Origin of the sequence: Acinetobacter lactucae (genome assembly GCF_013344765.1) — a bacterium.
Classification (GTDB): Bacteria; Pseudomonadota; Gammaproteobacteria; order Pseudomonadales; family Moraxellaceae; genus Acinetobacter; species Acinetobacter lactucae_A.
Map to the genome: position 1 here is coordinate 1 of NZ_JABVBF010000003.1, position 57671 is coordinate 57671.

Consider the following 57671-nt stretch of genomic DNA (forward strand, 5'->3'; position numbering starts at 1 on the left):
TTGCAAAAGCGTTATTATTACTTTGATATTAAGAGAATTTTCTCATACTTTTTGATGCTTAATTAAGTTGTAAATATAGTCCAAAATAAAATCAGCTTCTTGCTTATAACTTAAACATTATTTGTCTTTAATCCTAATGCCTAGGCAATTACCACAGCGCTGACAAGGGCTTGCATGTCGCTTTTCGCCTTAATAATATTGTTAATCTCTTTTCTAAATGATCGTCAAATATATCATTTGGTCTATTTTTATGTTCCGGCTTATCCGGTTGTACAGGAGCGTCCAGCATGGACTTGCCGAATCCAGTATTGGCAAAAGTGACCGAGCGTGTAATCGCCCGTAGTCAAAAAACTCGTTCTGCATATTTACAACGTATTGAACATGCACAAGGCAAATTTCCTGCTCGTGGAGCACTTTCATGTGCCAATCTGGCTCATGGTTTTGCCAGTATGGACGATAATGAAAAATTAATTATTAAAGTTGGCCGTGAACCCAATATTGGCATCGTATCTTCATATAACGAAATGCTTTCGGCCCATGCACCTTATAAAACATTTCCAGATTTAATTAAAACAGCTGCTCGTGAGAATGGTGGCGTGGCACAGTTTGCAGGTGGTGTTCCTGCGATGTGTGACGGTATTACCCAAGGTAATGCTGGCATGGAACTATCATTGTTTTCTCGCGAAACTATTGCGATGAGCACAGCGATTGCATTGTCTCATAACATGTTTGACGCAGCTTTATGTCTGGGTGTTTGTGACAAGATTGTGCCGGGCTTGCTCATTGGTGCTTTGCAATTTGGTTATTTACCTACTATTTTTGTGCCAGCTGGCCCCATGACCAGTGGGTTATCTAACGATGAGAAAGCCAAAATTCGTCAGCAATTTGCAACAGGTCAGGTTGGTCGAGATGCTTTGCTAGAAGCTGAGTCAGCTGCTTATCACGGACAAGGAACTTGTACTTTTTACGGTACGGCTAACAGTAACCAAATGCTGATGGAAGTAATGGGCTTGCATTTGCCAAGCGCTGCCTTTGTTCATCCTCACACGCCATTACGTGATGCACTTACCGCAGAAGCGGCGATTCGTGTACTTGATTTAACAGTTGAGCGCGGAAACTACACGCCGATTGGTCATGTTGTCGATGAAAAAGCCATTATCAATGGCATCGTGGCTTTACTGGCTACAGGTGGTTCAACCAACCATACCTTGCATTTGATTGCGATTGCTCGTGCAGCTGGCATCTTGATTGACTGGGACGACTTCGATGAGTTGTCTGCTGTTGTTCCTTTGCTCGCAAAAATCTATCCAAATGGTAAGGCCGATGTAAACCATTTCCAAGCTGCGGGTGGGGTTGCTTTCCTCATTCGTAACTTACTTGAAGCTGGCTTGTTACATAACGATGTAACGACAGTGGCTGGTAAAGGTTTACAGCATTACACCAAAGAGCCGAAATTGATTGACGGCAAGCTCACTTGGGTTGATGGTGTGGTTCAAAGCCTAGATGACAAAGTACTCCGTAGCATTGACGCGCCGTTTCAACCAGATGGCGGCTTGCGCTTAATGCAAGGTCGTCTTGGCCGTGGTGTTATCAAAATTTCTGCTGTTGCGCCAGAGCACCGTAAAGTTAAAGCTCCGGCAATTGTGTTTGATTCTCAAGAAGCAGTACAAGCAGCGTTTGATCGTGGTGAGTTACACCGAGATTTTATTGCGGTTGTTCGTTTCCAAGGTGCGCGTGCTAACGGTATGCCTGAATTGCATCGGTTAACGCCTGTGTTGGGTGTTTTACAAGATCAAGGTTTCCATGTTGCTTTAGTAACCGATGGTCGTATGTCTGGTGCTTCAGGCAAAGTTCCTGCGGTGATTCATTTATCTCCAGAAGCCTTACTAAATGGGCCGATTGCTAAAGTTCAAACAGGCGATATGTTGATTATTGATGCTGAGGCTGGCGTACTCGATGTCGAAATAGATGAACAGACTTGGCAGTCACGACCTGTTGCACAGCCAGAACATCAAGCAGAAAACGAAGTTGGCTTTGGCCGTGAATTATTTGGTGTTTTCCGTGCTGCTGCTGCGCCAGCTGAACATGGAGCATCTGTATTTGGTGCATTAGTTGGTGAAACTTCACCAGAGCAGATTTGAATCAAAGGAACTGAAAAAATAATGATTAAAATTGAAGATATCGTCAAATTGGGTCCAGTCATTCCTGTATTGGCATTTGATTCTGCCGAGCAAGGTGAAGATGTATCACGTGCGTTGCATGCTGGCGGTGTAAAAGTCCTTGAAATTACATTGCGTACCGCTGCTGGTCTTGCTGCTATTGAGCGTGCAAGCCAGTTGGCAGATGACATTGTGGTAGGTGTAGGTACGATTACCAAGCCAGAACATTGTGCGCAAGCCAAAAAAGCAGGTGCTCAATTTGGAGTGTCTCCCGGTCTGACTAAAGACTTACATTTGGCTGCACAAGACGCTGGTTTACCTTTATTGCCGGGTGTGATGACACCAAGTGATCTGATTCAAGCGATTGAGTTGGGTTATGACATTGTGAAGTTCTTTCCAGCTCAACAGGCTGGTGGCGTTGAGATGCTAAAAGCATTTTATGGTCCATTTCCAAACTTGCGTTTTTGCCCTACAGGGGGAATTACGGCAGAGTCAGCGCCAGATTTCTTAAAGCAACCAAACGTAGTTTGTGTGGGTGGTTCATGGTTAACACCTAAAGCTACTGTAGCTGCACAAGATTGGGCTGAAATTACTCGCTTGGCAAAAATTGCGAGTCAGTTGAGAGCGTTGTAAATGTAGTCAATATTTATAAAAAATGAAGTGCATTTTATGTGCTTTAAAGGCTGTATTGATGTGACCAGTTTGTGCTGGTCACACCTAAATATAAAAATTTAGTGTCTTAACAGTAGGAATTACTGTGGTTGAAGACCTTTGTTTAGGCAGTGTGCCTAAATAATTATTCCAAGGAGAAGTGTCCCATGGAGACGGTTCAGGGTGGCATGTTACTGATCTACACTGTAATCGCGATTATTGCTTTAGTGGTCATGATCGCGAAGTTTAGAATTTATCCATTTCTAGTTCTTATTATTGTTTCACTCGGTTTAGCTCTCGCTGTTGGCATGCCAATGGGCGATATTGTTAAGTCATATGAAGCTGGTACTGGTAAAACCCTAGGCCACCTTGCGATTGTAATCGCACTAGGAACGATGCTCGGCAAAATGATGGCCGAGTCGGGTGGCGCTGAACGAATAGCAATTACCTTAATTAAATGGTTTGGTGAGAAAAACATTCACTGGGCCATGATGTTTATTGCCCTTATTGTGGGGCTTCCCGTATTTTTTGAAGTCGGTTTCGTCCTACTCATTCCAATTGCATTCAACATTGCTAAACGAACAGGAAAATCCCTACTGGTTGTGGGCTTGCCGATGGTTGCAGGTTTGTCGGTTGTACATGGCTTAATTCCACCGCATCCAGCGGCATTGTTAGCAGTGCAGGCTTATCATGCTGATATTGGTAAAACAATTGCCTACAGTTTGTTAGTTGGTGTACCAACGGCAATTGTTGCAGGACCATTGTATGCGCTTTGGATCAATAAATATGTCAAATTGCCTGAAAATAACCCGTTAGCAAAGCAATTTATTGAAGCAGATACGACTAGCACCCGTGAGTTACCAAGCTTTGGTATCACCTTATTTACGATCATGCTGCCGGTAGTATTGATGTTGATCGGTAGCTGGGCAGATCTTTTCTTTGCACCACAGACTTTTGCAAACGATTTACTACGTTTCATTGGTACCTCTGATATTGCATTGTTGATTGCTGTATTAGTCAGCTTTATCACTTTCGGTACGATGCAGGGCTTTAACCGTGAACAAATTGAGAAATTTTGTGGCGGGTGTTTAGCTTCAATTGCTGGAATCATGTTGATTGTAGGTGCAGGTGGTGGTTTTGGAGGTATTTTGCGTGATAGCGGTATTTCTAATGAGATCGTCTCTACAGCATTGAAGGCAAACTTATCACCGTTATTGTTAGGTTGGTTGGTAGCCGCACTGATTCGTTTAGCAACAGGTTCGGCAACGGTTGCAATGGCTACAGCTTGTAGTATTGTTGCGCCAATTGCAGCTACGGCTGGTGTTGTCGTTAGACCAGAACTTTTAGTACTTGCTACAGGTTCGGGTTCATTGATTTTCTCACATGTAAATGATGCAGGATTTTGGTTAATCAAAGAATATTTTGGTATGACAGTAGGGCAGACACTCAAAACTTGGTCGGTATTGGAAACGATTATTTCGGTGTTGGGTTTAACTTTCACGCTACTTCTTAGCACTATTTTATAATTAGAGGTAAGTAATCCATGATCGTGATTGCAATGGGTGTCTGTGGAACAGGCAAAACACTAATTGGCGAGTTGCTATCAGAGCAGCTAGCTTGTGAATTTCTCGATGGCGATACACTGCATTCGGCTGCAAATAAAAGCAAGATGAGTCAAGGTATTCCTTTAACTGATGAGGATCGCATGCCTTGGTTGCAAGCTATTCGTAAGGTCATTGAGGAGAAACAACAAGCAGGTGAAACTGCGGTATTTACTTGCTCTTCCCTAAAGCGAGTCTATCGCGATATTTTACGTGGCTCTGACCAAAATGTGCAGTTTGTTTATTTGAAAGGTTCATATGAGCTGTTACAGCAACGTCTTGCTGAGCGGGCAGGCCATTTTTTCGACCCTTCATTATTACAGACTCAACTTGATACTTTAGAAGAACCTGACGCCCATGAGGCAATAACGATTGATATTGCATTAACACCTGAACAAATAGTTGTGCAGGTTATGCAGAAGCTGGGGATAACTGACAGTGTGTGTCGTGGTTAACCTTATTTAAAAATATTACAAATATCTTGGAGGCTTAAGGCCTACGGTTCAAGCAAAGTGAATACCGGTAATAGTACTGGTATTCACAGGAAACGGGACTGATCATAGTGGTTTAGTCTCGAATATATAAATGCATAAATATATAAATAATTGGAGATAAGAAGAATGAGTCATTCAAATAATTTGCAGCAGAAATTTCCTATAGTGGGCAGTATTCCTGAGAATGTGCGTCTACCATCCCAGATTCATCAGCGTGTCTCACTAGTGGACGGTGAGTTGAAGTTATGGGCTGGTCCAACCAAGAAAACATTGTCTCCAATCTGGATTCAGCAGTCTGATGGTAGCTTGCAGCAAGTTGAGCTTGGCAGTTATCCAGTCATGGGTGAGAAAGAAAGCGACGAAGCGCTAGACGCGGCGGTACGGGCTTACAATAATGGTCGTGGTGAATGGCCAATGATGAAAGTTGCTGAGCGTATTGGCTGTATGCAAAATTTCATTCAGCGTATGGTGGAACAGCGAGACCTGATTGTTAAATTGATCATGTGGGAAATTGGCAAGAGTTTGGCTGACTCTGAGAAAGAGTTTGACCGCACTGTCACCTATATGCGTCAAACTATTGATGCCTTAAAAGACCTAGACAATGCCAACTCCCGCTTTGTGATTGCTGAAGGTACTATTGGTCAAATCCGTCGTACCCCGTTGGGCGTAGTATTGTGTATGGGCCCATATAACTACCCATTGAACGAAACCTTTGCGACTCTGATTCCAGCTATGTTGATGGGGAACACGATCATCTTCAAACCACCTCAATTTGGTACATTATTGTTTGAACCATTGCTTGAAGCATTCCGTGAATCATTTCCAAAAGGTGTCATCAATACTATTTATGCACCAGGCTCTCTGGTCGTACCGCACCTACTAGCATCTGGGCAAATTAATGTACTGGCACTGATTGGTTCTAGTAAAGTCGCTGATCATTTGAAGAAGCAACATCCTAAATCTCACCGTCTGCGTGCGATTTTGGGGCTGGATGCTAAGAATGCAGCCATTATTTTACCGGATGCCGACTTGGATCTAACGGTGAAAGAGTGTCTGCTGGGTGCGTTGTCGTTTAATGGTCAGCGTTGTACTGCGCTCAAAATGCTGATGGTACATCGCTCGATAGCCGATGAATTTGTTAACCGTTTAACGGCTGAACTGGCTAAACTGAAAGTAGGTATGCCTTGGGAAAAAGGTGTGTTTATTACTCCGTTGCCAGGTATGCACCGTACAGCCTACATGACTGAAGTCATTGAAGATGCTGTGGCTAAAGGGGCAAAAGTGGTTAATCCTGAAGGTGGTGAATTCTGTAAAACGATGTTCTATCCAGCTGTAGTTTATCCAGTGACTGAGGGAATGAGGCTATATCGCGAAGAACAGTTTGGTCCGGTGATACCAGTCTGTGTTTATGATGACATTGAAACTGTGCTGGACTATGTCACTACTTCTGATCATGGTCAGCAGGTGAGTATTTTTGGTAGTGACCCTGAGCAAATTGGTCATTTAGTTGATCCGCTGGTCCATCAGGTCTGTCGTGTAAATATCAATTGTCAGTGTCAGCGCGGTCCTGATGTGTTCCCATTCGGTGGTCGTAAAGATTCTGCGGAAGGTACATTGTCTGTGCATGATGCGCTTCGTGCATTCTCGATCCGTTCTATGATTGCTGCTAAACAGACAGATGACAGTAAAGGCATGTTGGCTTCTATGGTGTCTGAGCACTATTCTAAATTTGTGAATACCGACTTTATTTTCTAATAAATATACGAATGAAAAGCTAGCCTTCGGGCTGGTTTTTTATAGTGACTCATAATTTGAGTAATAAAAAACGCCTGAAATTAATCAGGCGTTTTTTTTAATATTAAATCGATTACTGGCGAATTTGTCCGTCACCTAACACAATCCATTTTTGAGAAGTTAAGCCTTCTAAGCCAACAGGACCGCGGGCATGGATTTTATCGGTGGAGATACCAATTTCAGCGCCTAAGCCATATTCAAAACCGTCAGCAAAACGAGTTGATGCATTAATTACGACAGAGCTTGAATCTACACGAGACAAGAACTGACGAGCCAAAGTATAGTTTTCAGTCACAATTGCATCGGTATGATGTGAACCATATTTGTTGATATGGTCAATTGCTTCATCAATCCCGCTAACCACTTTAACAGCAAGGATTGGCCCTAAATATTCAGTGTACCAATCTTCTTCTGTCGCAGGTTTTACCGAAGCACCCAAAATACGGCGTGTTTCTGGACAGCCACGTAACTCAACTTGTTTTTCAGCATACAGTTCTGCAATGTGCGGTAAGAAAACGTCTGCAATTTTTTCATCAACCAGTAAGGTTTCCATCGCATTACAAACGCCATAACGATGTGTTTTTGCATTTAAAGTAATTGGTAATGCTTTTTGCAAATCTGCTTGAGCTTCTACAAACACATGGCAGTTACCGTCAAGATGTTTAATGACAGGGATACGCGCTTCATTGGTTACACGCTCAATTAAGCTTTTACCACCGCGAGGAACAATGACGTCTACGTATTCACTCATTGTGATGAGGTGACCAACAGCTGCACGGTCAGAAGTTTCAATGACTTGTACTGAATGTTCAGGTAAACCAGCAACTTTTAAGCCATGCTTAATCGCTTCTGCGATTGCTTTGTTTGACTCGAGTGCTTCTGAACCACCACGTAAAATAATAGCGTTGCCCGATTTAATCGCTAAAGATGCAGCTTCAAGTGTTACGTTTGGACGTGATTCGTAAATCATCCCAACAACACCTAAAGGTACACGCATTTTTCCAATTTGAATGCCTGTGGGGCGATATGCAAGATCCGTAATTTCCCCAATTGGATCGATAAGAGCGATCACATCTTTTAAACCTTGCAACATCCCTTTAAAGCGTGCGGGTGTCAGCTCAAGACGATCAAGTAAGGCGCTGTCGAGCTGGTTGCTACGACCTTTATCCATGTCGATTTGATTCGCCGCCAAAATTGCTGCCTGATTATTTTCTAAAGCAGTATAAATAGCAGAGAGTGCATGATTTTTTAGTGAGGTAGAAGCACTTGTGAGGACACGAGAAGCCTCGCGTGCTTGTTGCCCAACTTTTTGCATATATTGTTCAATTGAATCTTGCATAGCATTTTTTAATCATTTACCAATGAGTAAGATAGTAGCAGTCAAATGCAGAACAATGAATGGCTTTTTTTGAAAAATGTGACTGCTATAAAAAACATTTAAATATTTTGCAAACTATTAGCGGCTTAAACAAGATGAGCGGTCATTTCAGCGATTGCGTATATTTCAGACAATTGTTTAGAATGTTATTGTGCAATATAAACTAATACAAATTTTAAAGATTTGTGCATAAAAGATTACGTGTTCAAGAAGGAACTCTTGCAGCATAAAAAAATTACAGCAAGGAGGAAGCAAGGATATGAATTCCATTATCCAAATGGATTCGGAGATTAACCAAGCTTATGCCGGTTTTGGCTTTTTCGATATCTACCATAGAGATAGTTTTAAACAGTCTGCTCGTACTACATGGATTGACGGCTGGAAAATTGAATATATGGCAATTGCCGACCCAAAAACGATTCACAATACGCCAATCGTGATTGTGGGTGGTGCTTTCCAGAATTTTAATTCTTATAAATATTGTGTTGAACAATTGTTTGAAAGCGGTCCAGTCATTTTAATTGATTTACCTTCTATGGGCGCAAATCAGCAAATTACCAATCGGGACACAGGAATATCTGCAGGTACTTTAGAACTACCTGATTTATCTGAAATGTTAGGACGTTGGTTAGATATTGTTGGAATACAAAAAGTTTCTGTAATGGGAATGTCATTGGGCTCAGTCATTGCCTCTTGTTTTGCTTATCATCGCCCAGACTTGATGGATCGTATGATCTTGATGGGGGTTATGCAAAAGACCCGAAAAAGTTGGCGCATGATTTTGGAAGAGTCGCTCAAGCTCATGCAAGAAAATCGCATGGAAGAATTTGGGCAAGCTGTTATTTTGTATTTGGTTAATCATGCAAAATTAGATAAAACCCGCATGTCACCTACGGCCAAAAAATTATTTTTTAGGCAAATGGCTGAGTTTACGGGTACTGAACGAGAACGTTATGAAATCAACTGTAATCGTCTTTTGCGTTTAACAGATGTACCTATTCCAGAGTGCAAAACTCTGGTTGCAGCAGGACAGTACGATAGTTTTACCCTGCCTCATGAAAATGCCAATTTTGCTTTGCAATGTCCTGATATGGAATTTGCTCTCATTGCAAATGCAGATCATGTACCACAGCTCCAGCGCCGTAAAGAAACCATGAGTTTGTTCACTTCATTCTTGAAAGGTGAATCTATTCAAAATCTGGATGGCATTATTCCAATGACACGTGAACAGATGCAAAAGATGGAGCGTCGTGGTGAAGAGCGAGTTCCTGTCTTGCAACCGAACACTCAACTGACTCATCGAGAGTCTAATGTAGAGGTGCCTGTAACAATTGTTGATGTTACTTTCTTCGGTATGTATTTAAAAATGGATGAGGTTTCGCAGCTTGATTTTGTGAATGACCATCCACGCGATTTGGCACTGCATTTAGAAGATGAAGAGGGTAGTTTTGCAATTGAGTGCTTAATTTTTGAAAGTACTGAGCAGGGTATTCGAGCTTTATTTAAACATGGTAGTTTTGAACTTGCTGATCGTTTAAGCCGTTTTATTGCTCGTCAAAAACAAGCAGCTTAATAATATAGTTATAGAAAGGAAGCTCGTTTTGAGCTTCCATTTTTTATATCCTTTATTTTATTTGTGCATGAATAGTCCAGACCAAATCACCTAAATGCTCTTCACTCATATCTTGTGAAGCTTGCTCAAAAAATATTTGTGGCTGTTCAATAGTAATCTGCTCAAACTCTGTATCTTTAAAAAAGTCTTTAACTTCTTGGGGACTTTTGAAATGAAAACTAAAAGAGCTTCGAGACATGAGTTTAAGTAACTTACTACTGTTCCAGATAATACTAGCAAGTTTGTTTTTAACTGGTTCAGGATATAAGTCGGTTAAATAGTGAAACTTCTTAAAAGAGGCACCATAGTGGCCAATCGATTGGATCAATTGTTTTAATAAATCTTTATCAAAATAGTTAATTAAACCTTCACTAATGACCACTAGTGGGCTGTTCGAGTCAAACACTTCAAAAGCTTGTGCAAAAGCTTCTGTAAATAAATCAACTGATAAAACTTCGGGTGCATTTTTTTCAATTTGCTGTAATGCATTTTGTTTGGTTTGTGCCATATCGGGTAAATCAAGCTCCCGATATGTAATTGAAGGGTAATGCTGTCTAAACCACCAACCACGTGGCGATAACCCACATGCTATTTCTAGAACTTGTAAATTAGGATTTTCTTGAATGAGTTGTTCTAAGTGATGGTCAAGCATGGTGTGGCGTTGTTTGAGCGTAGTGCGCATACTACCTCCGACATATTTCTCTGCCCATGATTCTATGGGGTGAACTAAATATGCCAGTGATTTGCCTTTGGTTGTGGCAAGTGCTTCATGAGAGATCCCCATTTGATACCAGATATAACCCGTATAGTGGGCTGTAAAAGAGATGTGACGGTGTTTTGAAAGTTGTTGTGTCATTCGTCCTGAACTCGGTTTATTGTTTTTGTGTGGTTTGACTGACAATTTTTAATTATCAGTCAAATATAGTCTTACATTAAAATTTAGAGTGAATTCTTAAACTCTTCAATGACTGTTTTGACAGCTTGCCACTCATTTCCAAGCGATAAGGTTTCACCAATCTGAATTTGTGGAATTTTTCCACGCATACGTTCTAAACGCTCTTGATTTGGTAGTTCTAAGTTTGTAATACCTTCGAGCGCTGTACAGGCTGCACTTCGGTCATTACACACGAGTCCCATATCACAGCCAGCTGCTAGAGCGGCTTGAATACGTGCATCTGCACCGCCTGCTACGCAAGCAGCCTGCATGCTTAAGTCATCAGAGAAAAGTACGCCATTAAAATTCAAACGCTTGCGTAGAACTTCTTGAATCCAGAAAGGTGAAAAACCTGCTGGATTTGGATCAACTTGATCATAAATCACATGGGCTGGCATGAGTGCATCAAGCTGAGGCATGAGTTTAATGAAGCTTTGCATATCATGATTATAAATTTCATCATAGCTACGGCTATCGATTGCAGCTGCAACATGAGAATCTGCTTTCACCGAGCCGTGACCAGGGAAGTGTTTGCCTGTATTCGCCATTCCAGCTTTTTTCATACCTTGCATAAATGCACCAGCAAGCGGGGCAATATCCTCAATATTTTTAGAGAAGCCACGGTCACCAATCACATCACTAATTGCATTAAGGTCTAAAACTGGTGCAAAACTGAAATCGATACCGACAGCAAGCACTTCAGTTGCCATGAGCCAGCCGCACTGCTCAGCTAATTCAAGAGCCTTTTGTGGTTGAGTTAAATATAACTCTCCAAAACGGCCCATCGCTGGTAATAAGGTAAAACCTGATCTTAGGCGCTGAACTCGACCTCCTTCTTGGTCGACAGCAATTAAAATATCTGGACGAATTTGACGCATATGGTCCGTTAATGCACGGACTTGTTGTGGAGATTCAATATTTCGTGCAAATAAAATCATGCCACCGACTTGCGGAGCGCGTAATAGTTCAATATCTTCTTGAGTAAGTTCTGTGCCGGCGATGTCCAGCATCAATGCGCCAATCATATTGGTTCCATTTGAATTTTGATTGAAAAACAATAAGCGAATTTTGCAATGTTTTGCTACATTTTGTCAGTACAGAATATGATAAAACTACACGGTATAAACAATTTAGTTGGTTAAGATTTTGAATCTGCTTAGTTCATATCGAAAACAGAGCGTGTAAGATAGGAACACCCAAGGAAGTATTAAAAATTTATGAAACTTCAAACTATAGCTTGTGCAGTAGCGATCGCGACTGGCGGTTTATTCTTCTCTCATACGATGAATGAAGCGAGAGCAGCAACCAATACTGCTGCGGTCTCTCAATCAATCCAGCCAACGCAAGAACAGGCTTTGGTGGCTCGCCAACTGGCAACTTTAGTTGATCGCCAACATTATTTAAATATGCGTCTGGATGCGACGACTTCAAATCGTATTCTAGATATGTATTTAGATAGTCTTGATCCAGATCACTCACTATTTTTAGACGCTGAAGTTCAAAATTATAAAAAACTATATGGTTCAAATTTTGGGGCTTCGTTAAAAGCGGGGAACTTAACAGGTCCATTTGCAATTCATCAGCAATATCGTGAACGCTTAAAACAATTTTATGAATTCATGTTGACTGAGTTGAAACAGCAGCAAAATTTAAAACAGCCAAATAGCTATATTGAAGTTGATCGTGAAAAAGCGCCGTATTTTAAAACCACAGATGAGCAACAAAATCATTGGCGTAAGATGCTGGTTTCGCAGTTAATCAACTTAACCATTAGCCGTGAAGAAGAGCAGGCGAAACAAAAAGCGCTTAAAGAGAATCCTTCACTTGCAAATGGTCAGGATTTAACTGGCCCAGAAGATTTAACGCCAGCGCAGACTTTAACTAAACGTTATACGCGTCAGCTTGAAAGAATTAGTCGTGTGAAAAGCGATGATGTGTTGGACAAAACATTAAATGCAATGTTGGCGACCTATGATCCACATAGTAACTATTACCCGCCAATTGATGCGATAGAACTGAATCGCCAAACTACCTTGCAGCTTGAAGGTATTGGTGTGTCGATTCGTCCAGAGCGTGGCAACGAAGATTACACTAAGATTGAAACTATTGTAGAAGGTGGTCCTGCAAGTAAGTCTGGTCAAGTGAAATCAGGAGATCGAATCATTGGTGTCGCTCAAGAGGGCGAGAAAATGGTTGATGTGATTGGTTGGACAAGTTCTGAAATCGTTGGGCTGATTCGTGGTAAACGTGGAACAAAAGTCACGTTAAAACTTCTTGGTGCTGGTGCATCAATGAGTCAGGCGCGTAATGTGACTTTAGTGCGTGATGTCATTCAAGAAGAAGATGCTGGTGTTCGTTCACGCACAGTTGAAGTAACACGTGATGGTAAAAAGCATGTGTTGGGCGTAATTGAAATTCCATCATTCTATTTTGACTATCGTTCACGCCGTGCAGGACAACAATACCGTTCAGTTTCTGAAGATACTGCAAATGCTTTTGAAGCACTAAAAGCGAAGAAAGTAGAAGGGATTATTATTGACTTACGTAATGACCCAGGTGGTTCATTAGAAGAAGTTGCGCGTATGTTGGGGCAGGTGATTAAGTCTGGTCCGGTTGTACAAATTCGTGATGGCAATGGCAACGTAAGCGTGTTTGAAGATAACGATGGCGGCCAGCAAATTTACACTGGTCCCCTTGCTGTAATGGTGAACTTGGCATCGGCATCTGCAAGTGAGATTTACTCTGCTGCAATTCAAGACTATGAGCGCGGTATTATTATTGGTAGTACAACAACTGGTAAGGGTACAGCTCAGGTACAACTTGATACTCTGGCATATGGTCAAGCGACTTTAACTCAGCGTAAGTTCTATCGTATTACAGGTGGTAGTACACAAAATAAAGGTGTAGTACCAGACATTAAACTCGTCGATATTTATAACGAAGAGTTTGGTGAGCGTAAATCGAAAAATGCGTTGAAGTGGGACACAATTCCTACAGCACCATTTAAACGAGAAGGTTCTGTTCAACCTTATGTGACAAAGTTGTCTCAATTTTCTGAACAACGTGTAAGTGCTGATCCTCAGTTTAAATATCTAAATAAACGTACTGCAATTGCCAAGGTAACAAGTGAGCAAAAGCAAGTCGTACTTGATATTGATAAGCGCCGTGCTGAATTACTTGGTTTAGAGAAACAAACTTTAGATGCAGAGAATGAACGCCGTGCTGCAACTGGTCAAAAACCTTTTGCAAACTGGGAAAGCTATCAAGCTTCACTAGATGCTTTAGCTGAATCTCGCGCTAAAATGAAAGCATCACAACGTCCAGCACTACCAGAAGAAGAAACTTTTGTGACTGAAGCTGCTAATGTACTTATGGACTATGCAAAGTTGCAAAATCGCTAACTATTAGTAGTTCTTAAGAAAAAGCATGCTGTTATCAGTGTGCTTTTTTTATTTTTCATGTCAGTAAACTGTCATGCATTTATCATCAAAATGTCAAAAAAACTGCTTAATCTTTAAGCATGAAAATAAATACATTGATGGATGGCGCTATGCAAAGTTCATATGCGACAGCACTATTAAAACAACAGCAACTTCCTGAAAGCTTCCAATTCTTTTTTAAACAAAAGCAACTATCTAATACGCATTCACTGCATGATTTAGTACGCCCACGTTTAAAAATTGCAATTGTTACCGAAACTTGGCCACCTGAAATCAATGGTGTGGCACTTTCATTATTGCAATTATGCCAAGGTTTACAGAAACAGGGGCATAAGATTTTACTGATTCGTCCAGAACAAAAAGCAAAATGCCATGACTTTACGCCAGAGCAAGAATGTCTGGTGATGTCACAGGCGATTCCAAAATATCCGACTTTACAATTTGGTTGGCCACAATATTTAAAAGTATCGAAAGCTTTTGAAAAGTTTGTGCCAGATGTTGTGCACATCGTGACTGAAGGGCCGTTAGGTTTAACCGCTATGCAGGCTGCTAAGGCAAAAGCTATTCCTGTTTCGAGCGGCTTTCATTCGCCATTTCAAGATTTTAGTCGATTCTTCGATTTGGCTTTTTTAGTCAAACCGATTCAAAAATACCTGTGCTGGTTTCACAATAACACTCAAGTAACTTGTGTGCCGAGTAAAGATACTCAAGAAGCATTACGCGGTTTTGGTATTACTTGTCCACTGGTTGTCGTTGGGCGTGGCGTAGATACAACCAGATTTTCACCGAAGCATCGCTCTGAAAATTTGCGAAAACAATGGGATGCTAATGAGAATACTCGCGTTATGCTTTATGTGGGGCGTTTGTCTCCCGAAAAAGAAGTGCAAGTTCTCATTGAAAGTTATGCGAACCTACAAACCATTCAGCCACATAAAACTAAATTAGTAATTGTAGGAGATGGCCCAGATTTTGCTCGTTTAAAGTCACTACCTGAAGCGAAGGGTGTTATCTTTACTGGAAGTCTGAGAGGTCAAGATTTGGCGGCTGCCTATGCGAGTGCAGATGTATTCGTATTTGCGAGTCAAGTTGAAACGTTTGGTAACGTAGTTTTAGAGGCAATGGCAAGCGGTTTACCAGTTATAGCGTATGATTATGCATGTGCACATCAATACTTAACACATGGTGTGAATGGCTGGTTAAGCCCACTTGGACAAAAAAACCACTTTATACAACAAATTTATCAGCTTCCTTCAGTACAACAACTTAGAGAAATGGGCGTACAAGCCTGTCATAAAGTACAGCAAAGCGGTTGGCAACTTCCGGTTCAGCAATTGGAGCAGGCATTTTATCAGGTAGTGAAGGAGCCCTCGTTGGACTTCACCTAAGTATCCTAAGATAGGAGAATGACCATGAAATTTAAGAATGCAAAAATAAAAATACTCGATTTAGATTTGAGAGGCTGTTTATATCTGAACAATTTCTCTCACTCACAACGTGTTGCCCTTTTTTTCAAAATTATCAGTCGTGTTGGTGATGGTCCATTTTGGTATCTAATGTTGGCAATCGTGTGGGGTATGCAAGGCATTAACTATAGCTTGCAAATCATCTATTTGTTATTAGGTGGTTCTGTTGGCACAGCAATCTATAAATTTTTAAAACACAAAACAACGCGACCACGTCCTTATCAGGTGCATCAGGTAATTGTGCTTGGTGAAAGACCGCTTGATCACTTTAGTTTTCCATCAGGTCACACGCTTCATGCGGTCATGGTGACAATTGTATTGGGTTACATCCAGCCAGTTTTGCTTGCTGCCATGTTCCCATTTATGGTGCTTGTCGCTTTGTCTCGGATGGTATTGGGCCTTCATTATCCAAGTGATGTGATTGTTGGTGCGCTAATTGGTGCAGCGGTCGCGGCTACGATTATTTTTGTGGCGCCATTATTGAACATCGCTTTATAAGCATCGGTAATTTTTATCAGCTTAAGCTATCGATTAGGTTTGTGGATTTGCTAAAGTACACAGTTCGTGATTTAGCAGATTAAACAGATAGGAGCCGCTATGGGCTTACGTTGGACAGATACGATTGATATTGCCATTGAATTGTCAGAAGCACATCCAGAAGTTGATCCGCAATGGATCCGTTTTACCGATTTACATGCATGGGTGTGCGCATTGCCAGACTTCAGTGATGACCCAAATAAATCGACAGAAGGATTGCTAGAAGGCATTCAGATGGCCTGGATAGACGAAGTTCGCTAAAAACAGTAGAAAAAATCGCAACTTTTACACATTCAAAGCTGATTATTGCCTATGACATCGGTATAATGCGGCAAATTTTTTAAAGTTTAAATCTTAAAATAAAGGAGCCACTCATGGCTATTGAACGTACTTTGTCTATCGTAAAACCTGATGCAGTGTCTAAAAACCACATCGGTGAAATTTTTGCTCGTTTTGAAAAAGCGGGTTTAAAAATTGTTGCGACTAAAATGAAACACCTTTCTCAAGCTGATGCTGAAGGTTTCTATGCTGAGCATAAAGAACGTGGTTTCTTTGGTGACTTAGTTGCATTCATGACTTCTGGTCCAGTTGTAGTATCTGTTCTTGAAGGCGAAAATGCAGTTCTTGCACACCGTGAAATCTTAGGCGCTACAAACCCTAAAGAAGCTGCTCCTGGCACTATCCGTGCTGACTTCGCTGTAAGCATCGACGAAAACGCTGCTCACGGTTCTGACTCAGTTGCTTCTGCAGAGCGTGAAATTGCTTACTTCTTTGCTGACAACGAGATCTGCCCACGCACTCGTTAATCGAAAGCATTCAAACCAGATAAGTGGTATACTACTTATCTGGTTTTTTTATTCTCTTAAGAGAATATTGTTTGATTCTTGAACAATATCTTCAGTTTTTTGACATGGTTTAGGTAAATACACATGAGTTCTGCAGTGGTCGTTTCATCTGAAAATCTTGATGGACAGCAGCAATCTTCGTCCACGCCGGTAATCCCTGCTGCCGAAAATAAAGTGAATTTACTCGGCATGTCTCGTCCTGAGTTAGAAAAATTCTTTGAAGATATTGGTGAGAAGAAGTTTCGTGCCGGACAGGTCATGAAATGGATACATCAATACTTTGTTACTGACTTTGCTGAAATGACCAATATTTCAGGCAAATTACGTGAGAAGCTTGAACAGATTTGTGAAATTAAAGCACCTGAAGTGGTTCACCGTCATTACTCAAAAGATGGTACACGTAAGTGGGTGTTTCGCGTAGGTGAGGGTGCAGGTTCTTTAGTTGAAACTGTATTAATTCCTGCCGAAGATAAAACTGGGTTACGTAAAACGCTTTGTATTTCCTCTCAAGTGGGCTGCGCATTAGATTGCTCATTTTGTTCAACAGGTAAACAAGGTTTCCAACGTGATTTAACGCCAGATGAAATTATTGGGCAACTCTGGATGGCAAACTATTCTTATATGGAAGAAGTGCCTGTTGCTGAGCGCGAACGTTCAGTAACCAATGTTGTGATGATGGGCATGGGTGAGCCATTGCTCAACTATGATGCCGTATTAAGCTCAATGCAGATTATGCTTGATGACTTTGCTTATGGTATGTCAAAACGTCGTGTGACTTTATCGACATCAGGTGTTGTACCAAAAATTGACCAGCTTGCAAAAGATATTGATGTGGCTTTAGCCATTTCTTTACATGCGCCAAACGATGAATTACGTAACGAATTAGTACCTATTAATAAAAAATATCCATTGGCTCAATTAATTGCAGCATGTCAGCGTTATATTGCCAAAGATGGTAATGAAAGTACGCGTAAACATGTGACGATTGAATATGTGATGTTAGAAGGCGTGAATGATCAGCCTGAACATGCACAGCAAATGATTAAATTATTAAAAAATTTACCAAGTAAAATTAACTTGATTCCGTTTAACCCGTTCCCGCATGCGCCATATGGTCGCTCAAGCCGAAATCGTATTATCTCGTTCCAAAAAACTTTGTCTGATGCGGGATTTGTGTGTACGATTCGTCAAACGCGTGGTGATGATATTGACGCTGCATGTGGGCAGTTAGTGGGTCAAGTGGCTGACAGAACCCGTCGTGCTGAGCAGTGGCAGAAAAAAGTCACACAGCGTCAAGAGATTTTGCGTACACAAGGATAAATTGAGGGCAGGCTTTGAGTATTCCAAAGTTAAAAACGGTCTTAAGTATGGGGATTGCAGTTGCTTTTCTGGCAAGTGGTTGCCAGACAATGCCTACTCAAAAAAAAGACCCCGAAAAAGCGGTAAAGGTGCGTACACAACTTGCCGCTGAACATATTCGTTCGGGTGACTTAGACTCAGCAAAGCGAGCTCTTGATCAAGCTTTAAGTGTAGATAGCCGCGATTCAACGGCAAATATGATGATGGGTGTTTTGTTACAGCAAGAAGGTAGCAAAACCAATTTAGAAAAAGCAGAACATTATTTTAAACGAGCAATTTCATCTGAACCAGATAATGCTCAAGCACATAATAATTATGGTACTTATTTATACCAAATGGAGCGTTATAATGATGCGATTGAGCAATTCCGTATTGCTGGCGCAACATTAGGTTATAACCAACGTTATCAGGCATTAGAAAATCTGGGACGTATTTATTTAAAATTGGGTGATGTTGTGAATGCTGAAAAAACATTCAAACAAGCACTCCTTGCTAACCGCGACTCTTATATTTCAATGTTAGAGTTAGCGGAAATTTTTTATTTGCAGCAGCAGATTCCGGCTGCTACACAAATGTATGAGCAATATGTTCGTACAGTGGGGCAGAAAAACCAGGGGGCAAGAGCACTTTGGATTGGTGTAAGACTGGCTCGAGCCAATGCGGATAAAATGGGAAAGCAAGCGTTAGTAAATCAATTACGTGCCTTGTTCCCGGAAAGTCCAGAATATCAACGTTATTTGCAATTACAGTATAGTACTGAGGCCGTATGGAAATAAATCCTAATTCACAGCAGCCAACTGGCTCAAGCTTACCGACTTCTGCTTTAGGAAATATTCAACGTCCTGGTGAGTATTTACGTCAAATTCGAGTTGCTCAGAATAAAGATTTAGGGCAAGTTTCCTCAGATTTAAATATGCCGGTTAAAACCTTGACCGCTTTAGAGCAAGATGACTATAAGTCATTGCCAGAAGCGACTTTTATTAAGGGTTATTATCGTTCATATGCAAAATATTTAAATACAGATGCGACGGCAATTATTCAGCGCTTTGATGAGATTTATGCAAATGATACAGGGCTTTTGCCAAATCACGCCTTAAATAATTCGCCAATTAAAATCATGGGTAAACTCCCAGGTTCTAATAGTGATCGTAATAAAAAATGGTTAAAGCGCGCACTTCTTGCGGTTGTAATTGTTGCCATTGTGTCATTGCTTGTGATGGGTGTCCAAAAATGGACTTCAAAGAAAGACGATGCTGATTTACCTAAAGTAAATCAATCGAATGTTGAAGTCTTACCTATGCAAGGAAGTGCCACCTCAACAACAGTGGGTGACCAATTGGTGTTAAACTTTAACCGACCAACTTCTGTTCATATTGTTGATGCAACAGGTAAAGTTTTGGCGACAGGACGTCAGTCATCAACTTTAAGCTTAAATGGTGAGTCTCCATTCCAGATTCGTCTTGATGATGCAACGGCTGTGTCATTAAGCCTAAACCAAGAACAGATTTCATTGTCTCCATATACGGTAAACGGTAAAGCAGAATTCCGTTTATCCCGCTAATACCATGAGTTGAGCGATACAATGATAGAGAACCCAATTAAACGTCGACCAACACGTAAAATCCGTGTTGGTTCGGTGTATGTCGGTGGCGATGCACCTATTAGTGTGCAAAGTATGACAAATACCGAAACTTGCGATGTCGATGCAACCGTGGCTCAAATTGAGCGTTGCGTTGAGGCAGGTGCTGATATTATGCGTGTTTCGGTCCCATCTATGGAAGCTGCTGAAGCATTTGGTGCAATTCGCAAGCGCGTTTCAGTACCTTTAGTTGCAGATATTCACTTTGACCATAGAATTGCCTTAGCTGTTGCAGATTATGGTGCAGACTGTTTACGTATTAACCCAGGTAATATTGGTTCGGATCAGAAAGTTCGTGAAGTCGTTGCAGCTGCACGTCATCATGGCATTTCTATGCGTATTGGGGTCAATGCGGGTTCTCTAGAAAAAGATTTACAAAAGAAATATGGCGAGCCTACAGGTGAGGCGCTGCTTGAATCAGCACTACGTCATATCGATATTTTAGACCGTCTAGATTTCCACGAGTTTAAAGTCAGCGTAAAAGCATCAAATGTGTTTTTAACCATGGATGCTTATCGTTTACTTTCAAAACAAATTGATAACCCATTGCATCTTGGTGTGACCGAAGCAGGGATTTACCGTACAGGTACCGTCAAGTCAGCGATTGCACTTGGTGGGTTGTTGATGGAAGGTATTGGCGATACGATGCGTATTTCGCTTGCTGCTGAGCCTGAAGATGAAATCAAGATTGGTTTTGATATTTTAAAATCACTTGGACTTCGTTCTAACGGTATTAACTTTATTGCTTGCCCGAGTTGTTCTCGCCAAGAATTTAATGTTATTCAGGTAATGCAAGCATTGGAAGAGCGTTTAGAAGATATTCGTACTCCAATGGATGTGTCGGTAATTGGCTGTAAAGTAAACGGCCCGGGTGAAGCAAAAGAAGCTGATATCGGGGTTGTTGGGGCTGCGCCTCGCTCATTGGTTTATCGTAATGGTGAAAAAAGCCATTTAATCGATACCGATCAATTGGTTGATGAAATCGAAACAATGGTTCGTCAACGTGTCCAAGAGCTTGAAGAAGCTAAATCTAAAGAAATTATTCGTAGTTCATCATGAGTTCAATCGTCGCAATCAAAGGTTTTAATGACATCTTGCCAACGCAAACAGTAGCGTGGAGACGTCTCGAGCAACATTTAGCATCTTTAATGGATGCTTATGGATATCAACAAATTCGTTTGCCGATTGTTGAACAAACGGGCTTGTTTAAACGTGCTATTGGTGATGCTACCGATATTGTTGAAAAAGAAATGTATACCTTTTTTGACAAAGGCAATCCACCAGAGTCATTAACCTTGCGTCCGGAAGGTACAGCAGGTTGTGTTCGTGCTTTAGTTGAACATAACTTGTTGCGCGGTGCTACGCCACGCGTGTGGTATATGGGACCTATGTTCCGTTATGAAAAGCCACAAAAAGGACGTTACCGTCAGTTTCACCAGTTTGGTGTTGAAACTTTCGGTGTTGCGACTCCTGATATTGAAGCTGAAGTTATCTTGATGACAGCTCGCTTATGGAAACGTATGGGCGTTGATCACATGGTTCAACTTGAGTTGAATACCTTGGGTGAAAAAGATGAGCGTACAGAATATCGTAATGCTTTAGTTGCGTTTTTAAACGAGCATAAAGATGCGTTGGATGAAGACTCACAGCGTCGTTTAACAACGAATCCATTACGTATTTTAGACTCTAAAATTGAATCGACTCAGAAAATTCTAGAAAATGCGCCGAAATTATATGATTTTTTAAAAGAAGATAGTTTAAGTCACTTCCAACAATTACAAGATTATTTGACAGCTGCAGGTGTTAAATTTGTCATTAATCAAAAATTGGTACGTGGTCTAGATTACTACAATAAAACCGTTTTTGAATGGACAACAACTGCACTTGGTTCGCAAGGCACTGTGTGTGGCGGTGGTCGCTATGACGGTTTGGTTGGTCAATTAAAAGGTAAACCGGATCAATCTGTACCTGCTGTTGGCTTTGGTATGGGGATGGAGCGCTTATTGCTTCTGGTTGAGCAAGTTGAACAGGCAGAAGTTATTCGTGATTGTGAAGTCTTCTTGGTTGCAGAACCTGCGTATCAAACCAAAGCTTTGATTTTAGCGGAACAATTACGTGACCAGTTAGAAGCTGCAAATAGCAGTATTCGAATCAAAACAGGTTCACAAGGCAGCATGAAGAGTCAGATGAAAAAAGCTGATCAGGCTGGGGCTGTTTATGCCATGATTTTAGGTGAGCGTGAATGGGAAGCACAGCAGCTTGCTATCAAAGAGTTAGCAACAGCTGAGCAGTCACAAGTTACACTGGCTGACCTTGTACCATTCTTAATTGAAAAATTTACAAAATAAACTGAAACATCTGGAAAAGGACAATCACATGAGCTTAAGTGATGATGAACAATTCGACAGCTTAAAGTCGTTCGCAAAAAAATATGGTTCTGCCATCATTAGCGGGATTCTCATTGCATTGATTGCCTTTTTTGGGTGGGAATATTGGCAAAAAAGAAATCTTGCAAGCAGCCAAGTAGAAACTGCAAAAGTACAGCAGTTAATGGATGAGGCAAATGCGAGTGCCGATAATCCTAATGCTTTAACTTCAATCACTGCATCGGCAGATAAAATCGTAAAAGATGATATCGATTCTGTTCAGGCCATACAGACTCAGTTTGTATTAGCAAAATTGGCTTATGAAAAACAGGACTATGCAGCTGCTGAAAAAGCATTGAAAAAAGTTGAAAATTCAAAAGTAAAAGATGAAGGTTTGATTCAGGTTGTAAAATTGCGTTTAGCAGATGCACAATTGGCGCAAAACAAATATGATGAAGCACTAAAAACCTTGTCTGGTAACGTCGATCCTGCGTTTAATGCAACAGTAGAAGAGTTACGTGGTGATATCTTTGTTGCTAAGAAAGATGTTGATTCTGCTAAAAAAGCGTATCAAGCTGCATGGGATTCGTTACTGGAACGTAAACAAGAGCGACAAATTTTACAAATTAAACTCGAAAGTGTTGGCGTTTTAGTTGAAGATCCACAGATTGAGCGCCCAATTTTGGAAACACAGGTGGAAGAGTCTTAATGAATCAGAAATTCAAACTGCCTTTGGCAATTGCAATCGCATCAGCTGTACTGGTGGGATGTTCTAGCAACAAAGTAAAAGAAGCAAAACCAAATCCACTACCGAAATTGACTGAGTCGAAAAAGACTCTAGTACCCGTGTTTTCGCGCAGTGTTTCTTCTACTGATAAGGCAGATCCCTTACGTTTGCAGCTTGATGCAAGTGGGGGCGTGGTCTTTACGCTTGACCCAAAAGGTGAAGTCGCTGCATATCGTGGTAAGCAACGTCTTTGGGAGAAAAAAGTCAGCAAATTAGGCTTGAGCTCTGGTGTTGAAGCTGCTGAAGGAATTGTTGTTGTTGGTAATAGTAAAGGTCAACTTTTTGCTTTAGATCAGGCAACAGGTGAACAAAAGTGGACTGCGCAGTTATCTGGTGCACTATTAAGTCCTTCTTTAGTTCAGTCTGGACGCGTTATTACCATTGCTAATGATGGTACTGTATTTGCGCATGATGCTGGTTCAGGCCAACAAGTTTGGGCTTATAAATTACCAAATGTCCAATTTAGTTTACGTGGTCAGGCGTCACCGGTGAGTCTTGACCCGCGTACCGTATTAATCGCATCTGCGAATGCGTATGTTTATGCAATTGATACGATTAGTGGTATTCCACGTTTCCAACGTCGTGTTGCGGTAAGTGAAGGTCGTTCTGATATTCAACGTTTGATTGATATCGATGGTGATCCTACTGTTGCTGGACAGTTTATGGTAACTACTAGTTTCCAAGGACAAGTGACTGTAACTGATCTAGCTTCGCAACGTGTAGTTTGGAGTGAAGACTCAAGCAGCACGAAGCGTCCAGAAGTTTATGACAATAAAGTATTTGTTTCATCAACTGATGGTAAGTTAACTGCTTATGATTTAACGACAGGCGAACAAGTTTGGCAAAATGATAGTTTATTAAACCGTCATTTAAGTAACCCTGTTGTGTTGGGATCGGACCTTATTGTTGGTGATTTAGATGGCGTATTACATCTTGTTGATCCTGCAACAGGTAAGTTGATTGGTCGTTCAAAAACAAGTGGTGAGGTCAATACATTACGTGTTATTGAGAACCAACTTTACGTTTCGACCAGAAAAGGCGATTTAAGTATTTGGCAGAATCGTTAATTTCGTTTGCTTGTGCTAAAATAGCCGCTTAACAAATTACGCTGTTAAAAAAATATCGGGGTGTTTGAATTAAATCAGTTCAAAGCCCCGTCTTTTATTATGGTCATATCTGACCTTAAAATATATCTCCTGTATTGTTTCTAATGCTCATGCCATGAGATATGGCTGGTCTTGAATTAAGGTTATTGTATGAAACCCGTTATTGCGCTCATTGGTCGTCCGAATGTCGGAAAATCAACGTTATTTAACCAGATTACCAAGAGTCGTGATGCACTTGTAGCCGACTTCGCGGGTCTGACTCGTGACCGTAAATATGGTGATGCGACTTATCAAAATAAGTCTTTCATTGTTGTTGATACTGGTGGTATCGGTGAGAGTGAAGGCGGTATCGATAACTACATGGCCGAGCAGTCAAAAACAGCGATCAATGAAGCAGATATTATTATTTTTGTGGTTGACGCTCGCGCGGGATTATTAGCTTCTGATGAGCAAATTGCTCGTGAACTACGTACTTTAGGCAAGAAAATTTATCTTGTTGCGAACAAGGTAGATGGTGTTCATGCTGAAGCAGCTTTAGTTGAGTTCTATAAACTTGGTATGGGTGAACCATTACAAGTTGCCGCTAGCCATGGTCGTGGCGTACAGCAAATGCTGGAAGATGTACTTGCGGAAGTTCCAGAAGATGAAAACCCTGAAGAACATGACAAAGATACTGGCTTACGTTTAGCAATTATTGGTCGTCCTAACGTTGGTAAGTCAACACTGGTCAACCGTCTGCTTGGTGAAGACCGTGTGGTGGCATTTGACCAACCAGGTACAACTCGTGACTCTATTTACATTCCTTTTGAGCGTGAAGGCCGTAAATACACCTTAATTGATACAGCAGGTGTGCGTCGTAAAGGTAAAGTTGATGAAATGATTGAGAAGTTCTCAATTGTTAAAACTTTGCAAGCAATGAAAGATGCACATGTTGTCGTGGTTGTAGTCGATGCGCGTGAAGGTATTGTTGAGCAAGACTTGCATTTAATTGGCTATGCGCTTGAAGCTGGTCGTGCCATGGTTATTGCCATCAACAAATGGGATAACATGTCTGAATACGACCGCAAGCAGTGTAAGCTTGATGTTGAACGTCGTTTTGACTTTATTCCATGGGCAAAAATCCATTTAATTTCTGCTTTACATGGAACTGGGGTAGGTGATTTATATCCTTCTATCCACCGTGCTTATGAGTCTGCGAACTTAAAAGTATCACCAGCTAAATTGACTCAAATTTTGAGTGATGCGACAGAAGCTCATCAACCGCCAATGATTAGCGGTCGCCGTATTAAAATGCGTTATGCGCATATGGGTGGTCAGAACCCGCCGACTATTGTGATTCATGGTAATAAGGTTGATAAGACACCTGCCGATTATCGCCGTTATTTAGAAAATGTGTTCCGTAAAGTGTATAAACTCGAAGGTACACCAGTTCGTATTGACTTTAAAACTTCTGAAAACCCGTTTGAAGGTCGTAAGAGTCAGGTTGATGAACGTACTGCTGCACGTCGCCGTCGCTATATTCAGAAATTTAAGAAAGCAGAGAAAAAATTTAACCGTTAAGTTTTTTACTGTTCAAAAACCCAAAGTTTTCTTTGGGTTTTTTTTGCAAATAAATGAGCTACTCCGAAGAGTTATGAAAAAGTGTGAGTGATAAACGTAATTTTTTGTAAATTTTATAACGAATGCTATAATCAGCATCTTTATAAAATAATTTATATTTCGACAGAATAACGCGGCTTAGGATTCATTTTTTAGCATGGTAACATTACATCTTACTCAGCTTATATTTACACATGCTCAGCCTTCCTATGCGGCTCTCGACTGCATCCCAGCTATGCAGCGTAGACGTTTATCACCATTGGCTAAACTTGCTTTAAATAGTGCGATCGGTGCATTAGAAAGTAATAAGGTCGATTATATTATTTGGGTATCAAAATATGGTGATGAGGCAAAAACGTTAAATATCTTGCAAGACGTTTTAAATGATCAAACTCCATCGCCAACACAATTTTCAACGTCTGTTCACAATGCAATTTCTGGCCTTTACTCGATTTTATGTCAGGATGATACTCCCTCTACAAGCCTAAGCTGTTCATGGACTGAAGGTTTGATTGAGGCTTATGCGCTTTTAAAGTCAATGTCTGAAATTAAGCGAGTATTAGTCGTCGCTTATGATGAGCCATTACCTAATATTTATGCTGAGGCAATCAATTTTCCTGCCTATGCGATGGCTGCTGTTGTTACTTTAGAGCAACCTAATTTACAAATTACTGCGTGGACGCATACAGATGAAGCAGATGCTCCTGCTTTTGCTCATTTTTGGCAGGATGCTGACCAGTTAACATCTGCATTTGGGTGGAACAAATGCTAAATCTTAAAAATCTCAAGCAAAAAAGTAATTATTGCTGGCGTGTAGCTGCCACTGGCTTTAGTTTTGCCAGTTTTGGGGTGGGTGGTATGGCAATCGCCTCAGTGATTGCACCCGTACTCAATGCAACCACTTCTGATCCGCAAAAGCGGCAGCAACGTGCGCAAAATGTGATTAAACATAGTTTTAAAGGCTTTACCGACATGATGGTCAAACTCGGCATCATGACTTATTCGGTAGAGGGGCTAGAAAAACTACAAAATAGTCGCCAAGAGCTGGTGATTGCCAATCATCCGACTTTGATTGATGTTGTAGTACTAATTGGTATGATGCAGCAGGCTAATTGTGTCGTGAAGCAGTCTCTTTGGTCGAACCCATTTACCAAAGGACCCGTACAAAGCGCAGGCTATATTTTAAATGCAGGTTCTCAGCAGTTTGTTGAAGACTGTGTAAAGCGTCTAAAAGAAAATAATGCGGCTTCTCTTTTAATTTTTCCGGAAGGAACGCGCACTGAAAAAGGGATGACCCTAAACGAGTTTCAGCGAGGTGCAGCCAATATTGCCATTCGTGCAAATGTACCAATTCGCCCAGTAATTATTACTTGTACACCATCAACTTTAACCAAGAATGAAAAATGGTATCACGTACCATCTCAACCATTTCATATCGAGGTCAAGGTATTAGATGCTGTGCAAGTATCAGATCTGTTAGATGATTTAACAGTAGGACCTAAACAAGTTCGTCAGTTAAGTCGTAGTTTTTATAAAATTTTTGAAGAAGAGTTATCTTGAAATGAGCAATCTTGCTGATGAACTAAAGCAAATGATTATTGATGTTCTAGCACTAGAAGATATTACTATTGCCGATATTGATATAGAAGCTCCATTATTTGGAGAAGGTCTAGGATTGGACTCAATTGACGCACTTGAGTTGGGACTGGCTTTGAAAAAGCGTTACAACATTCATTTAAATGCAGAGTCGGATGAAACCAAACAGCATTTTAAGTCAATCCAGAGCTTGGTTGCTTTAGTTGAAGCACAACAGAAGTCATAAGGAGCGTGATGATGTTATCTCAAGAGCAAGTACTAACTAAACTCCGCGAATGGATGGAAGATTTGTTTGAGATTGAACCAGAGACTGTTCAACTCGATTCGAACCTTTATTCTGATCTTGATGTAGACAGTATTGATGCGGTCGATTTAGTTGTAAAAATTAAAGAGTTAACAGGCAAGCAAGTAAAGCCTGAAGACTTTAAAAATGTGAGAACCGTGCTTGATGTGGTGACGGTTATTCAGAATATGACTGCTGAATGAAGTTTATTCTTAAAGGGATAATGATGGCACTTTTTGTGCTGTATCCCTTTATTGTGGGCTGGAGTTTGACTCATGGCCAATTTGTCTGGGTGAGTGCTTTACTCATCGGGTTAGGTGCGATCAGACTTTTTAGCAAAGGCAACTCGTTATTATGGCCATTAACGGGTTTTGCCATCGTTTGCGGTAGCCTGAGTTTATTGTCACATGACCATGCTTGGCTAAAGCTATATCCAGTGGGTATGAGTTTAGGTGCATTAATTATTTTTGCGCTGACGCTCATTAAGCCGCCGTCTATGATTGAGCGCTTTGCCCGACTCATTGAACCTGATTTACCTGCTTCTGGCGTACAGTGGACCAGACAGGTCACTAAAGTTTGGTGTGTTTTCTTTTTTTGTAATGCACTGATTGCGTTAAGCACTGTGCTTTTTACCTCAACTCAGGTTTGGGTCATTTATAATGGCTTTATTTCTTATGTGCTGATGGGCATTTTGTTCCTTGGTGAATTTATTTTGCGTAAGCGACATCAGCGTTTACATTCTTCAAATCATTAATTAAAAACTATGTATTGCCATTTTCAGAAATTCATCGATTCAGCTCAGCCACTTTGTATAGACGGTGCTCTGCACTCGACCAGTTTTAATTACTTTTGGCAGGATGTGGCCTTACAAGCTGCTGCAATTGCTCAAATAGAAAATCTAACTTGGGCTTTATGGGAAGCAGATAGCTATGAATTTCTGGTTTTATTCTTTGCTGCTTTGCTAGCGAAAAAACAAGTACTTTTACCACCAAATCGAGTACGTGAACTAGAACAAGATTTTGCAGCACAGCAGATTTATTTTTTAAAGCGCCAAAATACTGAAAAAGTTGTTCTTTCATCTTTAACCTTAGACGATGCTTTTTTAGAGCAGGCGCAACTCTATTTTTATACATCAGGTTCAACTGGTGAACCTAAAAAAATTCCAAGGACACTCAAACAATTACTCAACGAAGTCCAAGGGTTGAGTCAAAGCTTTAGTTTTGATGAACATGCAATCGCGATTGCAACGGTTAGTCATCAACATATTTATGGATTACTGTTTAAATTACTGCTACCACTTGCTACTGGTCGAAGTTTTTATGTGCCTCAAATGGCATTCCCAGAAGATGTGGTACAAGCTCAAAAACAATTAGAAACGTTGGGATTAAGCAATTATTTGATCTCAAGTCCTGCATTATTAAAACGTTGGACAACCGATGTTGTTTTACAACACTGCCAGATGGTCTTTAGTTCTGGGGGCAAGCTAGAAAGTGGTGTTCGCCCTTTACTAAACCGTCCGATTATTGAAGTTTTGGGAAGTTCGGAAACTGGTGGTATTGCCCATCGTGCTAAAGATGAAGATACTTGGACTGCATTTAGTAATGTGGCTATTCGGATTGAAGAGCAACAGCTTATGGTCAAGAGTAATCACGCCTTTGAGTATGATTGGATTACCACAGGTGATGGTGCGGCATGGACAGATGCAACATGTCAGATCTTTAAGCTGCTGGGGCGTACAGATCGAATTGTAAAGCTTGAAGAAAAGCGTTTAAGTCTAGATGCGATCGAGCAAAGCATCCAAGCTTTAGATGTCGTAAAGCAATGCCATGTATTGGTATTTGAACATGAGCAACGCCAAATGTTGGGTTGTATTGTCGTTCTAACAGAAAAAGCTCGTGAACAGTTACAGCAACAGGGTAAATCAGCTTTTGTTAACCATTTAAAACAACAGTTGAAAGACGGGTTGGAAACGATCGCGATTCCACGTCAGTGGCGGTTCTTAAGTCAGTTACCACAAAATACTCAATCCAAACTCAATAAAAACTATTTGAAAACTCTATTTAAGCCTATGTTGCAACCCGTGGTGCTGTCACAGTCTCAAAATTCAGATGACTACATTTGGGAGTTGGAATTTCCACCTGAGTTGGCTTGTTTTAAAGGGCATTTCCCAACACAACCGATTTATCCTGGGGTTGGGCAAATAGGCTTTTTACAACATTTTGCTAAATCAATTTGGTCTGATTTGAGCTGGTGTCAGGGATATGAGCAGTTAAAATTTCAAAACCTGATTCGTCCGTATGCTGTGGTGCAACTCAAGCTTGCTCGAAAAGAGCATAAAGTGAGTTTTGAACTACGTGATTCAGAACAAATTCTGGCTTCAGGGCGACTATTATTTGCTTTGCAAACGGAAGTAGAGGGTTAAAAATGCAGACCAATTACGGCTTTGTTGTTCCGGTTTATAACCATCCACATTATTTAGCAGATTTAATTTCGTATTTGGACAGTTTTCATCTACCGATTGTTTTGGTCAATGATGGCAGTGATGATGCATGTAGCCAAATTTTAAAAGTGTTGGCAGAGCAATATTCCCAAATTCATCTTATTGAGCATGAGGTGAATAAGGGTAAAGGTCAGGCAGTCATGACGGGATTACGTGCAGCCTATGAGCTTGGTTTAAGCCATGCATTACAACTCGATTCAGATGGTCAACACTGCTGGGATGATATTCCAAAATTTATTGAGCAGTCTCGGCAACATCTTGATGCAATGGTGATTGGTCAGCCATACTTTGATGCCTCTATTCCTAAAAAGCGCTTATATGGCCGTTACATTACTCATTTTTGGGTCTGGTTAAATAGCTTATCTTTTGAAATTAAAGATAGCATGTGCGGGTTTCGCGTATATCCGCTCGAGAGCACGATAAAGGTGTTGAATAGTGCTAAATTTCAGCCGCGTATGGGTTTTGATAGTGAAATTTTAGTACGTTTAAAATGGGAAAATACCCCTTTTATTAATGTACCAACGCCTGTGGTTTATCCAGAGCAGGGTATTTCTCATTTTCACGCTTGGCGAGATAACTTAGGGCTAAGTAAAGCGCATGCAACCTTGTTTATGGGGATGCTGATTCGCTTACCGAAGCTATTAAAACAAAAGCTGCAAGGTTGATTATGACAGATTCAGCTTCACCAAAATGGAACGACATTAAAGAGCGAGGAGGGATGCTGCCCCTCATGCTGATGTTGTGGTTTTACCGTTTTGGTGGACGTTGGTTATGCAAGCTTGTGATGTACTTCGTCATCATGTGGTACTGGTTATTTGCTGTCGCAGCAAGGCAGGCCTCCTTACTTTATTTGCAAAAACTGCATCATTTTGCTGGATCGCAGTCTCCCTTTAGCCATCAACCAAATTGGACAAATAGCTATGCGCATTTCATGCAATTTGGCGAATGTATTCTAGATAAGATTGAGGGCTGGCTAGGTAATATTCCCGAGCAGGAACTGCAAGTTTTTGGACATGAAAACTTCTCTCAGCATTATCAAAAAGGTGCTCTGATTATTGTCTCTCACTTTGGCAATATTGAGTTGCTTCGAGCAATTAAGTCAGAGCATCCGCAGAAAATTAATGTGCTGGTTTACCAAAAGCACGCGACAAAATTTAATGAGTTTTTGAAAAAAATAAATGATAAGGCAGATGTGTGTCTTTTATCAGTTGATGAGCTGGGCATTGAAACTGCCATGCTATTGCAAGACAAGATGCAACAAGGTGAATGGGTCATTGTGGCGGCAGATCGAGTTCCTGTGCAGTCAGATCGTGTACAGCATGTTGATTTTTTAGGAGAGTCAGCAGCTTTCCCGCAGGGTGCATGGATTTTAGCAAACTTACTCAAAGTGCCTGTTATTGCGGTGTTTTGCTATCGGGTGCAGCAGCAGTTTCAAGTGCATATTCATTCAATTGCTGAACAGATCAATTTACCCCGTGCTAACCGTATTGAAAGTATGCAAACCATCACTAAAACGTACGTTGCCGTACTAGAACAGCATTGTCTACGTGCTCCTTATCAATGGTTTAATTTTTATAATTTTTGGACGAAATAACATGCGTGTGTTAACCGTAGGTGAACAACCACTGAGTATTGAAGATGTCGTTTCTGTAGCCAGAGGCGAATGTCAGGTTGCTTTACCAGAAACGTCTGAGTGGCGTGAACTGATTCAAAAAGGTGCTGATTTTCTCGATCAGCTCCTTGAAGAAGAAGGGGTTATCTACGGTGTGACCACGGGTTATGGTGACTCATGTTTGGTTGAAGTGCCATTACATCAGGTTAATGAACTACCGCTGCATCTTTCACGCTTTCATGGTTGTGGTTTAGGTGAAAATTTAGATGTCATCACTGCACGTGCAGTAGTTGTGACACGTTTATGTTCATTGGCTCGCGGTTATTCAGGCGTGTCGATAGCACTACTTGAGCGCTTGGTTTGGTTGCTGAATGAAAATGTAATTCCAGTCATTCCATCTGAAGGTTCAGTCGGGGCAAGTGGCGACTTAACACCGTTGTCTTATATTGCGGGAACTTTAGTCGGTGAGCGTGATGTCTATGTTAATGGACAAACTGTTCCTGTTGCTCAAATCTATACTGATAAGAATATGCAGCCTTTAACGCTCAGACCTAAAGAAGGTTTGGCACTCATGAACGGCACAGCGGTGATGACAGCAATTGCTTGTTTAAATTATAAAAAAGCAGAGCAAATTGCACTTGCAAGTACTTTAATTACTGCTCTAAATGTATTGGCTTTGGAAGGTAATCCTAGTCATTTTGATGAAGTCCTGTTTGCACAAAAACCTCATCCAGGGCAGCAACAGATTGCTAAGCAATTACGTGACTGGCTGAACAGTGAAGTACAAACAGCACATCAAAGTCCACGCTTGCAAGATCGTTATTCGTTGCGCTGTGCACCACACATCATTGGTGTGTTTGAAGACTCAAAAGTATGGTTACGTCAGTTTATTGAAAATGAACTGAATTCAAGTAACGACAATCCATTGATTGATCCAGTCGGTATGCGTGTATTGCATGGCGGTCATTTTTACGGTGGACACATTGCACAAGCAATGGATAGCTTGAAAATTATGATTGCCAATATTGCTGATTTGATGGACAGACAAATTGCACAGCTAGTCGACCATAAAATGAATCATGGTTTACCACGTAATTTAACAGGCGCAACGGCTGAACGTTTACCACTGAATCATGGTTTTAAAGCGGTACAAATCGGAGTATCGGCGTGGACGGCTGAAGCTTTGAAAAACACTTTGGCAGCTTCAATTTTTTCACGTTCAACTGAATGTCATAACCAAGACAAAGTCAGCATGGGTACCATTGCTGCACGTGATGCGAGCCGTGTAATTACCTTAACACAGCAAGTCATTGCAGCGCTGTGCTGTGCGAGTGTGCAGGCGATTCATCTGAAAGGTTTAACTACACAGTTAAGTCCAACATTGCAGGCATTTATGCAATGGACCTTACAAAGCTTTGCATTTGTCGAAGAAGACCGACCATTACAAACCGAATTACAACAGATTGTTGATCGTTTAGACCAACTTGAATTGTTTAATCAACCAGAATTTATGGGATAAGGTGAGCCAATGCATGCAGATGTAATCATTGAAATTCCATTTCATGATGTCGATACCATGAATGTGGTTTGGCATGGACACTATTTAAAATATTTTGAGATTGCTCGCTGTAAATTGCTCGATCAATTTCATTATAACTATATGCAGATGAAAGAATCAGGCTATGCATGGCCTGTGATTGAAAGCCATGTTCGCTATGCATACGGTATCGAGTTTGAACAAAAGATTCGGGTTCGGGCCATTTTAAAAGAATGGGAAAACCGTTTGAAAATTGATTATTTGATTTTTGATGCTGAGTCAGGAAAACGTTTAACCAAGGGTTATACCACACAGGTTGCGGTGAATATTGAAGCCCGTGAAATGTGTTTTCAATCGCCACAGGTTTTGTTTGATCGCTTGAATGCATGGTCTGAGTTTCAACCGAAGAGGAATGCGTGATGTCTCAATTCATCAAAACTTTAGGTTTAGGTGCTGCTGTTTGGATGAGCAGTTTAAGTGCGGTCTATGCAGCGCCCACACAGATCACTCAAATTTTTCAGCAACTATCACAGTCTCCTACGGTTCGTGCTGATTTTGAACAGCAAAAAAAATTGCCGTCGTTGAATAAAACTTTTGTATCGAATGGCTCTTTGTTGTTCTCAAAATCTTATGGTGTAGCGTGGCAAATCAAACGACCTGTGCAAGCAGATTTGATTGTTACCCCAACCAAATTGGTACAGAAAACTCAGCGTACATTTAGCCAAATACAAGTTGATCAATCGCCATATAGTTCGGTCGCGACTTTATTCTTACAGCTCATGTCTGGTAATGAACAGGCTTTAGCAAAGAATTTTAATGTGGTAAGTGCGAATTATAGTCCAGCGGGTTGGAGCATGAGCTTAACTCCGAAAAGTAGCTTGTTTAAAAAGTTATTTGTGCGTGTTGATGCTCAAGGTCAACAGTACGTTAACCAAATCGTGATTACCGAGAAAGCGAATAATTTAACGACCATTCGCTTTAGTCACCAGACTTCTCAACCGACGACTCTAACGGCTGCTGAGCATGCGATTTTCCAACTGGCAAAATAAGTTCACCGCGCTTTGGTTAATTGCTCTGCTATTGGTTGCTGTGGGGCTTGGCGTGACGTGGCTGAATAAAGATATTCATATTCAAACCAATATTTTTGCGTTATTGCCTAAAGTTCAGCAAGACCCAGAACTTGCACGTACTCAGCAGTACATGAATGAGCAACTCAACAATAAAGTATTTGTGGTGGTAGATGCCAAAGATGAAGCTGCGATACAACAAGCGACTCATTTCTTAACAGCGCAGGCCAAGCAAAGCCAGTTGTGGCAACCGCTGAAGCCACAACTTGATTTTGATCAATTTGCAAAACAGTTGTATCAACATCGCGCAGGATTGTTGAGTGCTCAAGATCAAGCCTTATTGCAAAAAAAGGATTATGCTGCGCTGACTGAACAAAGTCTGATGCAGATGATGAGTCCAGGTATGCCTGTCACTGCTGAGTCACTTAAGCAAGATCCGCTATTATTGTTCCCTCGTTATGCCATGCAGTTGGCAACCCCGTCACAGCAAGATATTGAAATGGAGCAGGGCTTTGCCACAATTCATCATGAACAAGGCATTTCTCGGCTTTTCGTATTACAGCTAACGCAAAGTCCATACAATATTGATTACCAAGAACAGACCTCTACTTGGATTGAACAAACTAAGCAAAAGCTAGCGGCAATGGGATTAAAATCTCATTGGACTGGAACTATTTTATTTTCAAATTTTGGGACGCAATCGGCTAAGCAGGAAATCTCAACAATTGGTGTTGGCTCGACACTGGGCTTAATTTTTCTGGTTTGGTTCGGCTTTCGCTCACTGCGACCTTTGGCAACCGAGTTTATTGCAGTTTCGACTGGAAGCTTTGTGGCGTTTGCGGTCACACATTGGGTGTTTGGTGAAATTCACCTGATGACATTGGTCTTTGGTGCAAGTCTGATTGGTGTCTGTGTCGACTTTTCATTTTATTTTATGGCGATGCAATCGCAGCATAGAAAGCTTGGTGGTTTTCAAATTTTAAAACCGCTATTACCAAGTTTGTTTATGGGCTTAATGACCACATTGGTTGCTTACATCTTTTTGAGTTTTACTCCGTTTCCTGGGTTCAAGCAGATTGCGGTCTTTTCAATTGTAGGATTAACTGCGGCGTGGATCAGTAGTGTACTGCTATTACCAAGATTACCTGCACTCAATGCCCAGCCAGCAATAAAAGCACTGTCGTGGATTGGACAAGCACGGTTATGGTTTCAACAGCGTGCCAAGATACGTTATAGCTTGATTGCAATCATTTTAGCAGTAGGTACAGTTAGTCTTTTCTATCTTAAAAGTAATGATGATATTCGTAACTTACAAGGTATGGACGCGAGGTTAAAGCAGCAAGACCAAGCTGTTCGTGAGCAATTTGGCCAGCAACAAAGCAGTGATTATTTTGTAGTACGAGCGGCCTCTGCAAATGAAATGCAGCAACAAGAGCAGCAACTGATTGGGCAATTACAACAGTTGCAAGCAAAAGGAAAAATCAGTGCATTTCAAGCTTTGGGACAATGGGTTCCACCATTGGCAGAGCAGCAAAACAATCTACAACTATTAACAAATATTCCAAAAGCGACTTTGCAGCAATATGCCCAAAGTATGGGGCTAAATGTCACAGATGTTTTACAGTGGCAACAGCAACTGGCAACACAACCACTATTAGATTTTTCGGTATTTAAAGATCATCCTTTAGCTTTTTTACAACCTCAAGCCAATGAGCGATTAGTCATGGTGACAGGGGCAAAACAGCCTGAGGCATTAAAGCAGCTTCAGAATGATCACATACATTTTCAGCAACCGGTTACCGAAATGTCGCAAATGTTTGCTGAACATCGAGTGCAGGCTCAACATCTTCTGATTTATGCCTTAATTGGTCTGGCAGTTGGTTTAGCGCTTATTTATGGATTAAGTTCGATTGTACCTTTGGTCTTGCCAGTCAGCTTGGCTTTACTAAGCACTTTTGCTGTTCAGGCATGGTTAGGTGTCGAGATTAACCTATTTAGTATTATGGCGACTTTCCTGATTATTGGGATTGGTGTCGACTATGCAATTTTCTACCGACATGGACATGATCATCCACAAGTAGTTGGAATGGCATTATTTTTATGTATGATGTCGACCTTACTTGGCTTTGGATTACTTTCATTTAGCCATACTTACGCAATTCATTGTTTTGGTTTAACGGTTTTATTCGGGGTTATTTTCTCGTTTATCTATGCAACTTTGTTAACCCCTGCAGATGAAAAACATATTGTAAATTTACAAGACCATTCATAATTTGAATAAATTAAAAAGGAAGTTGTGCTATGCGCACTATAGAAAAAATTGACGTCGTGATTATTGGGGCTGGGCCATCAGGTAGTTCTGCTGCTGCACTTCTTCGAAAAAAGGGCTATACCGTTACGGTCATTGAAAAACAGCATTTCCCTCGTTTTTCGATTGGTGAATCATTGTTACCACAATCTATGGCATTTTTAGAAGAGGCTGGTTTATTAGAAACAGTCAGTGAGCATGTTGAGCAATATGCTTTTCAATTTAAAAATGGGGCAGCTTTTCTACGTGGCAAACAGCGTAGTTTTTATGACTTTACAGAAAAATTTACCGATGGTCCGGGCACAACTTGGCAAGTTCGCCGTGCAGATTTTGACAATTTGCTAGCAAAACAGGCTCAAGCTTATGGTGCTGATATACGCTTTGGGCATGAGGTTTTAGATGTTGATGTTGCATCTGAACAGCCTGTACTTACAGTAATTGATGAAGAACAACAGCGTTATCAGATTCAAACTAAATTTTTGTTAGATGCGAGTGGCTTTGGGCGAATTTTGCCAAAGTTATTAGATTTAGAGAGCCCATCAAATTTTCCGGTACGACGTGCGTTGTTTACCCATATTGAAGACGGAATTACAGATGACCCAGAGTTTGACCGTAATAAAATTTTAATTACTGTCCATGAAAAAGATCATCGTGCATGGTATTGGCTGATTCCATTTGCAGATGGACGAGCTTCTTTCGGTGTCGTTGCAGAACAAGACTTTTTTGACAAATACACTGTCGAAAATGCTGAAGATAATGAACCTAAAGCAATGTTGAAACGCATTTTAGCCGATGAACCAAGCTTGTCACATGTCTTGCGCCATGCAAAGTTTGATACACCAGTGCGGACCTTGGTAGGCTACTCAGCGAATGTAAAACGCTTGGCAGACCGCAACTATGCGCTATTAGGTAATGCGGGTGAATTTCTTGATCCAGTTTTTTCATCAGGTGTGACGATTGCTCTTAAATCTTCAAGTTTGGCTGTTCCTTTGGTTGAACGAGTTTTACAAGGTCAGCAAGTCGACTGGTTAGAAGAATATGAAAAACCATTACGCCGTGGCATTCAAGTATTTCGTGCCTATGTTGAGTCATGGTACGAAGGCGAGTTCCAAGATGTGGTGTTCTCGCAAAATCAGAATGAAGGCATTCGCCGTATGATTTCTTCATTATTGGCAGGTTATGCGTGGGATGAACAAAACCCGATCCATAAAAATGCCAAACGTAGACTCAGCACTTTGGCAGAATATTGTCGTGAAGGCTTGGCGCAAGAACAGGTACTTGAGGGATAACCATGCAACGCAAATGGGCAACGATATTACTCAGTAGCTTTATATTTTTAAATGGTTGTCAGGTCATGCCACATGCCAAAGGATTGCAAAGTCCACTATGGCAGGCTCAGACTTATCAAAGGCAAGATCAGGTTGAAGTTCAGTGGAAGCAGCAAAGTTTTAGCTTCTTGTTATATCAACAGCAAAAGGGCGCTGTACTAGATATGGTTGCTTTGAGCCTGACAGGTCAACAATTATTTAAGTTACAGTTTGATGGGCATCGGGTTCATGTTGAACAACGTATTGATCAAATGCGTTTATTGCCTTTTGAGTTTGTAGTGCGTGACCTTTTGTTTGCGACATACCCTCAGTTTTCGCATTTAGGGCAGCAAGCTGTAGAGATGAAACAACAAGTAGACAAGCAGGTTGTTTATATTGAAAAGCAACCTGTGTTGCAGCTTAAACAGGAGCAAGGAAGCATTGAATTGATTAATGAACAAGTTCCTTATGCCATGATGCTGAGTTCGATTGAGAACACTTTACAGACAGAAGAAAGTCCTACGCCATGAAACATTTACCTTCAGAAAATGCAGCTCCAATGGCAGTAGGCATACAATTTAGTGTTGGTTTATCTGCATTAGGTTGCGAACTTAATCAAATTAAACAGGCATTACAACAGCCGCAGCAAACCTTGAGTTTGCGAGATGATTTAATCGCTGATCGTGATGTTTGGGTGGGACAATATACGCATCCATTATGTTCGAGCGTACCTGATGCTTTGCGGTCTGTAGATTCACGTAATCTACGTTTTGCCTTAACCGCATTATCTAAAATTGAAACAGAGTTAAAAGCTTATAGTGCTTCCTTTGAAAATAAACGTTTAGCCATTGTGGTAGGCACCTCTACTTCTGGTATTGCAGATAATGAATTATTACTTAAGCAGTATTTTCAAGGGCAAATCGATCTATCAATATCTCACTATCCTCAAGAAATGAGCTGTTTAGCGAAAGCATTGCAGCAGTACTTAGGATGGGAAGGGCCTGCATATACGATTTCAACAGCTTGTTCTTCAAGCGCTAAAGCATTAGCCGCAGGACAGAGATTACTTCACGCAGACTTAGCAGATGTTGTGCTGGTTGGTGGCGTCGATACCTTGTGTAAGTTGACCCTAAATGGGTTTAATAGTCTAGAAAGTTTATCTGGACATATTTGCCAACCCTGCGGTGTAAGCCGTGATGGTATTAATATTGGTGAAGCTGCTGCGTTTTTTGTGATGAGTAAAGAACAAGCACCAGTCATGTTAATGGGGGCGGGTGAGTCCATGGATGCATGGCACATTTCAGCTCCGCACCCTGAAGGTAAAGGTGCCACTTTAGCTATGCAACGTGCATTAGATATGGCACATATTTCCGCTCAAGAGGTGGGTTATATCAACTTGCATGGGACAGCAACTCCACAAAATGACGCAATGGAAATTAAGGCTGTAAGACAAGTTTTTGGTGATTACCAAGTTGCTTTAAGTAGTACAAAACATAAAACTGGACATTGTCTCGGTGCAGCGGGTGCCATAGAAGCTTTCATTTGTGAACAGGTTCTAAAGGATCAAAGCTGGTTGCCTTTACATCAAAATGTTGAGCTTGATCCAGATTTGGTCGACCAAAACTATGTGCAAGAAGCCGAGTTAACACAGCCCATTCGTTATGTCATGAGTAATTCTTTCGCTTTTGGGGGAAGTAATATTAGTCTTGTTTTTGGAGTGAAGCCCTAATGAAACTGGATGCAATTCAATATATTCCTCATGAGCAACCGATGGTATTTATTGACCATTTAACGGATGTTGCTGAAGGGCGGGCACAAGCAGAACTCACGATTACACCAGAGCTCATGTTTTGTGAAGCGGAAGGATTGCCGACATGGGCAAGCATTGAAATTATGGCACAAACAATTAGTGCTTATTCAGGCTGGCAAGGTCAGCAGTCAAAACAAGCACCAAAAGTCGGTTTTTTATTGGGAACACGTAAATTAAATTTACCCATCCCTTATTTCTCCTTAGGTTCACGATTGATTATCCAAATAGAGCAACAATATTTTCATGAAGGACTTGGGCAATTTTCCTGTGAAATTCAATATGCTGAGCACTGCATTCAGGCAACGTTAAGTGTATTTGAACCTACAGAAACACCATTTGAATAACCACAAAGAATTAGGAATACATTGTGACAAGACGAATTTTAGTAACGGGTTCAAGCCGAGGAATTGGGAAAGCGATTGCATTACAGCTGGCAAAGGCTGGTTTTGATGTAACTGTACATGCACGTTCTCGTCAGGCAGAGGCTGAGCAAGTCGTACAAGAGATTCAAGCCTTAGGTCAAAATAGCCATTATTTAATGTTTGATGTAAATGAGCGCCAGACGGTTCAACAAATTCTAGAACAAGACGTAGAGCAGCATGGCGCTTTTTATGGGGTTGTATTAAATGCAGGTCTTACTCATGATGGTGCTTTTCCTGCGTTAACAGATCAAGATTGGGATGAAGTAATTTCGACTTCCTTAGACGGTTTCTATAATGTTTTAAAACCACTTATCATGCCAATGATTCACTTACGCAAAGGTGGCCGTATTGTCACTTTATCTTCTGTGTCTGGAATTATGGGTAATCGTGGACAGGTCAACTACAGTGCTGCAAAAGCAGGTTTAATTGGTGCGACCAAGGCTTTGGCACTCGAATTGGCGAAGCGAAAAATTACTGTGAACTGTGTAGCCCCTGGACTGATTGAAACCGAAATGGTGACAGATGAAGTCAAAGAACATGCGCTTAAAATGATTCCGCTGCAGCGCATGGGACAGGTTGATGAAGTGGCGAGCGTAGTGAAATTCTTGTGTTCAGATGAAGCCTCGTATGTAACTCGACAGGTGATCTCTGTAAATGGAGGACTCATCTGATGAAACGTGTAGTTGTGACAGGAATGGCAGGCATTACCTCTTTAGGTGAAACTGCCGATGACATCTTTGCGCGATTTGAAGCTGCTAAAAGCGGTATTCGCTACATGCCGGAGTGGGAGCAATATGTTGACCTTCGGACCAAGCTTGCTGGGCCTGTTGAAACATTTCATGTTCCAAAACATTTTAACCGTAAGGTTACCCGTGGGATGGGGCGTGTAGCGCTCATGTCTGTGGTTTGTGCCGAAACTGCTTTACAAAATGCTGGGTTGCTTGGGCATAAAATTTTATCTAGTGGCGAAGCGGGTGTTGCCTTTGGTTCTTCTGCGGGTAGCGTAGACGCCGTGGGTGAGTTTGCAAGCATGTTGCTTCACCAGAGCATGAGTAAGATTAATGCCACCACTTATATTCGTATGATGGCCCACACCAGTGCGGTGAACATGACCGTATACTTTGGTCTAAAAGGATTAACTTTACCTACCTCAAGTGCATGTACCTCTGGTTCCATGGCAATTGGGCAAGCTTATGAAGCAATCAAATATGGCAAACAACAAGTCATGATTGCGGGTGGTGCAGAGGAACTCAGTGCGGCAGGTGCAGCGGTTTTTGATGTATTGTTCGCGACCAGTGGAATGAATGATCAACCTGAAAAAACACCACGACCATTTGATGCTAAACGAGATGGATTAGTGATTGGTGAAGGGGCAGGGTGTTTAATTCTCGAAGAATATGAACATGCCAAAGCACGAGGTGCTCATATTTATGCAGAAGTGATTGGCTATGGTAGCAATACCGATGGTCAACATGTAACTCGTCCTGAATCAGAAATGATGGGGCGCTGTATGGAGTTAGCGCTTAAAGATGCATCTGTAGAGGCTAAAGACATTGCCTATGTAAACGCGCATGGTACCTCAACTGATCAGGGCGATGTGGCAGAGAGCCAAGCCACTGCAAAAGTTTTAGGCTATAAACCAATCAGCTCTTTAAAGAGTTATTTTGGACATACGCTGGGGGCGTGTGGGGCTATTGAAGCTTGGTTAAGCATCGAAATGATGAATCGTGGCCGTTTTATTCCAACTTTAAATCTAGATGAAATCGACCCGCTATGTGGTGAACTAGATTATATCGTTCAGCAGCCGAGAAATTTGGATGCTGACATTATTATGAGCAATAACTTTGCTTTTGGCGGAATTAATACTTCGCTTATTTTTAAACGTGTTAAACAATAAGGAACACAACAATGTTAAATAAAAAACTTTTATTTGTAGCAATGCTAAGTGCGGGTTTTACTGCCACTGTTCAGGCTGGAGATGAAGTACATCAGTTAAATTTTAAAGAAGCTGTAGACCGTGCGGTTGCAGATGGGACTTTGGATGGTTCGGTAAAGTTTTATTTAAAGGGTACAAAGTCTGGTGGTAAAGTTATTCAAAAAGATGCTGTGACGAATAAAAAGACCAATGGTTTTGGTAAGTCGGCAGCAACTTCTTGTGACTGGGTTTTGCGTTCAGCACTAATCCAAATGCAAAACAATGCCAAAGCACAAGGGGCAAACGCCGTGACCAATATTGTGAGCTATTTTAAAGCTAATGAAACAACGAGTACGACAACTTACGATTGCTATAAAGGCACCATGATGGCGGGTGTTGCTTTAAAAGGCGATGTCGTTAAATTCTAATAATTTTAAGTAAGGTCGAGATAATGTCTAAGCGCAAAATTGAAGTCTATACACAGGCATTATCTCAGCTTCTTTTAAAGTCTAAACAAGATTTTCCAGACTTCCGTTCATTTAATCATTATAAAAAACAACAAATACAGAGTGTCAGAAATAGACTGATTGCAGAGAAACTACAAATCAATTCAATGGAATTGGAGTTTGCCAAGTATAAACATGGTAAACCTTATTTGTTGAATCACACTTTGCATTTTAATCACTCACATAGCCAACAATACTACGCTTTAGCCATGAGCGAACATGTTAAAGATATTGGTGTGGATGTTGAGGAACTTGATCGGAATGTACGCCTAGATGCTCTAGCAAAACATGCCTTTCATCCCGATGAATATAAAACATGGCTAAGCTTAGAACAAGATAGAGAATATTGGTTCAAAGTCTGGACCACGAAAGAAGCTGTTTTAAAAGCTTCAGGATTAGGCATACGTTTAGATTTAAATACGTTAAATACTCAGGCACATCCTACCGATCATGGTGGAATCTGTTCTCATCCACTTAATGGGACATTTGCTTATCAGAATTTTATTGTTGGCAATATGATATTAACCGTTGCATGGCGTTCAGAGTTATCTTGCCGTGGCTTCCAGTTTCCATCTATTCAGCTTCACTCACTTGATCTTTAATAATTTTAATAGCGCACATAAAAAAACCGCGTAATACGCGGTTTTTTTATTAAAAGGAGAAGCTAAAAAATTAAGCTTGACCTTCAACAGCAGCAGCTTGAGCACGTTGCATATTCGCTTCAAACTCTGCATCAAAGTTGATTGGAGTAAGAAGTAACTGTGGGAAGCTACCTTTAGTTACTAAATCATTTACAGCTTCACGTAAGAACGGGAACAAAATATTTGGGCAGTATGCGCCTAAAATATAAGGTAAACGCTCTTCTTCAATGTTGTCGATCAAGAAAATACCTGATTGAGTTACATCTACAATGAACGCTGTTTCGTTGTCGTTATCGGCTTGTACCACAACTTTTAAAGAAACTTCAAAGTGAGTTGGGTCAATCTTTTCTGCAGCAGAAGAAAGATTGATATTAAGTTCAGGTTGCCATTGTTTAGTAAAAACCTGCGCCCCAGGAACCTCAAAAGAAATATCTTTTGTATAAATACGCTCTAAAGCTAATTGTGGTTGAACTTGTTGTTCTTCGCTCATTGTTTTTTCCTTAATATGGATGCGATGTTAAGCCAATAATTCGTCGAGTTTACCTTCACGCTCTAAAGCATAAAGTTGGTCAAAACCACCGATAAACTGATCGTTAATGAAAATTTGTGGGACAGTACGATGATTTGTGCGTTGCATTAATTCAACACGTACTTCTGGTGCTTCAACAGAAAGATTTACTTCTTTATAAGCAACACCTTTACGCTCAAGTAACTGTTTAGCACGAACACAATACGGGCATACAGAAGTTGAGTAAACAATGACATTTGCAGCCATGATAATTCTCCTTAAGCTTTTGGTTTGCTTTTAACAAGAGGTAAGCCTTGTGCTTTCCAGTTGCTAATACCACCATCAAGACGATAGCTATCGTGGTGAGCAACTTTTTGCAAAGCACTTCCAGCAACTTGCCCCAAGTTGCAAATAAATACCAGTGGACGGTCACTTGCTTTTAATTCGTCAGCATGACTTGCGATTTGGCTATACGGAATATTGCGACTGCCACTAATGTGACCTTCGCGGAAATCTTTGCTATCGCGTAAGTCAATCAAAAGAGCATTTTTCGCTTTCACTAAAATACCAAGCGACTGTGGAGAAATTTTACGACCATTACGTTGACCTTCAAAAATGAAGAACAATACGATCAAGACTCCGAGCGTACCAAACAAAATGGGGTGATTCCCCATAAACTCTAACCAGCGTTCCACAAGTCACCTAAAAAAATTAAAAAACAAAATTGACCTAGAGTATAGCGTATATAGATGGTGATCAAAATCACCACTTCAAGGGCAAATAGGGCAGAAAATCAGTTTTTTTGCTGCGCTTCTTGAATCTCATCGATTAAACGCAAAAAGCTATCTAAACGTCGTGGCAAAATTTCACCCGCTTCAACGGCCTGTTTAAGCCCACAATTCTTTTCATGAGTGTGAGTGCAATTACGGAATTGGCAAGATCCTAGATGGGCTGCAATGTCTGGAAAGCCCATACGAATTTTTTCTAAATCGAGATGCCAAAGCCCAAACTCACGAATTCCCGGAGAATCAATTAAGGCACCATTTTTACCGAAGTTGATTAAGCGCGTAGAGGTTGTCGTGTGTTGTCCAAGTGCAGAGTTTTCAGAAATAACATTGGTTTTTTGCTCTGCATCTGGAATGAGCACATTAATTAAAGAGCTTTTTCCTACGCCTGATTGCCCTACAAATGCTACGGTTTCACCATCTAAACGCTCAGATAAAGCCGAGATATCTCCCTTCTTCGACTGACAAATCATCACCTCATAACCCAAGGTTTTATATTCTTCTAATAGGGTAAGAATAGGGTCATTTTCAGTGAGTAAATCAGACTTATTGAGGACCAAAAGAGCAGGAATGTTAGCGTCTGCACAAGCAACTAAATATCGATCAATTAACGTTGGAGCTGGTTCAGGAAGCGGTGAAAATACAATCACAATCAAACTGATATTCGCGGCCACTGGTTTAACTTTGTGATAGCGGTCAGGGCGGGTAAGTAAAGATGTACGTGGGTGAATGGCTGTAATAATGCCTAGACCCGTATTTGGGTCTGCCTGCCATTTAACTCGGTCACCAGTTACAAGTAACTCAAGATTAGTTCGAGTATGGCAACGCCAAACACTATTGAGCTCGATCGGCTTCCAGAATGGTTCTGGTTCTCCTTCGGCAACTTGTGGTTTTTCTGGGTGATGCTCAGGTACAGAGAGGGCTTGTACTTCAAGTTGACGGCCATAGTGTTGTACAACGAGTCCATCTAGATCCTGTGAAGTATCGATCTCTTCTTGGCGAGTTTTATGCTGTTTTTCAATACGACGTTGCTGCTGTTCAGTTAAACGACGCTTACGAATTAAAGCCATTCATATCCCAAAAAAACCATTGTTTGAAGACCGCAAAAATAGCATGAAGCAGCTATAGAATTACAGCGCGGAAGCAAGAAATTTGCTACTATTGATGTTTTTACGGCATTTTAGAACGTACATTCATGAGCAGTACTTTAAATACACGATTAATTTGGATTGATCTGGAAATGACCGGATTAGATACCGATAATGACCAAATTATTGAAATCGCAACAATTATTACAGATGATCATTTAAATGTACTTGCCGAAGGTCCAGTTTTGGCTATTCATCAACCTGATCGTATTTTAAATGCAATGGATGAATGGAACACTCGTCAACATGGGCAGTCTGGTCTGATTGAACGAGTTCGTCGCAGTAAATTAACAGCTCGTGATGCTGAGTTACAAACTTTAGAATTCCTAAAAAAATGGGTGAATCCAAAAGTTTCACCAATGTGCGGTAACTCAATTTGTCAGGATCGCCGTTTCTTACACCGCCTTATGCCTGAACTTGAGCAGTATTTCCACTATCGTAATCTTGATGTATCTACGGTAAAAGAGCTTTCAAAACGCTGGCGCCCTGAAATTATGAGTGGTCTGAAAAAGAATGCATCTCATTTGGCAATGGATGATATTCGTGACTCAATTTCAGAGTTGAAATACTACCGCGAATATTTCTTTATTATGAATACTGATGGTAAAGATTGATTACGTTGTAGACGTGATATGAAAGGGAGGCTCATGCCTCCTTTTTTATTACTTAAAGGACATTGTTACAATAATGCCGATCGCCTGATTTGGCTTTCATATTCATTTTGCTTAAAATGATGTTTTAAATTTTTATTATAAAAAGAGAGCATTTATGCAAAGTAATAACCCGATACTGACGCGCGTTGAAACGGTCAGTGATTATAGTCAACCGATGACTGTGCAAGGTGCGATTCAAAAATCTGTTATGTTGACAGTCATTGCAGCTGCGGTGGGTGTCGCTTTATTTTTCTATGCAGCCTTTACTGCAAATGTTGGTATTGCTTACGCGGCCTCAATTGTGGGTGCAATTGGTGGCTTGGTTTTAGCTTTAATTACAACCTTTAAACCAACGACCGCGCCAACATTGGCAATTCCGTATGCCTTATTTGAAGGGGCTTTTTTAGGTGGTATTTCGTTTACTTTCCAGTTGAAATACCCAGGTGTTCCACTTCAGGCTTTATTAGCAACCTTTGTCACCACTTTGGTGATGTTTGGTTTATATAAATTCCAAATTATCCGCGCAACTGAAAAGTTCAAGTCAGTTGTAATCTCTGCATCTTTGGCAATCTTTATTGTATTTATTGTGCAGATGGTCATGCGTTTAGCATTTGGTTCAAGTGTTCCTTATATTTTTGAAAGTAACTGGTTAGGCACTGGTTTTGCTGCATTCGTCGCAGTCATTGCTTCACTTAACCTGATTTTAGATTTTGATTTAATCGAAACTAATGCAGCATATCGTGCACCAAAATTCATGGAATGGTTGTGTGGTATCGCATTACTTGCAACTTTAGTATGGATGTATATTTCTTTCTTACGTTTACTGGGCTTACTGTCTGACGACTAAGATTGAATTCATCTAGAAGTCGCTCCTCACCAGGAGCGATTTTTTTTCGTGCGATTTTTGAAAAAAGATGCATTATGCAATTTCGAAAACCGCCGAATATTGGCATTATGCTTGAAATTGTTTTGAGTGAGATCGGCATGACACAAGGACTTTTAGCAGGTAAGCGCTTTTTGATTGCAGGCGTTGCTAGTAAATTATCAATTGCTTTTGGTATTGCACAAGCATTACACCGTGAAGGTGCAGAGCTTGCGTTTACTTATCCAAACGAAAAATTAAAAAAACGTGTGGATGAATTTGCTGAGCAATTCGGTTCTAAGCTTGTGTTTCCATGTGATGTTGCTGTTGATGCTGAAATTGATAATGCATTTGCAGAACTTGCAAAACATTGGGATGGTGTAGACGGTGTTGTACACTCAATTGGCTTTGCACCTGCACACACGCTTGATGGTGACTTCACTGACGTGACTGACCGTGACGGTTTTAAAGTTGCTCATGACATCAGTGCATACAGCTTTATTGCAATGGCTCGTGCTGCAAAACCTTTATTACAAGCTCGCCAAGGGTGTTTATTGACTTTGACTTACCAAGGTTCTGAGCGCGTTATGCCTAACTATAACGTTATGGGTATGGCAAAAGCTTCTTTAGAAGCTGGTGTTCGTTACTTGGCATCAAGCCTTGGTGTTGATGGTATCCGTGTAAACGCGATTTCTGCGGGCCCAATCCGTACTTTAGCTGCTTCTGGTATTAAATCTTTCCGTAAAATGTTAGATGCCAATGAAAAAGTTGCGCCATTAAAACGTAACGTAACCATTGAAGAAGTAGGTAATGCAGCGTTATTCCTATGCTCACCTTGGGCTTCAGGTATTACTGGTGAAATTCTATATGTAGATGCTGGTTTCAATACTGTAGGTATGAGCCAATCTATGATGGATGATGAATAAGTTTTAAAATTTATTCAGCCATAAAAAAAGCCGTAGTTGAAGGACTACGGCTTTTTTAATTGGTACAAGTTATTGAGGCAGTTCTTTTACAGGGGAACCACCTAAAGCTTGCATGAGGGTGACATAAGCATTGTATTGGCTTTGCTTCGTTTCAACGAGGCTTAAGCGCGCAGTACGAGTGGTTTGCTGTGCATCAAGAAGTGTTTTTAATGCAACAGCACCATAACGGTAGCGGACTTCAGTTAAACGTTCGGTTTTTTCTGCAAGTTCAACATTACGCTCTTGTAGCGCTACTTGTTTGTCGAGTTCGGTACGACTCGATAAAGCATTTTCGACATCAGCAAAAGCCTGATAAAGCGTTTGGCGATATTGAATAATCGCTTTTTCATAATCCAGATTGCTAATCGCGATATCTTTTTTCATATCGTTATATTGCAAAAATGGTAAGCTTAAACTTGCACCTAAAGTTAGAGCAGGGTTACGTAATAACTCTGTTAACGATGTGCTGCTTGAACCTAAACTGCTGGTTAAGCTAATCGAAGGGTAGTAGCTTGCTTTGGTTGCATCTTTAGTCGCTAATGCTTTTCTTAAGCGTAGCTCACTTGCTTGCAAATCAGGACGGCGCGATAAAATATCGGCAGGTAAGCCTGCGCCAATTGCAGGTAGAGCGGTGCGTGGTAAACGCTTTGGCTCTTGAATGTTTAATTGTTGCAATGGTTCATGCAATAACACTGCGATGGCTGTGCGTGTTTCAACCAGTTGTTGCTCAATTTGGCTTAAGCTTGCTTTCTGGCTTTGTACCGATTGTTCTGCTTGAGTCAGATCTACGCCTGAAACGGCACCAGCTTTATATTGAATCTGAACCAAGTCATAAAGCTTTTGAGAGGTTACTAGGCTTTGCTGAGCAGTCGCATAACGTTCATTTAAATAACCCAGTTGCCAATAGAGTTTGGCAGTGGTTGCAATTAAGCTTTGTCCAGTAGCTTGTAAATCTTGTTCAGTTGCTAAGGCTTCCCATTTACTTGCTTCAGTTTGACGTGCAAGCTTGCCAAACAAATCAAGCTCATAGCTTACACCTGCACTCATTGAAAGACCTTTAGCGCTGTCATCTCCCGAATTTAAATCGAAAGAATGGCCTGTAGATACACTAGAGCTGGTTCGTAAGCCTTGCTTATTAGCGGTTAAATCAGCTTGTAGACGGGCTTGCTTTAAGGCAATACCTGCAACTGCTAAATCACTATTACGTTCTAATACATTGCTTATAAGTTGATTAAGCTGCGCATCGTTAAAAAGCGTCCACCAACGGTCAGAATATTGATCGGCAGACATGCTTTTTGATTTTGCTGTGTCATATTGAAAACTACCCGGAACTTGTACTGCAGGCGTTTCATAAGGTGTTTTTACTACAGCTGCACATCCTACAAGAGAACCTGTGAGAAGAAGTGCTGTGCTGAGTTTAGTCATTGAGAAAGACATGCAATTTTCCTTATTCTCGAGATAGTGCGGCAACAGGGTCAAGTTTCGCGGCATTCTTGGCAGGTAAGAAACCGAATACGACACCAATCAGTGTTGAACAGACAAATGCTGCAATAATTGATGTGCTTGAATAAGCCACGCTAAAGTTACCGCCAGCAAATTTATTAATAAGTTGTCCAAGGCCAAGCGACAGTAAGACGCCAAGCACACCACCAATTAAACATACCAAAATTGCTTCAATCAGGAATTGCTGCAAAATATCACTTTGACGAGCACCTACGGCCATACGTACACCAATTTCTTGAGTACGTTCGGTCACCGAAACCAACATAATATTCATCACCCCGATACCACCAACAACCAAAGAAATTACGGCAATTGCTGAAACCAGAAGCGTCATTGTACTGGTTGTTTTCTCAATGGTTTGACGGATACTGTCACTGTTCATAGTGAAAATATCTTGTGCACCATGTCGCTGGGTTAATAGATTTACAATCGCATTTTCTGCGGCAGCAGTTGAATATATGTCATTAATACGAACCACGATATTACGTACATTAGATTGTCCTAACATACGGCTCATTACGGTTGTATAAGGCATATAGACATTTAGAGTGTCATCTGAGCCCATACCGCTTGTTTGCGGTTCTACCACACCAATAATACGAGCAGGTACACTACCGAGCAGTACCACTTGACCGATTGGGTTGGTACCGTCACTAAAAAATTGTTTTTGAGTATTGGTATCAATGACTACATCTTGTGAGCGATCACGAACACTTCGCTGGTCAAAAGTTTGTCCATCTTTAAAGACCAAACCTTTTACATCGAAATAATCGTTACTCACACCATTAATGGTCGCGTTTGCTTCATTTTGTTGGTACCGCATGGTTTTGGATGTACTGACCATTGGACTGACTGCACTGACATAAGGTTGAGTCATTAACGCATCAGCATCGGCAGGAACCAAAGTCTTAAAACTTGCAGTTTTTGAGTTGTCACCAAAACCACGGCCTTGGAACACGGTAATCGTATTTGTTCCGAGACTACTAATATTGCTTAAAATTTGTTGTTGAGAGCCTTTGCCTAGAGCGACCACCGTAACAACAGAAGCAATACCAATAATGATCCCAAGCATGGTTAAAAAAGTACGCATGCGATGGGCATTCATAGACAGTAAAGCCATTTGGAAGGCTTCAGATAAACGGTCTAAAGTAGACCGCCATGCAGAAATACTTTTGCCTTTCTTCTGTTTACCTTGTAAAGCAGGAGCGGCATCAGGATCAGTCTTGATTGGTTCGGCTGCTTGATCTGGAACATTAGCACGGTCACTAATAATCTCTCCGTCACTAATCTCAATAATACGAGTCGCATTTTTTGCAACTTGCATATCGTGGGTGACTAAAATAATAGTGTGACCTGCGGCATTGAGTTCACGCAAAATACGCATCACCTCAACACCACTATGAGAGTCAAGCGCCCCTGTTGGTTCATCTGCTAGAATAACGTCACCGCCATTCATCAGCGCACGGGCAATAGAAACACGTTGCTGCTGACCACCAGAAAGTTGGCTTGGTCTATTGAGTGTTTTTGTGCCCAACCCTAATTCAGTCAGTAGAGCGGTTGCACGTTGTTTACGCTCAGAAGGCGTAACACCAGCATAAACAGCTGGAACTTCTACGTTACCTTCGGCAGATAAGTCGCCCAGTAAGTGATAGCGCTGGAAAATAAAACCAAAATATTCACGGCGTAGTCGAGCCAGCTGATCTGGCTCAAGTTTACCTGTTTCTTGTCCATTAACTTTGTAACTACCACTCGTAGGTCGGTCCAAACAACCCAGAATATTCATGAGGGTCGATTTACCAGAACCCGACTGGCCGACAATGGCAACCAGTTCACCTTCATAAATGGTCAGGTCAATACCTTTTAAAATTTGTATCGTGCTTTCGCCAGCAGGGAATTCCCGGACTAGATTGCTGACTTCAAGCAAAGCTTGTTTTGTCATGCTTACATTCCCATTGGGCCACTACGGCGACGGTTATTACTACTATTTGCTGATGCAGCAGAAGTATCTGCACTATCAGCAATGACAACTTGATCACCTTGTTTTAAGCCCGCAAGAACTTGCGCATTTACACGGTTGTTAATGCCAACCAAAATTTGAGTTGGTTTAGTTGTGCCATCAGCTTGTAATACGCGTACAACACTTAACGTTAATTTACCTTGTTCAACCAGTTGTTTTTGTTCAGCAGTTAAATTTAAGCGTTCTAAACGAGCACCATTACCTTGATTTTTGCGTTCTGTACTTGGGGTAGAACTTGCTTTCTCAGATGACTGACCTGATTTTCTTTGACCAGAAAATTGTTTAGAACTTAATGCTGATGATGGAACAAGTAGAGCATTTTTAGCTGAATTTAATACGATATAAACTTGTGCGGTCATATCAATACGCAATTTACCATCGGTATTTGGCACATCGAATAACGCATTATAGTAAACCGCCGAACTGGTAGTTGAGCTTGTTGTACTGGTCGATTCGCTCGAAATTGAGTCAGGGGCTGGTTCAATTTGACGTAATGTTGCATAGCGCTTGGTTTCATCACCTAGAGTTGTAAAGTAAACCTGTTGTCCTTTTTCAACTTTCATAATGTCAGCTTCACTGACTTGCGCCTTAATCGTCATGTTTTGTAATTTTGCAATTTTGACAATTGTTGGCGCGCTTTGGTTTGCGTTTACGGTTTGGCCTTCTTCGGTCACAATCGCGACAACCGTACCATCAGTTGGAGCAACAATACGTGTATAACCAATATTGGTTTGAGCCGTAGATTTTGTCACTTTTGCAGATTCGATTTGTGCATCTAATGCTTTAATTTGCGCCTGAGCTGTTTTATAGCTTGCTTCAGCCGATTCTAAATCTGCACGCGGTGTTGCATCTTGCGCATACATTTGTTGCTGACGGCGGTATTCAAGTTGTTTTTCATTTAAAGAAGCAACTTGCTGAAGGCGCTGTGCTTCTAAATTTTTAATATTTGCATCAGACGTTTTTAAGCTGTTTTCTTGGGTTGTTGAGTCAATTTGCGCGATAAGTTGACCTTGCTTAACTTGATCGCCCAACTGTACATACATCTTTTTAACCTGACCAGATACCTGCGCACCAACGCTAATGAGTTTGGTTGCATCAAGTGTGCCTGTCGCAAGTACATTATTTTCAATATCCCCACGGGTCACCTCAGCAGTAATATATTGAGGCTGCTGCTGTTTAGGTTTTAAAAACTTCCAAGCTAATACAGCAACAATTGCTATACAGACGATGATAATAACGAGTTTGATTGGCTTTATTTTTGGCATGATGAGAGGTCAAAAAGTTTAAAATTTAATTTAGTATAAAAGCGAAATGAGGATAAAACGTGAATTTTTATGATATTTCAAGAATGAAGAAAAATGATTCTGCCGAGTTACTGTATAAATAATGTTTTTCCACATAATTCAGCAATTGCTTGCTGCATTAAATGTTCCGCATTTTCGTTCGACATTCCTTTAATTGCTGCATCAATTTGCAATAGAAGGGTAGACCAGCCTAAAAACTGCTGGGGATTTAGTCTTCTTAATGCTTGTTGATATAAGCTGACTTTTGTTTTCCATATACCGAGCTGTAAAGCATTATGAGGCTGTTCAAATAATTGCATCAGTAAACGCATTTCTTTACTTAACGTCCATAAAATCAGACTTTCTGGCTCGCCAGCCGCAATTAAATATTGAAAAATCTTAATAGATTGACCAAGGTTGCCTTCTAATAATGCATCACTTAAATCATAGGTGGTATAGCGTGATTGATCCTGTAAACAAGCATATAACTGTTCAATTTGAATCAGTTTTTGGTCTGGAAAAGTATCTCTTACACGCATCAAGCTATTCTTAGCTGCGAGCAGATTATGCTCATGATGCTGCATGAGCCACTGCCATGCATCGTTGTCGAGCTGAATCTCCAGCTTCTCTGCTTCTACGCTTAAAATACGTTGACGGTCTTGCGGATAGTTTGCGGTTAAGGCAACGACAACCCCATTTGCTTCAACAACTTGGAAAAAAGCAGACTTTAAACTACTACTATCTTGCTTAGGTAAAACAATTAAAAGTAGGTTAGTTTCATTATGCTGAATATAACTTTTAAGCTGTTTTAGTCCATTTGCATCAGGTTTTATATTGCCATGAACTTCAATGGCGAGCTGCTGAGAAAATAAAGATAAGCTGTTAAGCGCATTAAAAACATTTTTCCAGTCGCTCACGCTACTAATATCGTAGCGCTGTCTTTCAACTTCTTGTTGTTGCCAGCTTTTACGAAAAGCATCTAATAAATTTTGTTCCAGCAAAGGTTCTTGGCCGTGTAAAATCCACGCACCCCGTGCTTCCGGAATGCGTTTTAAGGCTTGTAAATAGTCAATTTTCATTGCTGGTAAAAATAAAGATTAAGGCTGAGCTTTTGGTAAACGGTTTGCTGAAATCTGACGAGTAATTTGCTGTGCAATGTCATCAATCACAATACGCTGCAAATAAGATTCTTGCTGATTTTCGGTGTTAACCGTTGCAAGATCATATTGATAACTACGAGATGCAGTTAATGAACGTGGTTCAGTAATTTTGTTCCCCTGACGGTCTTCAATTTGGAAGGTTACAGTTAAACGTAATAATACTTCCGTTAGTTTTCCATTTAAAAGCTGACGACGTGGAGTGTACTCTAACACACGGAGTACGTAGGCATCATTATCATTGCTGAGTTGAACACCATTTGCAGCCAAATATACTTTTAACTGCGTTTCCAAATCATCAGTTTTAGCCGGTAACTCAAGGCTTAACTTTTTATAAACAAGTGGAGTTGCAGTCGGGTTAGATCCTTTTAAATGAAATCCACACCCGACTAAGCCTGCACTAAGGCCTAAGGTTAAAACAACAGCGGCTAAACGTTTGGCAAAGTGCATGCTTGATCCTCTCATTAATAACTTTAATTAAACCACGAGGTTAACTAATTTATTTGGAACCACAATTTCTTTCTTTGTTGGTCCTGTTAAGAATTGTTGAACTTCTGGTAGGGCTTTAGCTTGAGCTAATAGATCTTCTTTAGAGATATCAACAGAAACCTCAAGTTTACCGCGAAGTTTACCGTTAACCTGTACAACAATCGTTTGCGTATTACGAGTTAATGCAGAAGCATCGACTTCAGGGAATGTTGCTTCTGTTACATCCGTACCAAACTGAGCCAATAATGTTTGACTTAAATGCGGTGCAAATGGAGCAAGTAAAGTTAACAGTGTGGTGATCGCTTCACGTTCTACAGCAATGTCATTGTCATCTTTTGCTTCAAACTTGTTGCTCGCATTTAACAATTCCATCAAAGCAGCAATCGCAGTATTGAAGGCATGACGACGTTCGATATCATCACTTACTTTTTGAATAGTTTCGTGTGTTTTGCGACGTAAATCTTGAGCATCTTTAGACAAGTTAGCTGTATCAATCGTAGAAGCTTGGTTGCCTTTTTCAAGGAAGCTTGCTACAAGGCGCCATACACGTTTCAAGAAGCGGTTTGCACCTTCAACACCTGCATCAGACCATTCTAAAGATTGATCTGGTGGAGCAGCAAACATCATGAATACACGTGCTGTATCTGCGCCGTATTGATCAATAATTGCTTGTGGATCGATACCGTTGTTTTTCGACTTAGACATTTTTTCTTGTCCGCCGATCACAACTTCCTGACCGTCACCTGAATATTTCGCAGAAATGATGCGACCTTTTTCGTCACGCTCTAATTCGATGTCAGCAGGGTTAAACCAAGTTTTCTTGCCATTTTCTGCTTCACGATAGAATGTATCTGCAAGTACCATGCCTTGAGTTAACAAGTTGGTAAATGGTTCATTACCTTGTACAACACCTTCATCACGCATCAATTTATGGAAGAAACGTGCATAAAGTAAGTGAAGAATCGCGTGTTCAACACCACCGATGTATTGGTTTACCGGAAGCCAGTTTTGAGCTGCTTCAGGTTTAACCATACCACCAGTAAAGTCTGGAGAAGCATAGCGTGCGTAGTACCAAGATGATTCTACAAATGTATCTAAAGTATCTGTTTCACGACGTGCATCGCCACCACAGCAAGGACATTTAGTTTCATAGAATTCAGGCATTTTATTTAATGGGTTACCTGAACCATCTGGAACAACATCAGTTGGTAATACAACCGGAAGCTGGTTTTCTGGAACTGTGACTTGACCACAAGTATCACAGTTAATCATTGGAATTGGACAACCCCAGTAACGTTGACGAGAAACACCCCAGTCACGTAAACGGAATTGAACTTTAGAATTTGCTAAACCTTGTGGTTCTAATTTTGCAAGGAATGCATCGAAAGCAGCTTGGAATTCTAAACCGTCAAACTCACCAGAGTTAACAAGTTTACCTTCTTTAGAACCGTACCATTCTTGCCATTCAGTTGCAGAGTAGTCTGCATCGTCAGTACCTTTTGCATCAATCACTTGCTTAATTGGCAAGTTGAACTTGTTGGCAAACTCAAAATCACGTTCGTCATGTGCCGGTACAGCCATGACTGCGCCAGAACCATAAGACATTAATACGTAGTTTGCGATCCAGACAGGAAGCTCTTCACCAGTTACAGGGTGTTTTACAAACAAACCTGTTGCCATGCCTTTTTTCTCGGCTGTTGCCAAGTCTGCTTCTGCAACTGAACCCATGCGGCACTCTTCAATAAATGCAGCCAATTCAGGGTTATTTTCAGCAGCTTTAAGCGCAAGAGGGTGTTCTGCTGCAACAGCAACATAAGTCACGCCCATAAGCGTATCAGCACGTGTTGTATAAACAGTTAAGCCATCAGCATAAATTTCGGTATTGGCAGATGGGAAAGTAATTTCCATGCCTGTAGAGCGACCAATCCAGTTACGTTGCATGGTCAACACTTGTTGAGGCCAGCCGTCTTGTAGGGTGTCTAGGTCATCTAATAATTCTTGTGCATAGTCAGTAATACGGAAGTAGTACATTGGAATATCGCGTTTTTCAACCAATGCACCAGAACGCCATCCGCGACCATTTTCAACTTGTTCGTTTGCTAAAACTGTTTGGTCAACCGGATCCCAGTTTACTGTTGAAAGTTTACGGTAGATCAGGCCTTTTTTATAAAGCTGAACAAATAACCATTGTTCCCAGTGATAATACTCTGGTGTACAAGTTGCGAATTCACGATCCCAATCTACAGATAGACCTAATTTTTTTAATTGGTCACGCATGTAGGCAATGTTTTCAAATGTCCATTTTGCCGGAGCAACTTTATGGGCAATTGCTGCATTTTCCGCAGGTAAACCGAATGCATCCCAACCCATAGGTTGTAATACAGTTTCACCTTTTAAACGGTAAAAACGGCTAATCACATCGCCAATTGTATAGTTACGCACATGCCCCATATGCAGCTTGCCGCTTGGGTAAGGAAACATTGACAGGATGTAACGATGTTTACCTTCGACAGTGTCGGCAACTTTAAAGACTTTACGATTTTCCCAATCTTGTTGAACTGATGGTTCAATCGTGTTTGCTTGATATTCGGGGTCAATGTGAGAAATAGTCATAGACGTAAGCTATACAACAAAAATTGATATTAAAGATTGTTGCACAGCATAGCGCAAAATCGACAAAAATGCAGTTTTGGGATGGATTTATTTTCCGTTAAAAATTAAACAAGAATAAACCTGAAAAAAGCGGGGTCATCATAAAAAAAGAAAAGTGGAAAAATCAAATAAGATGAAAAAATAGTCAGTTAAAAAATAATCATAGAAAAGTGTTTCATTAATCTTGACTTTAGTGAATTAAACAACAAAAATGCTTCCTTTAGTTTTATATGCGATTATTTGATCACCCTTCGAATAACCGTCATGTTTTGTAATAGACATTCTCTCTAGCCGAGAGATTGATTTTACTTAAAGTATGTATATCCAGACATGCTTTATTAATGTTAAAAAAGCTTATACGGCTGAAAAACAGAAATTTTT

General features: G+C 40.8%; 55 protein-coding genes. 42 read left to right on the forward strand and 13 right to left on the reverse strand.

Annotated elements, in window-relative coordinates:
• Positions 1–287: 287 nt before the first annotated feature.
• The 5 genes from edd to HUN22_RS00720 all read left to right on the forward strand — a co-directional run bounded on the left by edd (position 288) and on the right by HUN22_RS00720 (position 6660).
• The gene (gene edd / locus HUN22_RS00700) at positions 288–2141 is read left to right on the forward strand and encodes a phosphogluconate dehydratase (RefSeq protein ID WP_174726141.1); all 1854 of its coding nucleotides are present in this window, start codon (positions 288–290) and stop codon (positions 2139–2141) included.
• Positions 2142–2162: 21 nt separating this feature from the next.
• The gene (gene eda, locus HUN22_RS00705; protein WP_174726142.1) at positions 2163–2792 is read left to right on the forward strand and encodes a bifunctional 4-hydroxy-2-oxoglutarate aldolase/2-dehydro-3-deoxy-phosphogluconate aldolase; all 630 of its coding nucleotides are present in this window, start codon (positions 2163–2165) and stop codon (positions 2790–2792) included.
• Positions 2793–2977: 185 nt separating this feature from the next.
• Positions 2978–4336, forward strand: a complete 1359-nt coding sequence (locus tag HUN22_RS00710) for a GntT/GntP/DsdX family permease (RefSeq protein ID WP_016144289.1) — start codon at positions 2978–2980, stop codon at positions 4334–4336.
• 17 nt (positions 4337–4353) lie between these two features.
• Complete coding sequence (locus tag HUN22_RS00715) at positions 4354–4866, forward strand: gluconokinase (RefSeq protein ID WP_057105339.1); 513 nt, start codon at positions 4354–4356, stop codon at positions 4864–4866.
• A gap of 165 nt (positions 4867–5031) precedes the next feature.
• On the forward strand, positions 5032–6660 hold the full coding sequence (locus HUN22_RS00720) for an NADP-dependent glyceraldehyde-3-phosphate dehydrogenase (protein WP_174726143.1): 1629 nt from the start codon (positions 5032–5034) through the stop codon (positions 6658–6660).
• Positions 6661–6772: 112 nt separating this feature from the next.
• Here the strand turns inward: HUN22_RS00720 and HUN22_RS00725 are convergent, their stop codons facing one another.
• Positions 6773–8038, reverse strand: a complete 1266-nt coding sequence (locus HUN22_RS00725; RefSeq protein WP_174726144.1) for a glutamate-5-semialdehyde dehydrogenase — start codon at positions 8036–8038, stop codon at positions 6773–6775.
• A 298-nt stretch (positions 8039–8336) separates the two neighbouring features.
• On the opposite strand from HUN22_RS00725, the gene HUN22_RS00730 reads away from it, so the two are divergent.
• A complete protein-coding gene (locus tag HUN22_RS00730) occupies positions 8337–9650 on the forward strand; it encodes an alpha/beta fold hydrolase (RefSeq protein WP_174726145.1) in 1314 nt (437 codons plus the stop codon).
• A 52-nt stretch (positions 9651–9702) separates the two neighbouring features.
• Here HUN22_RS00730 and HUN22_RS00735 read toward each other — a convergent pair whose 3' ends face one another.
• Both HUN22_RS00735 and nagZ read right to left on the reverse strand, forming a co-directional pair.
• Entirely contained in the window at positions 9703–10545 is an 843-nt protein-coding gene (locus HUN22_RS00735) for a class I SAM-dependent methyltransferase (RefSeq protein ID WP_174726146.1), read from the reverse strand.
• 83 nt (positions 10546–10628) lie between these two features.
• Entirely contained in the window at positions 10629–11648 is a 1020-nt protein-coding gene (nagZ, locus tag HUN22_RS00740) for a beta-N-acetylhexosaminidase (protein ID WP_174726147.1), read from the reverse strand.
• 192 nt (positions 11649–11840) lie between these two features.
• On the opposite strand from nagZ, the gene HUN22_RS00745 reads away from it, so the two are divergent.
• The 33 genes from HUN22_RS00745 (at position 11841) to HUN22_RS00905 (ending at position 43229) form a co-directional block, all read left to right on the forward strand.
• Positions 11841–14024 carry a carboxy terminal-processing peptidase gene (locus tag HUN22_RS00745; RefSeq protein ID WP_174726148.1) on the forward strand — a complete coding sequence of 728 codons (2184 nt, stop codon included), beginning with the start codon at positions 11841–11843 and terminating at the stop codon, positions 14022–14024.
• Positions 14025–14161: 137 nt separating this feature from the next.
• A complete protein-coding gene (locus HUN22_RS00750) occupies positions 14162–15448 on the forward strand; it encodes a glycosyltransferase family 4 protein (protein WP_174726172.1) in 1287 nt (428 codons plus the stop codon).
• Between the two features lie 24 nt (positions 15449–15472).
• Positions 15473–16024 carry a phosphatase PAP2 family protein gene (locus tag HUN22_RS00755; RefSeq protein ID WP_005066176.1) on the forward strand — a complete coding sequence of 184 codons (552 nt, stop codon included), beginning with the start codon at positions 15473–15475 and terminating at the stop codon, positions 16022–16024.
• 99 nt (positions 16025–16123) lie between these two features.
• Positions 16124–16324 (forward strand): Fe-S cluster assembly protein IscX, encoded by a 201-nt coding sequence (iscX, locus tag HUN22_RS00760; RefSeq protein WP_004698764.1) that lies wholly within the window; start codon positions 16124–16126, stop codon positions 16322–16324.
• A gap of 113 nt (positions 16325–16437) precedes the next feature.
• Positions 16438–16869 (forward strand): nucleoside-diphosphate kinase, encoded by a 432-nt coding sequence (gene ndk, locus HUN22_RS00765; RefSeq protein ID WP_000963851.1) that lies wholly within the window; start codon positions 16438–16440, stop codon positions 16867–16869.
• A gap of 123 nt (positions 16870–16992) precedes the next feature.
• A complete protein-coding gene (gene rlmN / locus HUN22_RS00770) occupies positions 16993–18228 on the forward strand; it encodes a 23S rRNA (adenine(2503)-C(2))-methyltransferase RlmN (RefSeq protein WP_174726149.1) in 1236 nt (411 codons plus the stop codon).
• 14 nt (positions 18229–18242) lie between these two features.
• Complete coding sequence (gene pilW / locus HUN22_RS00775) at positions 18243–19043, forward strand: type IV pilus biogenesis/stability protein PilW (protein WP_217488017.1); 801 nt, start codon at positions 18243–18245, stop codon at positions 19041–19043.
• Positions 19034–19828 (forward strand): helix-turn-helix domain-containing protein, encoded by a 795-nt coding sequence (locus HUN22_RS00780; RefSeq protein ID WP_174726150.1) that lies wholly within the window; start codon positions 19034–19036, stop codon positions 19826–19828. Before pilW ends, HUN22_RS00780 begins: the two co-directional genes overlap by 10 nt.
• A gap of 21 nt (positions 19829–19849) precedes the next feature.
• Entirely contained in the window at positions 19850–20965 is a 1116-nt protein-coding gene (ispG, locus tag HUN22_RS00785; protein ID WP_016144301.1) for a flavodoxin-dependent (E)-4-hydroxy-3-methylbut-2-enyl-diphosphate synthase, read from the forward strand.
• Entirely contained in the window at positions 20962–22254 is a 1293-nt protein-coding gene (gene hisS, locus HUN22_RS00790; protein ID WP_174726151.1) for a histidine--tRNA ligase, read from the forward strand. Before ispG ends, hisS begins: the two co-directional genes overlap by 4 nt.
• Positions 22255–22282: 28 nt before the next feature.
• Complete coding sequence (locus tag HUN22_RS00795; protein ID WP_174726152.1) at positions 22283–22981, forward strand: YfgM family protein; 699 nt, start codon at positions 22283–22285, stop codon at positions 22979–22981.
• Positions 22981–24126 (forward strand): outer membrane protein assembly factor BamB, encoded by a 1146-nt coding sequence (gene bamB, locus HUN22_RS00800; protein ID WP_174726153.1) that lies wholly within the window; start codon positions 22981–22983, stop codon positions 24124–24126. Before HUN22_RS00795 ends, bamB begins: the two co-directional genes overlap by 1 nt.
• 189 nt (positions 24127–24315) lie before the next feature.
• Entirely contained in the window at positions 24316–25725 is a 1410-nt protein-coding gene (der, locus tag HUN22_RS00805; RefSeq protein ID WP_005066184.1) for a ribosome biogenesis GTPase Der, read from the forward strand.
• Between the two features lie 196 nt (positions 25726–25921).
• Positions 25922–26536, forward strand: coding sequence for a beta-ketoacyl synthase chain length factor (locus HUN22_RS00810; RefSeq protein ID WP_174726154.1), 615 nt, complete (start codon positions 25922–25924; stop codon positions 26534–26536).
• Positions 26521–27324, forward strand: coding sequence for a lysophospholipid acyltransferase family protein (locus HUN22_RS00815; RefSeq protein WP_087089995.1), 804 nt, complete (start codon positions 26521–26523; stop codon positions 27322–27324). Before HUN22_RS00810 ends, HUN22_RS00815 begins: the two co-directional genes overlap by 16 nt.
• Position 27325: 1 nt before the next feature.
• The gene (locus tag HUN22_RS00820; RefSeq protein WP_174726155.1) at positions 27326–27586 is read left to right on the forward strand and encodes a phosphopantetheine-binding protein; all 261 of its coding nucleotides are present in this window, start codon (positions 27326–27328) and stop codon (positions 27584–27586) included.
• A gap of 5 nt (positions 27587–27591) precedes the next feature.
• Positions 27592–27846: an acyl carrier protein gene (locus HUN22_RS00825; protein WP_001987856.1), complete on the forward strand. Its 255-nt coding sequence runs from the start codon at positions 27592–27594 to the stop codon at positions 27844–27846.
• A complete protein-coding gene (locus HUN22_RS00830) occupies positions 27843–28397 on the forward strand; it encodes a septation protein IspZ (protein WP_174726156.1) in 555 nt (184 codons plus the stop codon). Before HUN22_RS00825 ends, HUN22_RS00830 begins: the two co-directional genes overlap by 4 nt.
• A gap of 9 nt (positions 28398–28406) precedes the next feature.
• Entirely contained in the window at positions 28407–30065 is a 1659-nt protein-coding gene (locus tag HUN22_RS00835) for an AMP-binding protein (protein WP_174726157.1), read from the forward strand.
• Between the two features lie 2 nt (positions 30066–30067).
• Positions 30068–30808 (forward strand): glycosyltransferase family 2 protein, encoded by a 741-nt coding sequence (locus HUN22_RS00840; protein WP_174726158.1) that lies wholly within the window; start codon positions 30068–30070, stop codon positions 30806–30808.
• A 2-nt stretch (positions 30809–30810) separates the two neighbouring features.
• A complete protein-coding gene (locus HUN22_RS00845) occupies positions 30811–31737 on the forward strand; it encodes an LpxL/LpxP family acyltransferase (RefSeq protein WP_174726159.1) in 927 nt (308 codons plus the stop codon).
• 1 nt (position 31738) lies between these two features.
• The gene (locus HUN22_RS00850; RefSeq protein ID WP_174726160.1) at positions 31739–33274 is read left to right on the forward strand and encodes an HAL/PAL/TAL family ammonia-lyase; all 1536 of its coding nucleotides are present in this window, start codon (positions 31739–31741) and stop codon (positions 33272–33274) included.
• A gap of 9 nt (positions 33275–33283) precedes the next feature.
• Positions 33284–33712, forward strand: a complete 429-nt coding sequence (locus HUN22_RS00855) for an acyl-CoA thioesterase (RefSeq protein WP_000542808.1) — start codon at positions 33284–33286, stop codon at positions 33710–33712.
• Entirely contained in the window at positions 33712–34341 is a 630-nt protein-coding gene (locus HUN22_RS00860) for a LolA family protein (RefSeq protein ID WP_004794688.1), read from the forward strand. The genes HUN22_RS00855 and HUN22_RS00860 overlap by 1 nt, the downstream gene beginning before the upstream one ends.
• Positions 34316–36631 carry an MMPL family transporter gene (locus HUN22_RS00865; RefSeq protein ID WP_254617517.1) on the forward strand — a complete coding sequence of 772 codons (2316 nt, stop codon included), beginning with the start codon at positions 34316–34318 and terminating at the stop codon, positions 36629–36631. Before HUN22_RS00860 ends, HUN22_RS00865 begins: the two co-directional genes overlap by 26 nt.
• A gap of 29 nt (positions 36632–36660) precedes the next feature.
• A complete protein-coding gene (locus tag HUN22_RS00870; RefSeq protein WP_174726161.1) occupies positions 36661–37956 on the forward strand; it encodes an NAD(P)/FAD-dependent oxidoreductase in 1296 nt (431 codons plus the stop codon).
• A 2-nt stretch (positions 37957–37958) separates the two neighbouring features.
• Positions 37959–38504: a DUF3261 domain-containing protein gene (locus tag HUN22_RS00875; RefSeq protein WP_174726162.1), complete on the forward strand. Its 546-nt coding sequence runs from the start codon at positions 37959–37961 to the stop codon at positions 38502–38504.
• Positions 38501–39703: a beta-ketoacyl-[acyl-carrier-protein] synthase family protein gene (locus HUN22_RS00880; protein ID WP_174726163.1), complete on the forward strand. Its 1203-nt coding sequence runs from the start codon at positions 38501–38503 to the stop codon at positions 39701–39703. Before HUN22_RS00875 ends, HUN22_RS00880 begins: the two co-directional genes overlap by 4 nt.
• Positions 39703–40128 (forward strand): ApeP family dehydratase, encoded by a 426-nt coding sequence (locus tag HUN22_RS00885; RefSeq protein ID WP_039764348.1) that lies wholly within the window; start codon positions 39703–39705, stop codon positions 40126–40128. The genes HUN22_RS00880 and HUN22_RS00885 overlap by 1 nt, the downstream gene beginning before the upstream one ends.
• A 23-nt stretch (positions 40129–40151) precedes the next feature.
• On the forward strand, positions 40152–40877 hold the full coding sequence (locus HUN22_RS00890) for a 3-ketoacyl-ACP reductase FabG2 (RefSeq protein ID WP_014208360.1): 726 nt from the start codon (positions 40152–40154) through the stop codon (positions 40875–40877).
• Positions 40877–42103, forward strand: coding sequence for a beta-ketoacyl-ACP synthase (locus tag HUN22_RS00895; protein WP_174726164.1), 1227 nt, complete (start codon positions 40877–40879; stop codon positions 42101–42103). The genes HUN22_RS00890 and HUN22_RS00895 overlap by 1 nt, the downstream gene beginning before the upstream one ends.
• 11 nt (positions 42104–42114) lie before the next feature.
• Positions 42115–42549 (forward strand): hypothetical protein, encoded by a 435-nt coding sequence (locus HUN22_RS00900; protein WP_016144319.1) that lies wholly within the window; start codon positions 42115–42117, stop codon positions 42547–42549.
• Positions 42550–42572: 23 nt separating this feature from the next.
• Positions 42573–43229: a 4'-phosphopantetheinyl transferase family protein gene (locus tag HUN22_RS00905; RefSeq protein WP_174726165.1), complete on the forward strand. Its 657-nt coding sequence runs from the start codon at positions 42573–42575 to the stop codon at positions 43227–43229.
• Between the two features lie 70 nt (positions 43230–43299).
• On the opposite strand, the gene secB is transcribed toward HUN22_RS00905, so the two are convergent.
• From secB to rsgA, 4 genes are all read right to left on the reverse strand, one after another.
• Positions 43300–43758 carry a protein-export chaperone SecB gene (secB, locus tag HUN22_RS00910; RefSeq protein ID WP_002115005.1) on the reverse strand — a complete coding sequence of 153 codons (459 nt, stop codon included), beginning with the start codon at positions 43756–43758 and terminating at the stop codon, positions 43300–43302.
• A gap of 27 nt (positions 43759–43785) precedes the next feature.
• Entirely contained in the window at positions 43786–44043 is a 258-nt protein-coding gene (grxC, locus tag HUN22_RS00915) for a glutaredoxin 3 (protein ID WP_002114715.1), read from the reverse strand.
• An 11-nt stretch (positions 44044–44054) separates the two neighbouring features.
• Complete coding sequence (locus HUN22_RS00920; RefSeq protein ID WP_000443006.1) at positions 44055–44471, reverse strand: rhodanese-like domain-containing protein; 417 nt, start codon at positions 44469–44471, stop codon at positions 44055–44057.
• Between the two features lie 98 nt (positions 44472–44569).
• A complete protein-coding gene (gene rsgA, locus HUN22_RS00925) occupies positions 44570–45631 on the reverse strand; it encodes a ribosome small subunit-dependent GTPase A (RefSeq protein WP_005066188.1) in 1062 nt (353 codons plus the stop codon).
• A gap of 125 nt (positions 45632–45756) precedes the next feature.
• On the opposite strand from rsgA, the gene orn reads away from it, so the two are divergent.
• The 3 genes from orn to HUN22_RS00940 all read left to right on the forward strand — a co-directional run bounded on the left by orn (position 45757) and on the right by HUN22_RS00940 (position 48150).
• Entirely contained in the window at positions 45757–46323 is a 567-nt protein-coding gene (gene orn, locus HUN22_RS00930; RefSeq protein WP_000099436.1) for an oligoribonuclease, read from the forward strand.
• A 154-nt stretch (positions 46324–46477) separates the two neighbouring features.
• Positions 46478–47209, forward strand: a complete 732-nt coding sequence (locus HUN22_RS00935; protein WP_174726166.1) for a Bax inhibitor-1/YccA family protein — start codon at positions 46478–46480, stop codon at positions 47207–47209.
• 137 nt (positions 47210–47346) lie between these two features.
• The gene (locus HUN22_RS00940; protein ID WP_023274323.1) at positions 47347–48150 is read left to right on the forward strand and encodes an enoyl-ACP reductase FabI; all 804 of its coding nucleotides are present in this window, start codon (positions 47347–47349) and stop codon (positions 48148–48150) included.
• 69 nt (positions 48151–48219) lie between these two features.
• Here HUN22_RS00940 and HUN22_RS00945 read toward each other — a convergent pair whose 3' ends face one another.
• The 6 genes from HUN22_RS00945 to leuS all read right to left on the reverse strand — a co-directional run bounded on the left by HUN22_RS00945 (position 48220) and on the right by leuS (position 57251).
• Complete coding sequence (locus tag HUN22_RS00945; RefSeq protein WP_174726175.1) at positions 48220–49614, reverse strand: efflux transporter outer membrane subunit; 1395 nt, start codon at positions 49612–49614, stop codon at positions 48220–48222.
• 22 nt (positions 49615–49636) lie between these two features.
• A complete protein-coding gene (locus HUN22_RS00950; protein ID WP_174726167.1) occupies positions 49637–51631 on the reverse strand; it encodes a MacB family efflux pump subunit in 1995 nt (664 codons plus the stop codon).
• Positions 51632–51633: 2 nt separating this feature from the next.
• Positions 51634–52974 (reverse strand): MacA family efflux pump subunit, encoded by a 1341-nt coding sequence (locus tag HUN22_RS00955; protein WP_174726168.1) that lies wholly within the window; start codon positions 52972–52974, stop codon positions 51634–51636.
• Between the two features lie 107 nt (positions 52975–53081).
• A complete protein-coding gene (gene holA / locus HUN22_RS00960) occupies positions 53082–54071 on the reverse strand; it encodes a DNA polymerase III subunit delta (protein WP_174726169.1) in 990 nt (329 codons plus the stop codon).
• Positions 54072–54089: 18 nt separating this feature from the next.
• On the reverse strand, positions 54090–54599 hold the full coding sequence (locus tag HUN22_RS00965; protein WP_032054413.1) for an LPS-assembly lipoprotein LptE: 510 nt from the start codon (positions 54597–54599) through the stop codon (positions 54090–54092).
• Between the two features lie 27 nt (positions 54600–54626).
• Complete coding sequence (gene leuS / locus HUN22_RS00970) at positions 54627–57251, reverse strand: leucine--tRNA ligase (RefSeq protein WP_174726170.1); 2625 nt, start codon at positions 57249–57251, stop codon at positions 54627–54629.
• Positions 57252–57671 lie beyond the last annotated feature (420 nt).

Coding starts and splice junctions, on each gene's coding strand:
- edd (WP_174726141.1), top strand. CDS start 288: ATGGACTTGCCGAATCCAGTATTGGCAAAAGTGACCGAGCGTGTAATC.
- eda (WP_174726142.1), top strand. CDS start 2,163: ATGATTAAAATTGAAGATATCGTCAAATTGGGTCCAGTCATTCCTGTA.
- HUN22_RS00710 (WP_016144289.1), top strand. CDS start 2,978: ATGGAGACGGTTCAGGGTGGCATGTTACTGATCTACACTGTAATCGCG.
- HUN22_RS00715 (WP_057105339.1), top strand. CDS start 4,354: ATGATCGTGATTGCAATGGGTGTCTGTGGAACAGGCAAAACACTAATT.
- HUN22_RS00720 (WP_174726143.1), top strand. CDS start 5,032: ATGAGTCATTCAAATAATTTGCAGCAGAAATTTCCTATAGTGGGCAGT.
- HUN22_RS00725 (WP_174726144.1), bottom strand. CDS start 8,038: ATGCAAGATTCAATTGAACAATATATGCAAAAAGTTGGGCAACAAGCA.
- HUN22_RS00730 (WP_174726145.1), top strand. CDS start 8,337: ATGAATTCCATTATCCAAATGGATTCGGAGATTAACCAAGCTTATGCC.
- HUN22_RS00735 (WP_174726146.1), bottom strand. CDS start 10,545: ATGACACAACAACTTTCAAAACACCGTCACATCTCTTTTACAGCCCAC.
- nagZ (WP_174726147.1), bottom strand. CDS start 11,648: ATGATTGGCGCATTGATGCTGGACATCGCCGGCACAGAACTTACTCAA.
- HUN22_RS00745 (WP_174726148.1), top strand. CDS start 11,841: ATGAAACTTCAAACTATAGCTTGTGCAGTAGCGATCGCGACTGGCGGT.
- HUN22_RS00750 (WP_174726172.1), top strand. CDS start 14,162: ATGGATGGCGCTATGCAAAGTTCATATGCGACAGCACTATTAAAACAA.
- HUN22_RS00755 (WP_005066176.1), top strand. CDS start 15,473: ATGAAATTTAAGAATGCAAAAATAAAAATACTCGATTTAGATTTGAGA.
- iscX (WP_004698764.1), top strand. CDS start 16,124: ATGGGCTTACGTTGGACAGATACGATTGATATTGCCATTGAATTGTCA.
- ndk (WP_000963851.1), top strand. CDS start 16,438: ATGGCTATTGAACGTACTTTGTCTATCGTAAAACCTGATGCAGTGTCT.
- rlmN (WP_174726149.1), top strand. CDS start 16,993: ATGAGTTCTGCAGTGGTCGTTTCATCTGAAAATCTTGATGGACAGCAG.
- HUN22_RS00780 (WP_174726150.1), top strand. CDS start 19,034: ATGGAAATAAATCCTAATTCACAGCAGCCAACTGGCTCAAGCTTACCG.
- ispG (WP_016144301.1), top strand. CDS start 19,850: ATGATAGAGAACCCAATTAAACGTCGACCAACACGTAAAATCCGTGTT.
- hisS (WP_174726151.1), top strand. CDS start 20,962: ATGAGTTCAATCGTCGCAATCAAAGGTTTTAATGACATCTTGCCAACG.
- HUN22_RS00795 (WP_174726152.1), top strand. CDS start 22,283: ATGAGCTTAAGTGATGATGAACAATTCGACAGCTTAAAGTCGTTCGCA.
- bamB (WP_174726153.1), top strand. CDS start 22,981: ATGAATCAGAAATTCAAACTGCCTTTGGCAATTGCAATCGCATCAGCT.
- der (WP_005066184.1), top strand. CDS start 24,316: ATGAAACCCGTTATTGCGCTCATTGGTCGTCCGAATGTCGGAAAATCA.
- HUN22_RS00810 (WP_174726154.1), top strand. CDS start 25,922: ATGGTAACATTACATCTTACTCAGCTTATATTTACACATGCTCAGCCT.
- HUN22_RS00820 (WP_174726155.1), top strand. CDS start 27,326: ATGAGCAATCTTGCTGATGAACTAAAGCAAATGATTATTGATGTTCTA.
- HUN22_RS00830 (WP_174726156.1), top strand. CDS start 27,843: ATGAAGTTTATTCTTAAAGGGATAATGATGGCACTTTTTGTGCTGTAT.
- HUN22_RS00835 (WP_174726157.1), top strand. CDS start 28,407: ATGTATTGCCATTTTCAGAAATTCATCGATTCAGCTCAGCCACTTTGT.
- HUN22_RS00840 (WP_174726158.1), top strand. CDS start 30,068: ATGCAGACCAATTACGGCTTTGTTGTTCCGGTTTATAACCATCCACAT.
- HUN22_RS00845 (WP_174726159.1), top strand. CDS start 30,811: ATGACAGATTCAGCTTCACCAAAATGGAACGACATTAAAGAGCGAGGA.
- HUN22_RS00850 (WP_174726160.1), top strand. CDS start 31,739: ATGCGTGTGTTAACCGTAGGTGAACAACCACTGAGTATTGAAGATGTC.
- HUN22_RS00855 (WP_000542808.1), top strand. CDS start 33,284: ATGCATGCAGATGTAATCATTGAAATTCCATTTCATGATGTCGATACC.
- HUN22_RS00860 (WP_004794688.1), top strand. CDS start 33,712: ATGTCTCAATTCATCAAAACTTTAGGTTTAGGTGCTGCTGTTTGGATG.
- HUN22_RS00865 (WP_254617517.1), top strand. CDS start 34,316: ATGCGATTTTCCAACTGGCAAAATAAGTTCACCGCGCTTTGGTTAATT.
- HUN22_RS00870 (WP_174726161.1), top strand. CDS start 36,661: ATGCGCACTATAGAAAAAATTGACGTCGTGATTATTGGGGCTGGGCCA.
- HUN22_RS00875 (WP_174726162.1), top strand. CDS start 37,959: ATGCAACGCAAATGGGCAACGATATTACTCAGTAGCTTTATATTTTTA.
- HUN22_RS00880 (WP_174726163.1), top strand. CDS start 38,501: ATGAAACATTTACCTTCAGAAAATGCAGCTCCAATGGCAGTAGGCATA.
- HUN22_RS00885 (WP_039764348.1), top strand. CDS start 39,703: ATGAAACTGGATGCAATTCAATATATTCCTCATGAGCAACCGATGGTA.
- HUN22_RS00895 (WP_174726164.1), top strand. CDS start 40,877: ATGAAACGTGTAGTTGTGACAGGAATGGCAGGCATTACCTCTTTAGGT.
- HUN22_RS00900 (WP_016144319.1), top strand. CDS start 42,115: ATGTTAAATAAAAAACTTTTATTTGTAGCAATGCTAAGTGCGGGTTTT.
- HUN22_RS00905 (WP_174726165.1), top strand. CDS start 42,573: ATGTCTAAGCGCAAAATTGAAGTCTATACACAGGCATTATCTCAGCTT.
- secB (WP_002115005.1), bottom strand. CDS start 43,758: ATGAGCGAAGAACAACAAGTTCAACCACAATTAGCTTTAGAGCGTATT.
- grxC (WP_002114715.1), bottom strand. CDS start 44,043: ATGGCTGCAAATGTCATTGTTTACTCAACTTCTGTATGCCCGTATTGT.
- rsgA (WP_005066188.1), bottom strand. CDS start 45,631: ATGGCTTTAATTCGTAAGCGTCGTTTAACTGAACAGCAGCAACGTCGT.
- orn (WP_000099436.1), top strand. CDS start 45,757: ATGAGCAGTACTTTAAATACACGATTAATTTGGATTGATCTGGAAATG.
- HUN22_RS00935 (WP_174726166.1), top strand. CDS start 46,478: ATGCAAAGTAATAACCCGATACTGACGCGCGTTGAAACGGTCAGTGAT.
- HUN22_RS00940 (WP_023274323.1), top strand. CDS start 47,347: ATGACACAAGGACTTTTAGCAGGTAAGCGCTTTTTGATTGCAGGCGTT.
- HUN22_RS00945 (WP_174726175.1), bottom strand. CDS start 49,614: ATGACTAAACTCAGCACAGCACTTCTTCTCACAGGTTCTCTTGTAGGA.
- HUN22_RS00950 (WP_174726167.1), bottom strand. CDS start 51,631: ATGACAAAACAAGCTTTGCTTGAAGTCAGCAATCTAGTCCGGGAATTC.
- HUN22_RS00955 (WP_174726168.1), bottom strand. CDS start 52,974: ATGCCAAAAATAAAGCCAATCAAACTCGTTATTATCATCGTCTGTATA.
- holA (WP_174726169.1), bottom strand. CDS start 54,071: ATGAAAATTGACTATTTACAAGCCTTAAAACGCATTCCGGAAGCACGG.
- HUN22_RS00965 (WP_032054413.1), bottom strand. CDS start 54,599: ATGCACTTTGCCAAACGTTTAGCCGCTGTTGTTTTAACCTTAGGCCTT.
- leuS (WP_174726170.1), bottom strand. CDS start 57,251: ATGACTATTTCTCACATTGACCCCGAATATCAAGCAAACACGATTGAA.